Source organism: Pseudoclavibacter sp. RFBI5, from assembly GCF_002931395.1.
In the GTDB taxonomy this organism is placed as follows: Bacteria; Actinomycetota; Actinomycetes; order Actinomycetales; family Microbacteriaceae; genus Pseudoclavibacter.
Map to the genome: position 1 here is coordinate 1 of NZ_PSYA01000007.1, position 57,671 is coordinate 57,671.

Annotated in this window: 49 protein-coding genes and 1 tRNA gene (1 of these 50 running past the window's edge); 38 read left to right on the forward strand and 12 right to left on the reverse strand. The window is 70.7% G+C overall.

Annotated elements, in window-relative coordinates:
- The first annotated feature begins 25 nt into the window (after positions 1-25).
- Positions 26-331: an HNH endonuclease signature motif containing protein gene (locus tag C5E06_RS19780; protein WP_374953224.1), complete on the forward strand. Its 306-nt coding sequence runs from the start codon at positions 26-28 to the stop codon at positions 329-331.
- A gap of 201 nt (positions 332-532) precedes the next feature.
- Here C5E06_RS19780 and C5E06_RS19200 read toward each other — a convergent pair whose 3' ends face one another.
- The 3 genes from C5E06_RS19200 to C5E06_RS04985 all read right to left on the reverse strand — a co-directional run bounded on the left by C5E06_RS19200 (position 533) and on the right by C5E06_RS04985 (position 3,057).
- Entirely contained in the window at positions 533-670 is a 138-nt protein-coding gene (locus tag C5E06_RS19200; protein ID WP_160072589.1) for a hypothetical protein, read from the reverse strand.
- Positions 671-777: 107 nt separating this feature from the next.
- Positions 778-1,587: a Cof-type HAD-IIB family hydrolase gene (locus tag C5E06_RS04980; RefSeq protein ID WP_104298459.1), complete on the reverse strand. Its 810-nt coding sequence runs from the start codon at positions 1,585-1,587 to the stop codon at positions 778-780.
- 3 nt (positions 1,588-1,590) lie between these two features.
- Positions 1,591-3,057: a PLP-dependent aminotransferase family protein gene (locus C5E06_RS04985; RefSeq protein WP_104240593.1), complete on the reverse strand. Its 1,467-nt coding sequence runs from the start codon at positions 3,055-3,057 to the stop codon at positions 1,591-1,593.
- Between the two features lie 98 nt (positions 3,058-3,155).
- Between C5E06_RS04985 and C5E06_RS19205 the strand changes: the two genes are divergently transcribed.
- Positions 3,156-3,302, forward strand: coding sequence for a hypothetical protein (locus C5E06_RS19205; protein ID WP_181057770.1), 147 nt, complete (start codon positions 3,156-3,158; stop codon positions 3,300-3,302).
- A 73-nt stretch (positions 3,303-3,375) separates the two neighbouring features.
- Here C5E06_RS19205 and C5E06_RS04990 read toward each other — a convergent pair whose 3' ends face one another.
- Positions 3,376-3,699 (reverse strand): branched-chain amino acid transporter permease, encoded by a 324-nt coding sequence (locus C5E06_RS04990; protein ID WP_104306192.1) that lies wholly within the window; start codon positions 3,697-3,699, stop codon positions 3,376-3,378.
- Positions 3,692-4,519, reverse strand: coding sequence for an AzlC family ABC transporter permease (locus tag C5E06_RS04995; protein ID WP_104306193.1), 828 nt, complete (start codon positions 4,517-4,519; stop codon positions 3,692-3,694). Before C5E06_RS04995 ends, C5E06_RS04990 begins: the two co-directional genes overlap by 8 nt.
- Before the next feature lie 79 nt (positions 4,520-4,598).
- Between C5E06_RS04995 and C5E06_RS05000 the strand changes: the two genes are divergently transcribed.
- From C5E06_RS05000 to C5E06_RS05015, 4 genes are all read left to right on the forward strand, one after another.
- The gene (locus tag C5E06_RS05000) at positions 4,599-5,033 is read left to right on the forward strand and encodes an Lrp/AsnC family transcriptional regulator (protein WP_104240596.1); all 435 of its coding nucleotides are present in this window, start codon (positions 4,599-4,601) and stop codon (positions 5,031-5,033) included.
- Positions 5,030-6,250 carry an MFS transporter gene (locus C5E06_RS05005; protein WP_104306194.1) on the forward strand — a complete coding sequence of 407 codons (1,221 nt, stop codon included), beginning with the start codon at positions 5,030-5,032 and terminating at the stop codon, positions 6,248-6,250. The genes C5E06_RS05000 and C5E06_RS05005 overlap by 4 nt, the downstream gene beginning before the upstream one ends.
- A 174-nt stretch (positions 6,251-6,424) precedes the next feature.
- Complete coding sequence (locus C5E06_RS05010; protein ID WP_104240598.1) at positions 6,425-7,306, forward strand: SDR family oxidoreductase; 882 nt, start codon at positions 6,425-6,427, stop codon at positions 7,304-7,306.
- 68 nt (positions 7,307-7,374) lie between these two features.
- Positions 7,375-7,656, forward strand: coding sequence for a Rho termination factor N-terminal domain-containing protein (locus tag C5E06_RS05015; protein ID WP_104298465.1), 282 nt, complete (start codon positions 7,375-7,377; stop codon positions 7,654-7,656).
- Positions 7,657-7,708: 52 nt separating this feature from the next.
- Here C5E06_RS05015 and C5E06_RS05020 read toward each other — a convergent pair whose 3' ends face one another.
- Positions 7,709-8,371 (reverse strand): MBL fold metallo-hydrolase, encoded by a 663-nt coding sequence (locus C5E06_RS05020; RefSeq protein ID WP_104306195.1) that lies wholly within the window; start codon positions 8,369-8,371, stop codon positions 7,709-7,711.
- 241 nt (positions 8,372-8,612) lie between these two features.
- On the opposite strand from C5E06_RS05020, the gene C5E06_RS05025 reads away from it, so the two are divergent.
- The 17 genes from C5E06_RS05025 to C5E06_RS05105 all read left to right on the forward strand — a co-directional run bounded on the left by C5E06_RS05025 (position 8,613) and on the right by C5E06_RS05105 (position 33,900).
- Positions 8,613-8,688, forward strand: a tRNA-Glu gene (locus C5E06_RS05025).
- Between the two features lie 337 nt (positions 8,689-9,025).
- Positions 9,026-10,798, forward strand: coding sequence for an ABC-F family ATP-binding cassette domain-containing protein (locus C5E06_RS05030; protein WP_104306196.1), 1,773 nt, complete (start codon positions 9,026-9,028; stop codon positions 10,796-10,798).
- A gap of 132 nt (positions 10,799-10,930) precedes the next feature.
- Positions 10,931-11,821: a PP2C family serine/threonine-protein phosphatase gene (locus C5E06_RS05035; RefSeq protein ID WP_258063054.1), complete on the forward strand. Its 891-nt coding sequence runs from the start codon at positions 10,931-10,933 to the stop codon at positions 11,819-11,821.
- Between the two features lie 2 nt (positions 11,822-11,823).
- Entirely contained in the window at positions 11,824-13,626 is a 1,803-nt protein-coding gene (locus C5E06_RS05040) for an FHA domain-containing protein (protein ID WP_104306197.1), read from the forward strand.
- Between the two features lie 2 nt (positions 13,627-13,628).
- Positions 13,629-15,380 (forward strand): serine/threonine-protein kinase, encoded by a 1,752-nt coding sequence (locus C5E06_RS05045; protein ID WP_258067506.1) that lies wholly within the window; start codon positions 13,629-13,631, stop codon positions 15,378-15,380.
- A gap of 26 nt (positions 15,381-15,406) precedes the next feature.
- Positions 15,407-16,198 (forward strand): hypothetical protein, encoded by a 792-nt coding sequence (locus C5E06_RS05050; RefSeq protein ID WP_258067507.1) that lies wholly within the window; start codon positions 15,407-15,409, stop codon positions 16,196-16,198.
- A gap of 147 nt (positions 16,199-16,345) precedes the next feature.
- Positions 16,346-21,691 carry an Ig-like domain-containing protein gene (locus C5E06_RS05055; RefSeq protein WP_146081311.1) on the forward strand — a complete coding sequence of 1,782 codons (5,346 nt, stop codon included), beginning with the start codon at positions 16,346-16,348 and terminating at the stop codon, positions 21,689-21,691.
- 70 nt (positions 21,692-21,761) lie between these two features.
- Entirely contained in the window at positions 21,762-22,730 is a 969-nt protein-coding gene (locus C5E06_RS05060; protein ID WP_181057772.1) for a MoxR family ATPase, read from the forward strand.
- Entirely contained in the window at positions 22,730-23,959 is a 1,230-nt protein-coding gene (locus tag C5E06_RS05065; protein WP_104240604.1) for a DUF58 domain-containing protein, read from the forward strand. The genes C5E06_RS05060 and C5E06_RS05065 overlap by 1 nt, the downstream gene beginning before the upstream one ends.
- Positions 23,956-26,406, forward strand: coding sequence for a transglutaminaseTgpA domain-containing protein (locus C5E06_RS05070; protein ID WP_146081312.1), 2,451 nt, complete (start codon positions 23,956-23,958; stop codon positions 26,404-26,406). Before C5E06_RS05065 ends, C5E06_RS05070 begins: the two co-directional genes overlap by 4 nt.
- A complete protein-coding gene (locus C5E06_RS05075) occupies positions 26,342-27,130 on the forward strand; it encodes an FHA domain-containing protein (RefSeq protein ID WP_146081313.1) in 789 nt (262 codons plus the stop codon). The genes C5E06_RS05070 and C5E06_RS05075 overlap by 65 nt, the downstream gene beginning before the upstream one ends.
- Before the next feature lie 208 nt (positions 27,131-27,338).
- On the forward strand, positions 27,339-28,835 hold the full coding sequence (gene leuC, locus C5E06_RS05080; protein ID WP_104306201.1) for a 3-isopropylmalate dehydratase large subunit: 1,497 nt from the start codon (positions 27,339-27,341) through the stop codon (positions 28,833-28,835).
- Positions 28,835-29,464: a 3-isopropylmalate dehydratase small subunit gene (leuD, locus tag C5E06_RS05085; protein ID WP_104240608.1), complete on the forward strand. Its 630-nt coding sequence runs from the start codon at positions 28,835-28,837 to the stop codon at positions 29,462-29,464. The genes leuC and leuD overlap by 1 nt, the downstream gene beginning before the upstream one ends.
- Entirely contained in the window at positions 29,461-30,831 is a 1,371-nt protein-coding gene (murA, locus tag C5E06_RS05090) for a UDP-N-acetylglucosamine 1-carboxyvinyltransferase (RefSeq protein WP_104240609.1), read from the forward strand. The genes leuD and murA overlap by 4 nt, the downstream gene beginning before the upstream one ends.
- Before the next feature lie 2 nt (positions 30,832-30,833).
- Positions 30,834-31,622 carry a 1-acyl-sn-glycerol-3-phosphate acyltransferase gene (locus tag C5E06_RS05095; protein ID WP_258063059.1) on the forward strand — a complete coding sequence of 263 codons (789 nt, stop codon included), beginning with the start codon at positions 30,834-30,836 and terminating at the stop codon, positions 31,620-31,622.
- Entirely contained in the window at positions 31,619-32,626 is a 1,008-nt protein-coding gene (locus tag C5E06_RS05100) for an NAD(P)H-dependent glycerol-3-phosphate dehydrogenase (RefSeq protein WP_104240610.1), read from the forward strand. Before C5E06_RS05095 ends, C5E06_RS05100 begins: the two co-directional genes overlap by 4 nt.
- Positions 32,627-32,697: 71 nt before the next feature.
- Complete coding sequence (locus C5E06_RS05105) at positions 32,698-33,900, forward strand: D-alanine--D-alanine ligase family protein (RefSeq protein WP_104240611.1); 1,203 nt, start codon at positions 32,698-32,700, stop codon at positions 33,898-33,900.
- 79 nt (positions 33,901-33,979) lie between these two features.
- On the opposite strand, the gene C5E06_RS05110 is transcribed toward C5E06_RS05105, so the two are convergent.
- Positions 33,980-34,471 (reverse strand): DUF3515 domain-containing protein, encoded by a 492-nt coding sequence (locus C5E06_RS05110; RefSeq protein ID WP_104240612.1) that lies wholly within the window; start codon positions 34,469-34,471, stop codon positions 33,980-33,982.
- A gap of 24 nt (positions 34,472-34,495) precedes the next feature.
- Between C5E06_RS05110 and thiL the strand changes: the two genes are divergently transcribed.
- Complete coding sequence (thiL, locus tag C5E06_RS05115; protein WP_258067509.1) at positions 34,496-35,629, forward strand: thiamine-phosphate kinase; 1,134 nt, start codon at positions 34,496-34,498, stop codon at positions 35,627-35,629.
- On the opposite strand, the gene rsmD is transcribed toward thiL, so the two are convergent.
- Positions 35,578-36,189 carry a 16S rRNA (guanine(966)-N(2))-methyltransferase RsmD gene (rsmD, locus tag C5E06_RS05120; RefSeq protein WP_181057774.1) on the reverse strand — a complete coding sequence of 204 codons (612 nt, stop codon included), beginning with the start codon at positions 36,187-36,189 and terminating at the stop codon, positions 35,578-35,580. The genes thiL and rsmD overlap by 52 nt on opposite strands.
- Positions 36,190-36,295: 106 nt before the next feature.
- Here rsmD and C5E06_RS05125 point away from each other — a divergent pair, with 106 nt between their 5' ends.
- The 10 genes from C5E06_RS05125 (at position 36,296) to mutM (ending at position 47,181) form a co-directional block, all read left to right on the forward strand.
- Complete coding sequence (locus C5E06_RS05125) at positions 36,296-37,339, forward strand: MoxR family ATPase (RefSeq protein ID WP_104306202.1); 1,044 nt, start codon at positions 36,296-36,298, stop codon at positions 37,337-37,339.
- Positions 37,340-37,342: 3 nt separating this feature from the next.
- Positions 37,343-38,665 carry a DUF58 domain-containing protein gene (locus C5E06_RS05130; protein WP_104306203.1) on the forward strand — a complete coding sequence of 441 codons (1,323 nt, stop codon included), beginning with the start codon at positions 37,343-37,345 and terminating at the stop codon, positions 38,663-38,665.
- Positions 38,662-41,112: a DUF3488 and transglutaminase-like domain-containing protein gene (locus C5E06_RS05135; RefSeq protein WP_104306204.1), complete on the forward strand. Its 2,451-nt coding sequence runs from the start codon at positions 38,662-38,664 to the stop codon at positions 41,110-41,112. Before C5E06_RS05130 ends, C5E06_RS05135 begins: the two co-directional genes overlap by 4 nt.
- Positions 41,112-43,262 carry an ATP-dependent DNA helicase RecG gene (locus tag C5E06_RS05140; protein ID WP_104306205.1) on the forward strand — a complete coding sequence of 717 codons (2,151 nt, stop codon included), beginning with the start codon at positions 41,112-41,114 and terminating at the stop codon, positions 43,260-43,262. The genes C5E06_RS05135 and C5E06_RS05140 overlap by 1 nt, the downstream gene beginning before the upstream one ends.
- Before the next feature lie 49 nt (positions 43,263-43,311).
- The gene (locus C5E06_RS05145; protein ID WP_104306206.1) at positions 43,312-44,043 is read left to right on the forward strand and encodes a copper resistance CopC family protein; all 732 of its coding nucleotides are present in this window, start codon (positions 43,312-43,314) and stop codon (positions 44,041-44,043) included.
- A 99-nt stretch (positions 44,044-44,142) separates the two neighbouring features.
- A complete protein-coding gene (coaD, locus tag C5E06_RS05150) occupies positions 44,143-44,643 on the forward strand; it encodes a pantetheine-phosphate adenylyltransferase (RefSeq protein WP_104240619.1) in 501 nt (166 codons plus the stop codon).
- Positions 44,644-44,686: 43 nt separating this feature from the next.
- Complete coding sequence (locus C5E06_RS05155) at positions 44,687-45,307, forward strand: DUF177 domain-containing protein (protein ID WP_258063767.1); 621 nt, start codon at positions 44,687-44,689, stop codon at positions 45,305-45,307.
- Positions 45,308-45,348: 41 nt separating this feature from the next.
- Positions 45,349-45,552 carry a 50S ribosomal protein L32 gene (gene rpmF / locus C5E06_RS05160; RefSeq protein WP_068484295.1) on the forward strand — a complete coding sequence of 68 codons (204 nt, stop codon included), beginning with the start codon at positions 45,349-45,351 and terminating at the stop codon, positions 45,550-45,552.
- Between the two features lie 10 nt (positions 45,553-45,562).
- Positions 45,563-46,309: a ribonuclease III gene (gene rnc, locus C5E06_RS05165; protein ID WP_104240621.1), complete on the forward strand. Its 747-nt coding sequence runs from the start codon at positions 45,563-45,565 to the stop codon at positions 46,307-46,309.
- A gap of 2 nt (positions 46,310-46,311) precedes the next feature.
- The gene (gene mutM, locus C5E06_RS05170) at positions 46,312-47,181 is read left to right on the forward strand and encodes a bifunctional DNA-formamidopyrimidine glycosylase/DNA-(apurinic or apyrimidinic site) lyase (protein WP_104306207.1); all 870 of its coding nucleotides are present in this window, start codon (positions 46,312-46,314) and stop codon (positions 47,179-47,181) included.
- A gap of 53 nt (positions 47,182-47,234) precedes the next feature.
- Here mutM and C5E06_RS05175 read toward each other — a convergent pair whose 3' ends face one another.
- Positions 47,235-47,957 (reverse strand): MBL fold metallo-hydrolase, encoded by a 723-nt coding sequence (locus C5E06_RS05175; RefSeq protein ID WP_104306208.1) that lies wholly within the window; start codon positions 47,955-47,957, stop codon positions 47,235-47,237.
- A gap of 53 nt (positions 47,958-48,010) precedes the next feature.
- Between C5E06_RS05175 and C5E06_RS05180 the strand changes: the two genes are divergently transcribed.
- Complete coding sequence (locus C5E06_RS05180) at positions 48,011-48,553, forward strand: TetR/AcrR family transcriptional regulator (protein WP_104306209.1); 543 nt, start codon at positions 48,011-48,013, stop codon at positions 48,551-48,553.
- Between the two features lie 10 nt (positions 48,554-48,563).
- A complete protein-coding gene (locus tag C5E06_RS19470; RefSeq protein WP_219820183.1) occupies positions 48,564-50,519 on the forward strand; it encodes a hypothetical protein in 1,956 nt (651 codons plus the stop codon).
- Between the two features lie 22 nt (positions 50,520-50,541).
- Here the strand turns inward: C5E06_RS19470 and rnhA are convergent, their stop codons facing one another.
- The 3 genes from rnhA to C5E06_RS05200 all read right to left on the reverse strand — a co-directional run bounded on the left by rnhA (position 50,542) and on the right by C5E06_RS05200 (position 52,956).
- Positions 50,542-50,976 carry a ribonuclease HI gene (gene rnhA, locus C5E06_RS05190; RefSeq protein WP_201297737.1) on the reverse strand — a complete coding sequence of 145 codons (435 nt, stop codon included), beginning with the start codon at positions 50,974-50,976 and terminating at the stop codon, positions 50,542-50,544.
- Positions 50,977-51,044: 68 nt separating this feature from the next.
- Positions 51,045-51,737, reverse strand: a complete 693-nt coding sequence (locus C5E06_RS05195; RefSeq protein ID WP_104306210.1) for a bifunctional 2-polyprenyl-6-hydroxyphenol methylase/3-demethylubiquinol 3-O-methyltransferase UbiG — start codon at positions 51,735-51,737, stop codon at positions 51,045-51,047.
- Between the two features lie 115 nt (positions 51,738-51,852).
- The gene (locus C5E06_RS05200; RefSeq protein WP_104306211.1) at positions 51,853-52,956 is read right to left on the reverse strand and encodes a GNAT family N-acetyltransferase; all 1,104 of its coding nucleotides are present in this window, start codon (positions 52,954-52,956) and stop codon (positions 51,853-51,855) included.
- A gap of 200 nt (positions 52,957-53,156) precedes the next feature.
- On the opposite strand from C5E06_RS05200, the gene C5E06_RS05205 reads away from it, so the two are divergent.
- Both C5E06_RS05205 and C5E06_RS05210 read left to right on the forward strand, forming a co-directional pair.
- A complete protein-coding gene (locus C5E06_RS05205) occupies positions 53,157-57,068 on the forward strand; it encodes an AAA family ATPase (protein ID WP_104306212.1) in 3,912 nt (1,303 codons plus the stop codon).
- 105 nt (positions 57,069-57,173) lie between these two features.
- Positions 57,174-57,671: the start of an RNA helicase gene (locus C5E06_RS05210; RefSeq protein WP_104306213.1), read on the forward strand. 2,124 nt of this gene lie beyond the right edge of the window; only the first 498 of its 2,622 coding nucleotides appear in the window; its start codon is at positions 57,174-57,176; the stop codon falls past the right edge of the window.

A 57,671-nucleotide genomic window follows, 5' to 3' on the forward strand; every position in this document is an offset into this window, starting at 1 on the left:
CTTCACCACAGCCCAACGGCGGGCGATCGCGACCCGCGACCGGCAATGCCGCGCACCCGGATGCAGCGCACCAGTCCGCTGGTGCGAAGTGCACCACGCCCTCCCCTGGAGCGAAGGCGGACCAACCGACGCGAAAGACGGCATCCTGCTGTGCTCCTTCCACCACCACGAAGTGCACCGCGAGAGACTCACCCTGACCCGCAGCAGCAACGGACGCTGGCACGTCGCACCCGCGCTCGGACGCCACGTACCGCCCAGAACCGTCCGCCGCCGCGGATACGCACCCAGCGACACCCAGGCCGCCCGACCGCAGTTCAACCGAAGACCCTGAGACCGGCCAGGGTGGCAAGCGCGGAGAGGAGCGGCGCGGCTCAGAGGGCCCCGCTAGGGCGCGCAAACGCGAAAGTGCCGCCGTGGTCACGAAGACCAGGGCGGCACCGTTTGCTCACCAAGACCCTCCCAAGCCCTCTCAATCGAGAGAGCGCAGCAGTGCGATGAAGTGCTGCGATGAGAGCTGCGACGAGAGCTGCTGCTAGAGCTGCGGCTGACGAGTGTTGTAGCCGAAGCGCGTGGGGCGCTGCGCGTACCCATCCTTGCGGACGGCGCGAACAGTCTCCGCCGCGAAGGCGACAACCGCCACAACCCCGATACCAAGAGCGAGAAGTTCCATGAGTCCACCTCCGTGATCTGCCGGCAAACACCGGATACCGCAATCCAATCGGAGACGCCCGGGCGTGTCGCGGTCCACCCGAAGGTCAGTGGACTGGTCGCGCCGGGTCAACCCGCGCTTCCGGCGAGCCAATCTTCGAGGAACACCGCGACACCGTCATCGGTGTTGCTCGGAATCACCGACTCCACCACCGCGAGCGCCTCCGGGCGGGCGTTCGCAACGGCGATCGGGTGGCCGACGACCTCGAAGGCCGGCAGGTCGTTGAAGTTGTCGCCGAAGTAGTAGAGGTCCTCCCGCGCCACCCCCAGCAGGTCAGCGACCGCGAGCAGGCCCGTGCCCTTCGAGCACGCTGCGTTCGCGATCTCCAGGTACGTGTCCTTCGATCGGTACGTCACGACGCCCGAACGGTCCGCGAGGGCCGCCTCCAGCGCATCGACCAGGGCAGGGTCACCCATGCACATCACCTTGTGCGGCGGCGTCACATCCACACCGCCAGAGGCGACGAACTCCAACGTCGAGGCAGGCTCCGGGAACACCCACGTGTGGGTGCGCTCCCGGTCCGTCCACTCGTCCTCACCCCACGCATACCAGTGCTCGCCGGCGAAGAAGCTCGCGTGCAAGCCGCTCGCCTCGCAGTGATCGGCGATGAAGCGCGCATCAGCGGCCGAGATGGCAACGTCGTGTCGCACCTCGCCGTCGCCGGACAGCACCAGCCCGCCGTTGAAGGCAACGAGCGGCGAGCCGATGCCGCCGTACAGGCGCTCGAGCACCCGCATCGACTCCGGGGGCCGGGACGAGCACAGCACGAAGTGATGGCCGGCCGCTCGCACCGCCTCGATCGCCGCGATCGTCCGTGGAGAGAGCGTGCGCTGAGCGCTGAGCAGCGTGCCGTCGATGTCGCTGAGGAAGAGAACCATGGACTACACCATCTCAGGCAGACGCGTATCCGCCATCGATCGCACGTCGCGCGCCGAGAGTTGCGCCCAGGATTCGGCGAGGATCCGCGTGCCAGCTTCGAGATCGGCGACCGGTGCTGTGAACGGCACCCGAAGGAACCGCTCGAGGCTTCCGTCGATGGAGAACTTCGGACCAGCGACCAGGGCCAGGCCGCGCGCCTCCGACAGGGACGTCATCGCGGAGCTCGCCGGCTGCGCCAGGTGCACCCACATCGACAGCCCACCGTCTGGCCACGGCACGTGCCACTCCGGCAGGTGGAGGCTCAACGCGGCGTGCAGGGCGTCACGGTGCAGGCGCATCTGCTCGCGCCGCCGGGGCAGCAGCTCCGGAAGCGCCCGCACGACACGCTCCGCGAGGAGCTGCTCGATCTGCGGCGTCCCCAGATCGCCGGCCGGACGCGCCTGCACGAAGCGGCGGATCAGAGCTGCATCGGCGCGGATCCACCCGATGCGCAGGCCTGCCCAGGCCGCCTTGCTCAGAGAGCCGACCGTCACGACCCCCGAGCCGGAGAACGGGGACGCGCCGCGCGCGTGACGAGCGAACGGGCCGTCGTCCCACGGCCGGTCGATCGACAGGTCCGCGGTCGTCTCGTCCACGACGAGGATCGTGCCGGCCGCCCGAGCCGCCTCCGTCACGCGCACCCGGTCCTCCGGCCGCATCGACGCGCCCGTCGGGTTGTGGAAATCGGGGATGAGGTACGCGAGCGCGGGGCGCATCCGCTCGATCGTCTCGATGACGTGCTCGATCTCCCAGCCGCCAGTGGTCACCGGCGTCGCGATGAGTCGAGCGCCCGCGCGGCGCATCGCCTCGTAGGCGTGCGGATACGTGGGCGACTCCACCAGGACGAGATCCGAGCGCGTGAGGAGCGTGTGGGCCGTCAGCGAGATCGCGTGCTGGGCGCCCATCGTCACGATGATCTGCTCGGGCGTCGTCGGCAGCCCGCGCGCCGTGTAGCGCTCGGCGATCGCCGAGCGCAGCGACAGGGTGCCGAGGAGGTCGAAACCGGGGGCGCCGAGCGCAAGCGGCATCGAGCTCGCGGCGTCCGCGATGATCTCGGCCAGCCCCTCGACGGGCGGCGGCACCGCGCGAGCGAAATCGACCCCGAAGTTCTCTCCCTCGCCACTCGGGCGGTAATCCTGCCTGCCGAGGCGGGGGAGCGTCACCCGGCTCCCCGAACCCTGCCGGCTCAGCACATGCCCGCTGTCGCGCAGCGACTGGTAGGCGGCCACGATCGTCGTGCGACTGCGCCCGGACTGCACAGCCAGCTCGCGCTCCGAGGGCAGGCGCGTCCCCACCGGGATGCGCCCATCGACGATCAACAGGCGGATGCGCTCCGCGAGGGCCTCGTAGGCGGACGAGTCGTCACGAAGCTCACCAGCCAAGGAGAGCAGCGTGCGTGCGGATATGCGAGAACCAGATGTCGACTCCATGGGTCCAGTATGCGCCAAGTGGACCGCGACGGCCAGGCCAATGTGGCGATTGGATGTGCCTATCTGCAGTACTCGTCGACCGTCACGGAGGTGGCCCCATGGAACTCATCACGCTCATCATCACAGGAATCGTCGTCGCCGCCATCGCCGTTGCCGGAGTGACCGCGACCCTCGTCGTCATGCTGCGCGACGGCTACGGGCACCGCGCGTTCCAGTCCAGTTACGACACTCGCCAGCCGAGGTAGCGAGCGGCGCCCTCGGAGTGCCCGCTGGACCCGGGCTCGGAAAAACGGGAAGCGCCCGGGAAACTGGAAGAGGTTAGAAGAGGTTGACGAGCACGACGAAGGTCGCCGTGCCGAGTCCGACGCTGAGCAGCGTCCTGCGCCCCAAGCCCAGGTGCACGCCCACCGTCACGGCGAGCGCGAGCGCCGCCCAGAGCGCCGTGCGCGGCTCGCTCGCGAAGTCGCTGAAGGTGACGGCGGCGAGGATCGCGAGGATTCCCGCGGGCATCCAGACCGAGAGTCGCTGGACCGTCTTGGAGTCGCGAAGCGGCTTGAGCGCGACGAACGGCAGGGCGCGGAGCCCGAACGTGATGCCGCCGCACACCGCGAGTGCGACAACGAACCACCAGGCGTCAAACATCGCTCACCGGTGCCTCCGTGCGGTCTCGCCTCGCGGCGAAGAGCGCGCGCACCGCGAGCGCGACGGCGAAGAGGATGAGCGCCGCGAAGAGGGGCGCCCCTGGCACGAAGAGCAGCCCGAAAGAGACGCTCAGGCCGGCGATGAGGAGCGACGGCACGTCGTCACGGGAGCGGATCGCGTCGAGGGCGAGCACCGTGAAGAGCGCGCACAGCGAGAACTCGAGGCCCTTGATCTCGCCGGGGAGGACGCTCGCGAGTGCCACCCCGAGCAGGCCCCCGCCGACCCAGTACGTCTGCAGGGCGAGCTGCAGGGTGAGCAGTCGCGTCGCGGACCGCTGCTCGCGGGGGATGGGCGTGACGATCGCGTAGGCCTCGTCGGTCATCGCCCAGATCGAGTAGAGGCGCGCGAGCCGGCCCCGTACGAGGTGCAGGGGGAACGAGAACGCGTAGAACACGTGGCGGAAGTTGACGAAGAACGTGGTGAGGGCCATCGTCGCGATGGGCGTGCCCGCGGCGATGAGCCCGACGAGGAGCAGCTCGATCGAACCCGCGTACACGAACACCGACAGGGACGGGGCGACCCACCAGGGCAGGCCTGCCTGCAGGACCAGCACGCCGAACGCCACGCCGAGCGGCACCACCCCGAGCCCCGCGGCGAGCGAGTCGCGCAGTCCGGCCCGGATGCGCTCCCCGCGAGTCGCCGGGATCTCGGCGGGTAGCCCCAAGAGCGCTCCCGTGCTTGGATCCGCGGCAGGGTCCGTCTGGGGCGCCGCGGATCCCGGCGGGCGGGCGCCGCGCGCTTCTGGATCTGCGGTGGTCATGCGGAGATCTTGGCACGGAAGCCACGCATTCCGAGAGCGGATGCGTGCCCCCTGGTGCCACATTCGGCAATAATCAAGTGTGGACACCATCGATCGCGCAATCGTGCGCGAACTGCAGGGAAACGCCAGACTGACGAACGCCGAACTCGCGCAGCGCGTGGGGCTCACCCCGGCGCCCTGCTTGCGCCGAGTTCGCCGCCTCGAGGAGGACGGGGTCCTTCTCGGCTACCACGCCGAGGTGAACCCCGACAGGGTCGGACGCGCCTTCAAGGTGCTCATCGACGTCGACCTCACGAGCCAGGCGCACGCCACGGTGGAGGCGTTCGAGTCGCAGGCCGTCGAGCTCGACGAGGTCACCGAGGTTCGCCGCATGTTCGGCTCGCCCGACTACGCGATCCGCGTCGAGGTGGCCGACCTCGAGAGCTTCGAGAAGCTGCTCCGCGAGAAGATGTGGCGCCTCCCCGGCGTCCACCGGGTGACCTCGCACTTCACGATGAAGGTGCTCAAGGGATGACCCAGCCGACGGCGGCGTCTGCCGCGCGCGGCAAGCGCTCGTGGCTCGCCGCCGCGCCGGCCGTGCTCATGATGGCGTGGGGTGGCAACCAGTTCACCCCGCTCCTGCTGCTCTACCGGAAGGTCGAGGGCTACTCCGCCCTGCAGGTCGACCTCTTCTTCGGCGCGTACATCATCGGGCTGATTCCCGGGTTCCTCATCGCCGGCTCCCTCTCCGACCGCTTCGGGCGGAAGCCCCTCATGGCGGTCTCCGTGGTCCTGAGCGTGGTCGCCGCGGTCGTGCTCGCTCTCGGCAGCGCGAGCCCCACCGCCATGATGATCGGGCGCCTCCTCTCCGGCCTCTCCGTGGCCGTCGCGATGGTCGTCGGAACCACGTGGATCCGCGAGCTCTCGACCGGCACCGTGCCGCCAGCCGTCACCGCCAGACGCGCATCCCTCACCATCACGGCGGGCTTCCTGCTCGGCGCGGTCGCCGCCGGAGTGCTCGCCCAGTGGGCCCCGTGGCCGACCATCACGCCCTACGTCGTGCAGCTCGTCCTGACGAGCGCCGCAGCCGTCGCGCTGGCTCGCGGCATCGAGACCGCCGGCGATCGATCTGGCCCGCAGGGAAGGGGACGTGAGCGTCGCCCGCTCGTGGATGTGGTCATCGCGCCCGAGCATCGTCGGCGCTTCTTCACCGTCGTGGTGCCCATGGCGCCGTGGGTATTCGCCGCCCCGGCGCTGGCCTTCGCCGTGTCGCCCGCCATCGTCGTCGAGCGGCTCGGGGGCCTCGAGATCGCCTTCGCGGCCCTCCTCACGCTCGTGTCGCTCACCGTCGGCTTCCTCATCCAGCCGAGCGTGCCGCGCATCGCCGCCCGCGTCGGCGGAGCCTCCGGTTCGGTGGGGCTCGGGCTCCTGGCCGTCGGGACCCTCCTCGTCGCCGCCAACGTCGCCGTCCAGTCTCCGCTCGTCGCCTGCGCCGCCGGGGTGCTCCTCGGCGGCTCCTACGGCGTCTGCATGCTCACGGGGCTCGTCGAGGTGCAGGCGATAGCCGGCGGCCGCAACCTCGCGGGACTCACCGGCCTCTACTACGCGCTCACCTACATCGGCTTCGCGCTGCCCGCCATCCTCTCCGCCCTCGCCCCGACCTTCGGCATGCTCCCGCTGCTCGTCGCGGTTGCGGTCCTGGCAAGCGGATGCGCGGCGATCGTCGCGTTCGGGGTGCGGCGCACGCGGTAGCCGCGCGGGAAGGTCGGGGCGCGTGCCGCGCAAGAAGCTGGGAGCGCATGCACCCGCTGGTCAGTGAATGCCCACGTTCGGTCCCTAGCGTTGATTCGGTCCCGGCCGGGGCGCACCTCGTCACGAGAGCCTCCCGCCAGTCACGACGCACGACCGACCCCACGGAGGCGCACGATGACCGCACTCACCGACCCCCGCTCCCTGTTCCGCGAGAGCGGATTCCCCGGCCAGGGGCAGCAGCAGCCCGGACTCACGGGCGAGACCACCCCGGCCCCCGATCACGGCGAGCGGAGCTACACCGGCCACGGCAGGCTCAAGGGCCGCCGCGCGCTCATCACCGGGGGAGACTCCGGGATCGGCCGCGCCGTCGCCATCGCCTACGCCCGAGAGGGCGCTAAGGTCGCGATCTCGTACCTGCCCGAGGAGGAAGCCGATGCGCAGGAGACGGCGCGCCTCATCAACGAGGCGGGCGAGACCGGGCTCCTCCTGCCGGGCGACCTGCGCAACGAGCAGTACTGCGCCGAGATCGTCCACGCGACCGTCGCCGCCTTCGGGGGCATCGACCTGCTGGTCCTCAACGCCGCCTACCAGCGAGACCGCACGAGCATCGGCGACACCCCGACCGACGAGATCAGGCGCGTGATCGCGACGAACCTCGAGGCGCCCATCTACACGCTCCGAGCAGCTGAGTCGCACCTCCCACCCGGCGCATCCGTCATCTTCTCCTCGTCGGTGCAGGGCTACGAGCCGAGCGATGGGCTCTTCGACTACGCCATGACGAAGGCGGCCCTCGTCTCGCTCACCGAGTCCATGGCCAAGGAGTTCGGGCCGAAGGGCGTGCGCGTGAACGCCGTCGCCCCCGGCCCAGTCTGGACGCCGCTCATCCCCGCCACGGGGTGGGATGAGGAGAAGCTCGCGAGCTTCGGGCAGGACACGCCACTCGGGCGCGCCGGCCAGCCCGCCGAGCTCGCTGGCGCCTACGTCTACCTCGCCTCCGACGACGCCAGCTACACGACGGGCGCCATCATCGCCGTCACGGGCGGCAAGAACCTCTGAGCGGGCACCGCGAGCGAGCGGGCACGAGCACAGGGCGAGCGTCAGCTCACGAGCGAGAGGAACAGTCGATGGCCAAGAAGAAGTCCGGCGCCGACAACCAGCCGAGCCTGAAGGACGAAGAGCTCTACGAGAAGCTGCGCGACGAGGGCAACTCGAAGGAGAAAGCCGCCAGGATCTCGAACGCCGCCGCCCGGAAGGGGCGAAGCGAGGTCGGCAAGAAGGGCGGGGAAGCCGGCTCCTACGAGGATTGGACCGTCGATGAGCTGCGGAAGCGGGCCAAGGAGCTCGAGCTGACCGGATACTCCGGCAAGCGCAAGAGCGAGCTCATCGACCTGCTCCGCGATCACTGACGCCGGGCCGACCGGTGCGGGCCGGAGAGCATCAGCTCAGCGGGGCCGGGCGTCAGTCGAGCTCGAGCGTCTCGAAGGGCTGCAGGTCGATGAGGTTCGCGCCGACCCGGTCCGCGGATTCCCGCAGACGCGTGACCGCGAGCGTCTTGCCGACCTTGGCCAGCAGCATCTCGTGCACGGGCAGCACTCGCTTGGGGCGCACCCGCTCGACGTAGTCCATGGACTCGGCGAGGCGCATCCACGGCGCGTTCGCGCAGACCGCGAGCACGTCGATGTCGACCCCCTCCGGCGCGACGTAGGCATCGCCGCCGTAGTAGAGCGCGCCTCGTTCCACGAGCACGCCGATGTTCTCGATGCGGGGGATCGAGCTGTGGATGACGGCGTGCTCGCCGCCGAAGAACTGCAGGTCGAAGCCCCCGACCAGCACCGATTCCCCGGCAGCGACGTCGATGACCTCGCCGATGTCGGGGAGGTCTGCAGCGATGATCTTCTCCGCCGCGGACGGCGTGGTGAAGATGGGCGTCCTCGGATTCCGGGACAGGATGCGCGTCAGCTGCTCCGGCGTCCAGTGGTCGTCGTGCTCGTGCGTGATGACGATGGCGACCGTCCCGGCCGCCTCAGTGATCGGGGTCGTGAACTTGCCCGGGTCGATGAAGAGACGCGAGCCGCTCTTCTCGATCGAGAGTGCGGCGTGCTCGAGCTTGGTGAGGCGCATGTTCCCCCTTGGTGGCGGCGGCCCCGTGCAGGCCCAGACGAAGTGCAACGCTAGCAACTCGTGGCTGACGGACTCCTCGACGGGTGGCCCGTTCCACGGATCATCGACCGGCAGCGCGCCCGGCGGTACGGCTGGCGCATGGCCCGAGTCGTGGCCCGGAATGGCGGGCGACGCGCCGACTCCGAAAACCCGATTTGCTTTGCCGTTCCTCGGTGTGCCAGAATATCCGAGTTGCCAAAACGGTCCCATCGTTTAGCGGCCTAGGACACCGCCCTCTCACGGCGGCAGCGCGGGTTCGAATCCCGCTGGGATCACCAACACAAGCCCGGTTCGAGAATTCTCTCGCACCGGGCTTCGTGCATTCCGGACGGGCTCTGTTCATTCCGGACGGGCTCTGTTCATTCCGGACGGGCTCTGTTCATTCCGGCCGGGCTCTGTGCGCTTCGCCGGGCCTGCGCGCCCCGGCTGTGCTCTCGGGAATTCGGACGGTTCTCGGCGTCCAGTGCTAAAGTCTTCGCGTTCTTGTTCCCGAAGATCGGCAGGCCGGTGAAGACTCTCGACGCCCCCGCACCGCACGCTGTGCGCTGACGCCCGTCGAACCCACCTCCTGAGGCTCCCGGTGTCAGTGCGCGCACTGAACCTTCAGGGAGCACCGTGTCTCAGACGACACCGAAGAACAACCACCCACTCTCATTCGACCGCCTCAGCCTGAGCTGGCCGGACGGGTCCCCGGCCATCGATGCGCTCACCGGGGCCTTCCCGCCCGGGCGAACCGGCCTCGTGGGCCGAAACGGCAGCGGCAAGTCGACGCTGCTGCGCCTGCTCGCGGGGGAGCTGGCGCCGACGGGAGGCGCGGTCCGAGCTGATGCGGACGTGGCCTACCTGCCGCAGCAGCTGACCCTCGACACGGAGCTTCCCGTCGCCGCGCTCCTCGGCGTCGATCGCAAGATCGCCGCCCTCCGCGCCATCGAGGGCGGCTCCGTCGACCCCGCCGACTACGACGTGCTCGGCGACGACTGGGACATCGAGACGCTCGCCGCGGCCGAGCTGCGCGCCATAGGGCTCGACGAGGGGATGCTCACGCGCACCCTCGGCGGCCTCTCCGGCGGCGAGGCGATGCTCGTCGCCATCGCCGGGCTCCGCCTCGGCAGGGCGCCCATCGTGCTGCTGGACGAGCCGAGCAACAATCTCGACCGGGATGCGCGACACCGCCTCGCGGCGCTCGTCGAATCGTGGCGAGGCACGCTGGTCATCGCGAGCCACGACGAGGAGCTGCTCGAGCACGTCGACCAGATCGCCGAGGTGAGGGGCGGTGAGCTGGCGGTGACCGGCGGCGGGTACAGCGCCTACCTGCTGCAGCTCGAGCGCGAGCAGGCGGCGGCCGCGCAGGCGCTCCGATCCGCGGAGAGCGCCCTGAGGTCGGAGCAGCGCGATCGGCGCGAAGCCGAGGCGAAGATCGCGAGCAGCCTGCGCGCGGGGAAGAAGGCGCAGGCCAACAAGCGCGCGCCCAAGATCCTCCTCAACGGGCAGAAGGCGCGAGCGCAGGTCTCCGCCGGCAGGCTCCGGAGCCAGCATGACGCCCGCCTCGCGGGGGCCGAGGCGGCGGTGGAGCTCGCCGAGGGGCGAGTTCGGGACGACGCGAGCATCCGCATCCACCTCCCGGACCCGGATGTCGCGACCTCCCGCCGCCTCGTGACGCTCGAGCTGGCGGCGCCGCGCGCCGACCCCGCGCGCGCTGAACCGATGCAACCCGGCCCGGCGCACGCTGAGCCTGCCCGGCCCGAGCCTGCGCGGCCCGAACCCGCGCGGCCCGAGGCCGCCGGGCGGCTGGTCATCATGGGCCCGGAGCGCATCGCGCTGACGGGTCCGAACGGCTCCGGCAAGACCACGCTCCTCGACGCGATCGCCGCGTCGGCGCAGTCGCTCGGCGTGGAGGGTGCCGGTGCCGGTGCCGCTGCCGGCGGCGAGCGCATCGAGACCCGAGGGGGAGCCTGGGTCACGGCGTCCACGAGCCGAGTCGGATACCTGCGCCAGCCCCTCGACGGGCTGGACGACGACGCGAGCGTCCTCGAGAACGTGCAGCGCTCCGCCCCCGAGACCGCCGCCCAGGAGCTCCGCGCCCAGCTCGCGCGGTTCCTGCTGCGAGGCGCCGTCCTCGAGCGGCCCGTCTCCTCGCTCTCGGGCGGCGAGCGCTTCCGGGTCTCCCTCGTGCGTCTGCTGCTCGCCACCCCGCCCGCGCAGCTCCTGCTGTTCGACGAGCCCACGAACAACCTCGACCGGGAGTCGACGGCGCAGCTCGTCGACGCGCTGCGCGACTACCGTGGCGCGCTGCTCGTCGTGAGCCACGATGAGCGCTTCCTGGGACGGCTCGGCGTGACGCGCCGCATCCGCCTCGACCGGCTCGGCACGATCCTGGACGGGGTGTGAGAGTCCGACGGTGTCGCGGGCCGGTCTCGCAGCAGCGCCGCCGCAATGCCACAATGGACGCACGCGCGATCTACGCGTACAAGGTGTGCCTTCGGGGCAGGCCACCCGGGCAGAGTTCCAGAGGTGCTATTTGTGAATACTGAACTGGCTTCGTCGTACGCACGCGCGGAGGAAGCCGTCGCGCTGCGCGTGAGCGCCGCCAGCGACGTCGGAAGCGTGCGCCAGGTGAACGAGGACTCCGTGCTGGCGCGCATGCCCGTCTTCTTCGTCGCAGATGGAATGGGCGGTCACGCCTACGGCGACCGCGCGAGCCAGACCGTCGTCGCGACCTTCGACGAGGAGTTCCAGGTCGAGGAGCCGGCAACCCCGGACCGCGTGCTGCGCACCATCGACCGCGCCAACCGTGCCGTGCAGGACCTCGTGACCGAAGCCGACGGGCCAGGCGCCGTGGCGGGAACCACGCTGTCCGGCATCGCCCTCGTCGACCTCGCCGACCTCGGCGCCGAGCTGCTGCACTGGATGATCTTCAACGTCGGCGACTCCCGCGTGTACGGCTGGAACGGTCGCGCGCTCGTGCAGGTGACCGTCGACCACTCCGCCGTGCAGGAGATGGTGGCCATGGGCCTCATCTCGGCAGCGGATGCGCTCATCCACCCCGACCGGAACGTCATCACGCGGGCGGTCGGCTCCGAGAGCGACGTCGAGGCCGACATCTGGCTCATGCCCGTGCACGGCCATCAGGTCTTCCTCGTCTGCTCCGACGGACTCACGAAGGAGCTCAGCGACGAGCAGATCTCGCAGGTCATGCTCGAGTACCACTCCGATCCGGAACCGGAGCTGACCCTCGCGGAGACGCTCGTGCAGACGGCCGTCGAGGTCGGCGGACGAGACAACGTGAGCGTCGTCGTCATCGACTCCGAGTACGCGAACGCCGATCAGGCATCGGCGACCCCGCCCGTCACGACGGGGCCGATCGCAGCCCCGGCCGCAGACGACACCTTCGAAGACACGACGCCGAGGTAACCATGACCGAGGCACCCCACGAGGTCGAGGCAGAAGCTCCGGTGGTCTTCCGCCAGCGTCGGCATGCCCTTCTTCTGGTGCGCCCGTCCGCCCCGTCCCAATCTGCCCCATCGCAATCTGCCCCGTCGCATCCTGCGGAGTCGACCCCCGCGGAGTCGAGCCCCGAGTCTCGTGACGCCCGCGAGGGGACCGGGACCATCGGGGCCGCACGCCTCGCGTTCGCCGACGGTGCCGTCTCGCTCGACAAGGTCTTCGCCGCCATCATCGGCACAGGACCGCTCAGCGAGGTCGCCCCATTCGTCTACCTGGCGCGCGAGGGCAACGGGCTGCGTGTCTTCGCGCGGGGCCCCCTCCGCGTCGAGGAGCTGCCGAGCGCACCGCACGTCGGCATCCGACCGGCCGTCATCAGCGCGGGGGAGGCATCGACGTGGGTCGAGGTGCTCCTGCCGTCGGCGCGAGGCGTCGAGGTCACGGTGGAGAACGATCGGCGGGGACTCGACCAGGTCCCGATCCAGCTGCTCTTCGCCGCCTGCGACGAGGAGATCTCCGAGACGCGCGCCCCCGTGGGCGTGGGACCGGAGACGGTCGTCGCCCCGGACCCGGATCTCGACACGCCGAACCTGCACGCGCGGGCCCTCGAGTCGCGCGGCACCCACGGTCCGGACAGCTCCAATGGCCCGGACGGCCCGGACACGGACGCGGCTTCAGGCCTCGATGGCGAAGACAGTGGGCACATCGGCGACAGCGGGCACAGCAGCGACGCCATCTCCGAGGCGACCATCCTCGACCTGCCGCCCGAGGCCACGACGACACCCGGCTCCGGCTCCGGCTCCGACTCCGGCTCCGACGACGACGTCGATGCGCCGCGACTCGACCGCGACGAGCTGCCGATCCTCGACCAGTCACCGATCCGTGATGTCCAGACCTTCCCCGTGCCGATCCTCGACCCGGAGGTCACTGCGGATCAGGTCGGGGAGCACGACGGTCGCACGATCCTGAGCGCCGAGGCGAGCCGCATCCGCCAGGAGGCCTCAGCGCGCAGCGCCGCACGCCAGGAGTTTCGGGACGGCAGCGCCCAGCAGCCTGCGGCTCACGCGACCCCTCCGGCCTCCGAGGTGCTCGAGGCCCCGGCGGCGCTCGACGAGGTCGGGGAGCACGACGGCCTCACGATCGTCGGCGGCTCCCTCCGAGACCTCCGCGTCGACGACGCCCACCGCCACGAGTCCGCCCCGCGTGGCGGAGACCTCGCCGACACTGTGCTCGTCCAGGCGCTCTCCTCCGAGACGCGCCCGGAGGCGGACCTCGCCTCCCTCACGGCCCACGCCGCCGACCAGCGGCGGCAGCAGCGCGCCGTCGACGTCTCACGGGACTCGTCAGCTGAGCAGAACCCGCCTGAGCAGAACCCGCCTGCGCAGAACCCGCCTGAGCAGCGCGCCGGCGGGGGAGAGGCGTCGTACATCGTCGAGCTGTCCACGGGTGCCACCGTCGATCTGGCGGGTCCGCTCGTGCTCGGAAGGGCGCCCAGCATGGGCGCGGAGCAGACGGGCGGCGTCCTGCCTCGCCACGTCAAGCTGACCGGCGCCACCGACATCTCACGCAACCACGTGCTCCTCACCGTCGAGGGCGGCGTCATCGTCGTCACCGACCTCCACTCCCGCAACGGCACCGACGTCGTCATGCCCGGACGCGGCCCGCAGCGCCTGCGAGCGGGGGAGCCGACCGCGGTCATGCCGGACACGGTCATCGACCTCGGAAGCGGGGTGTTCCTCACCGTGCGGAACCTCGCCATGACGGCGAGGCGCTAGCCATGGCAGGGCAGCGACGATCCCCAGCCGAGCCGCCCGAGATCCCTGGCTACCTCTACCGAAAGCACTTAGGTTCCGGCGGGTTCTCCGACGTCTTCCTGTATGAGCAGCAGTTCCCGAGGCGCCTCGTCGCCGTGAAGGTGCTCCTCGGCGGCGACGACCTCGGCGAGACCAGCAGGCAGGCGTTCATCGGCGAGGCCAACCTGATGGCGCAGATGTCGTCGCACCCGTACATCGTCACGATCTTCCAGGCGGATGTGGCCGGCGACGGGCGTCCCTACTTCGTCATGGAGTACGCGTCCGGGCTCAGCCTCTCGGATCGCTACAAGCGCGAGCAGATCCCCGTCGAGGAGGCGCTGCGCACGGGCGTGCGCATCTCCAGCGCCGTCGCGACGGCGCACACCGTCGGCATCCTGCACCGTGACGTGAAGCCGGCGAACATCCTCACGAACGACTTCGGCTGGCCCGCCCTCACCGATTTCGGCATCTCGTCCGCCGTCGACGACGAGCTCGCAGAGGCGGACGACCTCGTCGAGGCGCCCCCCACTGGTGGTGGCGGCCTGTCCGTGCCATGGTCGCCGCCGGAGATGTTCGAGGACGAGCCCAAGCCCGACGTGCGCAGCGAGGTGTTCTCGCTGGGCGCGACCGTCTATTCGCTCGTCGCCGGCCACACTCCCTTCGAGCGCCCCGGTGAGCGCAACACGACGCTCGACCTCATCTCCCGCATCGAGCGCGGCGCCATCTCGCCGATCCTCCGCGGCGACGTGCCCCGGTCGCTCGTGAGCGTGCTCCACAAGGCCATGGCCCGCAACCCAGCCCACCGGTACCAGAGCGCGGTCGAGTTCGCCTACGCGCTGCAGCGCGTCGAGCTGGAGCTCAACTACGCCCCGACGGCGATCGACGTGCCCAACATGACGATTTCGGCGACGGCCGCGACCGGCGGCGGCGATGCGGACGCCACGAGCCTGCGGCCCGTCTCCCTCATCAACGCCCAGGTGCACGAGGGGGCCCGCGCCAGCAAGGCCGAGCTGACCTCGGCGCGCGCCGTGGTCAGGGTCGCGGCTCAGCAGTCCCGGGGCGGGTTCGCCGCGAGGTACGAGACGGCCAGCGGACCCCGAACCGGCAGGCGGCCCCGCGGGACGGAGCACACCGGGGCAGCACCGAGCGACGACTCGGGTCCGACGACGGCTCGCCCCATCACGACCCCCGCTCGCGCGGACGCCGTGGCCGCCGCGCCCGCTCGAACGTTCGGAGAGGCATCCGGGAGCACGATCGACGCGCCCGCGTCGAGGGCAGACGAGCTGGCGCGCGAGCGCGCGGCGAACGCCGCCGCCTCGTCGAGGAAGCTCTCCAGGAACGGGCTCGTCGGCGTCATCGCCGGAGGGCTCGTGCTCGCGATCGGCATCGTCGCGGCGATCTCCTGGATGCTCGCCCCCGCAGACGAGGAGATCGGACGTGCGACGACGACCCCCGTCTCCATTCAGTCCGGCGGCTTCCCCCCGGTGCTCGTCGCCCCCGTCGCCGTCCGGAGCCCCGACGGATCCGTCACCTTCTCCTGGTCGAACCCCGACCCGCAGCCGGGCGACGTCTACTACTGGAGGGTCGGCGAGGGCGGCAAGGAAGGGGCGACGACAAGTGAGACCTCGGTCGTCATCCCCAACGTGCAGGACGGCGCCGTGACGTGCATCGAGGTCGAGATCCGCCGTGGAGGGAAGGTCAGCTCCGAGCCGCTCGAAGTCTGCTATCCGCAATGACCTCGCCGATCCGCCATGATGGTGTCATGAGTGAGAGCAAGTACACCTCGGCCGCGGAAGCGAACGAGGCTCCGGAAGAGTCCATCGAGATTCCGGATTCCGATGAGCGAATCGCGAGCCAGGTGCCCCCGCTCGGGCCGCTCCGCGTCGAGTTCGTCGGCGAGTGGTACGAGCTGAACCCGGCTGAGCCCTTCACGATCGGCCGAGACGCCGACCTCGTGATCGACGAGAACCCGTACCTGCACCGCCAGTTCCTGGTGCTGCAGGCGGAGTTCGGCATGTGGTGGCTCTCGAACGTCGGCTCCGTGCTCTCCGCGACGGTCACGGACGACTCCGGCCAGGTGCAGTCGTGGCTCTCGCCTGGCGCCAAGCTCCCGGTCGTGTTCCAGCACATGCAGGTCATGTTCACGGCGGGATCGACGACCTACGATTTCGCGATCCACTCCGCGTCCGACTTCTACAACACTTCCCACGTGAACATGTCGCCGTCCGGCAACACGACGCAGGCGGTCATCCACCTCACCGAGTCGCAGCGCGAGCTGATCCTCGCCCTCGCGGAAGACGTCCTGCGCAACGCCGTCCCGGGTCGCGGGGTCATCCCGAGCTCGGCGGATGCCGCGGCTCGCCTCGGCTGGACGCTCCCGACGTTCAACCGCAAGCTCGACAACGTGTGCGACAAGCTCGACAAGTTCGGCGTCTCGGGGCTGCGCGGCGGCCGCAGCAAGCTCGCCTCGAACCGGCGAGCACGTCTCGTCGAGTACGCCATCTCGACTCGCCTGGTGACGCCGGACGACCTGGACACGCTCGACCGCCGCTGACGGCACTCGGCGGACAGGCGCACGGCGCCGCACTCGCCGGGCCACGGGCAGCACTCCCTGTCGCGCTGGCATCGGGTCCTCGTGCACAATGAAGTCTCGTGCGCTCCGAGGTGAGGCACTGACGAGCTCTGCTGGGGGTGGGTACGCATGCGCCGAACAGCGCCGACCCCGCGAAGCCGCCGACAGCTGGCGATGGCGCTGGTCATGGCGCTCCTCATCGGCACGCCCCTGCTCTTCGCCCTCCTGCACGAGGGATTTCCCGCGGCCGAGGTCGAACTGGAGAGCAGCGACGTCTGGGTGTCGAACAGCTCGGACCTCCGAGCGGGCCGCCTCAACGCGCAGATCCAGGAGCTCGACGCGAGCGTGAGCCTCGTGACGGCGGATGTCGGCATCCTGCAGGACGGCGACACCGTCTTCCTGCACGACCAGACCAGCGGCTCGCTCGGCCGCGTCGACCCCGCGCTCACCGACCTGCGCGAGAGCATCCTGACGCCCGCGGGCAGTCGGAGCTCCTACGGCGGCGGCGTCCTGGCGCTCCTCGACCCGGCGACGGGACGGCTCTGGCTCGTCGACGCCACGCAGCCGCTCGCGTTCGACGCCGCGACAGCGGAGCCCGTGGCGGAGCTCGGCGCCGACGCCCAGGTCCTCGTGACCTCGCTCGGCACGGTGCTCGCCGTCGCACCGGAGCAGCAGCAGATCCTGCGCATGGAGGGCATCGGCGGCGAGCAGCTCTGGGAGCCGCTCGCGGGAGCCCCCGCCGACTACGAGTTCACTGCCGTCGGCGAGCAGCCGGTGGTGTTCGACACCGCCGCACGTGCGCTCCTCGTCGACGGGCAGGCCCGTGAGGTGCCGGAGAGCGCGCTGCGCGTGCAGCTCCAGGGCGCGGCATCCCCCGATGTGGTGTTCGCGACCGGCGACGGGATCCTGCGCGTGCCGCTCGGCGGTGGCGAGGCCGTTGCGCTCCCGGCGGGCATCGACGGCTCGCTGGCGACCGACCAGGGCACGGCGCGCCCCGCCGTGGTCGCGGGCTGCGCGCACGCCGCCTGGGCGCAGGCGGCCGTCACGATGGTCGCGTGCGGTGACGAGCAGCCGAGCGTGCAGTCCATGTCGGCGCCGCCCCTCGGCGAGCTCCTCTACCGCGTCAACCGCAACGTCGTCGCGCTCAACGACGTCGCCACGGGTCAGGTGTGGCTGCCGCAGGAGAACATGCGCCTGGTCGAGAACTGGAACGAGCTCGTCCCGCCGGAGGACACCGACGGCACGGAGGGCGAGAACGAGGCCACCGAGGAATCGTTCGAGGCGACCCTTGCCGAGCGAGGCGAGGAGAACACCCCGCCGGAGCTCGTCGACGACTCCTACGGGGTCCGTGCCGGATCGACCGCCTACCTCACGGTCCTCGACAACGACTCGGACGTCGACGGCGACATCCTCACGATCACCGGCCTCTCCGCCGACCCGCCGCCATCGTTCGGCGAGCTGCGGGTCATCGACGACGGCCGGGCCCTGCAGTTCCGCGCCACGGAGGGCGCGTCCGGCGAGCAGACGCTCACGTACACGGCCTCGGACGGCAGGCCTGGCGGCGTGGCGGAGGCACGGGTCACGATCCGCATCCAGCCGGCCGACGCGGAGAACCAGGCCCCGACGACGAACCGCGCGAGCGCCGTGGCGGTCGAGGCTGGCCAGAAGATCTCCTACAACGTGATGCCCGACTGGACGGACCCGGAGGGCGACCCCGTCTTCCTCCAGGGGGCCACCGCTCCCGTGGGCGACACCGTCAGCTTCACACCGGACGGACGCCTCACCTTCACCGCCGTCAGCGCAGAGCTGGGGGAGCGGGTCGTGCCGTACCTCGTCTCGGACGGCACCGCGCAGGTGGCCGGCGAGCTGCGCATCCGCGTCGAGGCGCCCGGCACGCTCGGGCCGATCGGCACGCCGGACTTCGCGCGCGGAGTGGTCGGCGACTCCATCACGGCACAGCCGCTCGTGAACGACCTCTCGCCCAACGGTCAGGCGCTCGAGCTCGTCGAGATCGCCGAGCTCGGCACCAGCACGGGAGGCGCGAGCTTCAACCCCGACCTCGGCACCGTCACCTTCACCTCGGCGAGCGCCATGACCGCATACGTGCAGTACACGGTCTCAGCGGGGGCGGCCACGTCGGTCGGCATCATCCGCTTCGACGTCGAGGAGCCCGTCGAGGGCGTGGCGCAGGTGACCGCGGTGCGCGACCTCGCCTACCTCCGCCCTGGCCAGTCGAACGTCGTGGACGTGCTCGGCAACGACGTGTCCACCGGAACGGGCGTGTTGTCCGTGCAGAGCGTGGAGACCACCGACAAGGCCCGCACGGCAGGCCTCGCCGTCGAGCTCATCGACAACACGATCGTGCGCCTCTCCTCGCAGTCCGCGATCCAGCAGACCATCGAGCTCCCGTACACGATCACCGACGGCGCATCGACGTCGGTCGGCTACATCGTCGTCGTCCCGGTCGAGCCCGCCGTGACGCACGAGCCGCCCGTCGCCGTCGACGACACGAGGCGCGTGCGCGCCGGTGACTACACGAGCGTCTCCGTGCTCGAGAACGACTCCCACCCCGACGAGGCGCAGATGTCCCTCTCGCCCGCCCTCAGCACCGTGCAGGTCGGAGACGGCTACGCGTTCGTCTCCGGCGACGACGTCCGCCTCCAGGCCCCGTCCGAGCCCGGCACCTACTCGCTCGGCTACACCGTCGTCGACGAGCACGGCGAGCAGGCGGGGGCGACCGTGTCCTTCCAGGTGACGGCGCCCGACGAGTCGAGCAACCGGCCCCCGGCCCCCGGCGTCGACACCGCCAGGGTCTTCGAGGGCGCGAGCGTGCGCATCGAGGTGCCGCTCGACGGCATCGACCCGGACGGCGACTCGGTCGAGCTCACGCAGCTCGTCGACGTTCCGACGCTCGGCTCCGTGAGCGAGCTCACGCAGACTTCCTTCGTCTACGAGGCGTTCCCTGGAGCCACGGGCACCGACGTGCTGCGGTACGAGGTCGTCGACGGGTACGGCCAGCGCGCCGAGGGCACGATCAGGGTCGGCGTCGTCGCCCGTCCGGCCGCGACAGCGCCCCCGATCGCGGTCGACGACAACGTGCGCGCCAAGCCGGGCCTGCGCATCGCGGTCCCCGTGCTGAAGAACGACTCCGATCCGAACGGCTACACGCTCGAGGTCGTGCCAGAGCTCGTCGGCGTCGACCCGAGCCTCGAGGCCGAGGTCGACGGCGACTCGGTCATCATCACGGTGCCGAGCGATGGCGAGTTCATCTCCGTGCCGTACACGATCATCAACGGCCAGGGTGGGCAGGATGCCGCGTTCATCCACGTCACGATCAATGCGGATGCGCCCACGCTTCCCCCGACTGCGGTCGACCACGTGGTGCGCCTCGACGACTTCGCCGGCGCCGAGACGCTCAGCATCAACGTGCGAGACGGCGCCACCAACCCTGGCGGGAGAGTCAGCGAGCTCGCGGTCGATCTGGCGGGGGCCGGCGCGGGAGCCGCGACGGTCGAGGAGGACGGACGGGTCACGGTCTCCCTCAGCGACGCCAGGCAGATCGTCGTCTACCGGCTCACCGCCGAGGACACGGGGCTCACCGCGGCGGGCTTCATCATGGTGCCAGCCCTCATCACGGAGGAGTCCAAGCGCCAGTCCCCGTTCCTCATCCCTGACCTGCCCGCCCAGAATGCGAAGGTCGGGGAGTCGATCTCGTGGGACGTCAACGACCTCGTGCGCGCCCCGTCCGGCAACCGCGTCTCGCTCATCAACCCCGAGCAGGTGTGGGCTGAGCAGGCCGACGGCAGCCCGCTCGTGGAGAGCGACACCAGGCTGAAGTTCACCCCGAAGCCCGGCTTCCGCGGGCCGGCATCCATCACCTTCCAGGTGAGCGATGCGGAGAGCGCCGACGATCAGAACGCCGGCATCGCGACCATCCGCGTCCCGATCACGGTGGGCGACCCCGACTTCTACGACGTCGCACCGACCTTCGTCGCGCCCCAGCTCACCGTCGAGCAGGGCACCGAGCAGAGCTTCGACCTCCGCACCGCCACCGGCCACCCGAACAAGGAAGTCGTCCCCCAGGTGGAGTTCTCGAAGCTCACCGGCGGCACGGGGGAGCTGCAGTCGAGTCTCGACGGCAGCACCGTCAAGGTCGCCGCTGGGGTGGACACGAAGGTCGGCACCGTCGTCAAGTACACGGTCACCTACACCTTCCGCGACTTCGTGCAGACCGGAACCGTCACGGTGACCGTCGTCTCCACCTCCAAGCCGCTGCCGCGCGCCGTGCCGGATGAGCAGCTGGCCCGCCGCAACGGGCCCGTCCTGGTCGACGTCACCGCCAACGACTTCAACCCGTTTCCCGAGTCCCCGCTCACGCTCATGTCCGCGAGCGAGGTCGCGGGCTCCGCCACCGGATCGGCTGTCTCCCTCGTCGACGGGCAGGTGCGAGTGGTGCCGGCGACGAACTTCATCGGCACCATCACCATCAGCTACCGCATCGGAGACCAGACGGGCGACCCGCTGCGCGAGACGACCGGGCTCGCGACCGTCGAGGTCCAGGACGTCCCAGGCGCCCCGGGCGACGTGTCGCTCGAGAAGGGCGGCGCCCTGGGGACGCTCGCCGTGAACTGGTCTGGCGCCGTCTCCAACGGGCCGGAGATCACCGAATACGAGGTGACGCTCGCGGGCGGCGGTGCGGTCTTCACCAAGACGACGGCCGGCGACGTCTACAGCGTCACGTTCACGGAAGACGACGGCCTCGTCCCTGGCAATGACTACACGGCGACGGTCCGGGCCCTGAACTCCCTCGGCTACGGGCTCCCCGCGAGCTCGACCAGCGCCAAGCCCATCACCCTCCCGCAGGCCCCGCAGAATCTGAAGGTCGCCGACGGCCAGACTCCGCCGGGGGAGCTCACCGGCACCCTCACGGCGGAGTGGTCGGCACCGACCGCGAGCGGTGGCGGTCTCAGCGGCTACGACGTGACCGTGCAGGTCGGCACGCAGTCGCCGACCACCACGAGCGTGCCCGCGACGCAGCTCTCGTTCGCCATCACGGGCATCCAGGTGCCGAAGTCCTCCTCCACGCCCGTGAAGGTCTCGGTCGCCGCGAAGAACGAGGCCGGCGTCTCCACCTCGACAGACCAGGTCACCGGCTACCTGAACTACACGGCGCGCATGAGCGTCGAGGTCATCGGCGGCAAGAAGGTGCCTGGCAAGCCCGACGAGGTCCGCAGCTTCGTCATCAAGGGCCAGGACTTCTCCGACGTGCCCTACACCGTCGAGTGCTACAGCAAGGCGAAGTCCGGCGAGGACAAGCTCGTCGGCACGCAGACGAACGTGAGCGGGGCCGCGATCAACGGCGAGTCGGGCACTGTGCTCGAGAAGTGCCGGGGCAGCCTCGGCGGGTACACGGTGGTCGTGTACCTGAACGGTGCGGAAGTCGCCAGAAGCCAGACGCCCCTCGACTCGTGGTAGCAACGATGTCGGTGGTCGAGCAGACAATCGAGAGAACCGGCGCGCACGAGCGTCGCGAAGAGGAGCCAGCATGACCGTGACCGAAGAGCAGGCCGCCTGGTTCAAGGACGCCTTCGAGCGCCTGACGACCAACATCGAGCAGGCGGTCGTCGGCAAGCGGCACGTCGTCGAGCTCACGCTCACGACCCTCTTCAGCCAGGGCCACCTCCTCCTCGAGGACGTGCCTGGCACCGGCAAGACGGTGCTCGCCAAGGCGCTCGCGAAGACCATCGACGGCAGCAACAGCCGCGTGCAGTTCACCCCCGACCTGCTGCCCTCCGACGTCACTGGCGTGACGATCTTCGATCAGGGCACGCGCGCCTTCGAGTTCCACCCCGGCCCGATCTTCGCCTCGATCGTGCTCGCCGACGAGATCAACCGCGCCTCGCCGAAGACCCAGTCCGCCCTCCTCGAGGTGATGGAGGAGGGGCGAGTCACGGTCGACGGCACCCCGCATCCCGTTCCCGTGCCGTTCCTCGTCATCGCCACGCAGAACCCCGTCGAGCAGGCGGGCACCTACAAGCTCCCTGAGGCCCAGCTCGACCGCTTCCTCATGAAGACGTCCCTCGGCTACCCCGACCACGCGAGCACCGTGCGGCTGCTCATGGATGCGGGCAACCGGCAGCGCGCCGACAGCGTGCCCGCCATCCTCCACGCCGAGAACGTCGTCGTCATGCAGGAGCTCGCCGCCGAGGTGCACGTCGACGAGTCGATCATGGCGTACGTCTCGGAGATCGTCACCGCCACGCGCGCCGACCGCGACGTGCTCGTCGGCGTCTCCGTCCGCGGCGCGCTCGCGCTCGCGCGCGCCGTCAAGGCCTGGGCGCTCGCACACGGTCGCCGCTACGTCGTGCCCGACGATGTGCGCGACCTCGCGCACCCCGTGCTCGCGCACCGGCTCATCCTCGACCCCGAGGCGGAGTTCTCCGGCACGACCCCGGATCAGGTCATCGACCGCTGCCTCATCGAGGTCGAGCCTCCCCAGCACCGAGCCGCCTGATGACCGAGGGGCACGTCTCCACCGAAGCTGAGGCCGAGTCTGCCGAGCGCGACCGCCTCACGATCGGCGACGCCATCAGGTGCGTCACGCCGCTCGGGTGGATCGTGCTCGTCGCCGGCGTCGTGCTCCTCGTCGCCGGAACCGCCTTCGGCTGGCTCGAGCTGATCGGCATCGGGGGCGTCCTCGTCGGGGTCTTCGCCGCCGCGGTGCCCTTCACGATCGGACGCGAGAGCTTCGGCGTGCAGGTCGAGCTCGAGCCCAGGCGAGTGCGCGTCGGCGACCGGGCCCTCGGCCGGCTCCAGGTCACGAACCTCGGCGAGCGCCGCGTGCTGCCCACCCGCCTCGCGCTGCCGGTCGGGCACGCGACGGCCGAGTTCAGCATCCCGCAGCTCGCGCCCGACGAGACGCACGAGGACCTCTTCGCCGTGCCGACCAGCCGCAGGGCCGTCATCGAGGCCGGACCTGCCAGGTCGCTGCGCGGCGACCCGCTCGGGCTCCTCGAGCGGTCGACCAGGTGGACCGGGGTGCTCGAGCTGTTCGTGCATCCCCGGACGGTTCGCCTCACCGCCCAGGTCGCCGGGCTGCTCCGCGACCTCGAGGGCGTGACGGGGGAGCGCATCACCGACGACGACCTCGCGTTCCATGCGCTGCGGCCTTACGAGTCCGGAGACGACCGGAGGAACATCCACTGGCGGACCAGCGCACGCACGGGTCTCCTCATGGTCCGGCAGTTCCAGGAGACGCGTCGCTCGCAGGCCAACGTGCTGCAGACCCTCGAGGCCGCCGCCTACGCCTCGGAAGACGAGTTCGAGCTCGGCGTCGAGGTGCTCGCGTCCCTGACGCAGGAGCTCATCCGCTCGGGCGTCGCCGTGAGCGCCCTCACGCAGAGCGGTCGTCTGCCCACCCGAGCGGTCTCGTCGATGCTCGACGGGAGCAGCAGGCTCGAGGCGTGGACGGCGAGCTCACCCTCCCTCCGCGATTTCATCGCGCTCAGCGTCAGGCGCCTCCCGCAGGCGAGCATCGTGTTCCTCGTCTGCGGAAGCGCCACGACGGACGCCCAGCTCGGGCAACTGCAGTCCGTGTACGCGGCGGACGTGACCCTCGTCGTCTTCCGCTGCGCCATCGGGCACCCCGCGAGTCGCACGCGGCTGCGCGAGACCGTCGTCTGCACGGTGCCGGAGCTCGACGACCTGCCGCGCCTGGTCCGCGAGACGCGGGTGCGCACGTGACGGCGGCCGCGGCAGACGGGACCCTGGACGGGGAGACCGGTCCACGGCCGGCCGAACGGGGCAGGACGCGGCCGGGCCGGGCAGGACGCGCCAAGGAGGCACGTGGACACCTCCGCCCTGGCCTGGACTCGCGGACCCTCATCGACGCCGTGGTCATCGCGGTCCTGACGCTGCTCGCCTCGCTCGGCTTCGCTCCGGCCTTCGGCGGCGCCTGGTTCCTGCTCGCGGTCGCGGGCGGCCTGATCGTCGGCATCGGATCAGCGGTCCTCGCGCGCTGGCTCGACCTGACACGGCTCAACGCCCTCCTCGTCGCCACCGCTGCCTACTTCCTGCTCGGCACCGCCTTCGCGTTGCCGGAGGCGGCCTTCGCAGGAGTGCTGCCGAGCTTCTCGACCCTCGCCGACCTCGCCCGCGCCCCGGTCTTCGCCTGGCGCGACGCCGTGACGCTCTCCACCCCGCTCCTCGCCCCCGCGTACCTCGCGGTGCTCCCGTACTTCGCGGCGGCCCTCACCTCCCTCGTCGCCATGATGCTGCTGCTGTGGGTCGCCCCGAAGCGGCCCGGGGCGATCTGGCCTCCGAGCCTCGCGCTCCTCGGCCCCCTGGCGGTCCTCGCGAGCGCCATCTTCGTCGGCACCGAGGACAGCGTCGCCGGCGTGCTGCGCGGCGGTGCCTTCGCCGTCGTCGCGCTCGTCTGGCTCAGCTGGCGCCGCGGCCTCGGCAATATCGCATCGACCGAGGCGAGGCGGGCCCTCGCGCGCTCCCGTGCGCTCGGCACGGCCGTGATCGTCCTCGTCGCCGCCGTCATCACGACCGCGGGCGGCTACGTCGCCTCCGCGACCGTCGCCGAGCAGCGCGTGGTGGCGCGCGAACAGGTGACGCCGCCGTTCGATCCGCTCTCGCACACGAGCCCGCTCGCCGGATTCCGCGAGTACTCGAAGCTCAGACCTGACTCGACGCTGTTCGACGTGACCGGCCTCGAAGGGGGAGACCGGCTGCGCCTCGCGACGCTCGAGAGCTACTCGGGCAAGTCCTGGCAGATCGCAGACCCCGCCGCGACGCTCGCCTCGACCGGCAGCTACAACCTCTCCGGTCGAGTCGTCCCGAGCGACCCGCTGGTGACCTCATCCTCCGAGCGATCGATCGACGTCACGATCCGCGACTACTCCGACATCTGGCTGCCGAGCGTCGGCGTCCCCACCGACGTGAACCTCGCAGGCGGCAGCCTGCCGGACCGCAGCGGCGACTTCCGCTACAACGCCAGAACCGGGGGAGGGCTCATCACCTCGGGGCTCCGCGAGGGCGACAGCTACCAGGTCTCCGCGCTCGTCCAGGACCTCCCCGTCGAGGGGCAGCTCGACAATGCGGCAGTCCTCGACCTCGACTATCCCGCGATGCCGTCGGCGCCCGCTGCCCTCGTCGAGCGGATGCAGAGCTACATCGCGGGAGAGACCTCCCCGTACCTGCAGCTCAAGGCGATCGAGAACGCGCTCATCGCCGAGGGCTTCTTCAGCCACGGCACGGCGAGCGACTCCGTGCCATCGCGCGCCGGACACGGGCTCGACCGCATGCAGGAGCTCTTCGACCTCCGCTACCTCGTGGGCGACCAGGAGCAGTACGCGTCCGCGATGGCGATCATGGCGCGCCAGCTCGGGTTCCCCGCCCGGGTGGTCATGGGCTACGCGCCGGAGCAGATCTCGGCAGACGGCACCATCGAGGTGCGCGGGTCCGATGTCACCGCCTGGGTCGAGGTGCCGTTCGAGGGCTTCGGCTGGGTCGCGTTCGACCCGACGCCGGAGCAGACCGACGTGCCCGTCAACACGACCACCGACCCGCAGTCCAAGCCGAAGGCGCAGGTCCGTCAGCCCCCGCAGACGCAGGAGAAGCCAGACGAGCTCCTCACGAGCGCCGACGAGCGACGACAGGAGGAGGAACCCGACGACGAGGAGACGTGGCCGGCTTGGGCGCTCACGCTCGGGATCTCCCTCGCGGTCCCGCTCGCGCTGTTCCTCGTCCCGCTGCTCGCCGTCGCCCTCCTCAAGCGCAGGAGGCGGAGCCGGCGGCTGCGCGAGGGTAGCCCCGACCAGCGGGCGGCGGGGGCGTGGAGCGACAGCATCGACCGCTTCGCCGAGCTCGGCTACCCGATTCCGCGCCGAGCGACCCGGGTCCAGACCGCTGGTGCCGTGCATCCCTCGCTCGTCCCGCTCGCCGACCGAAGCGACCGGGCCGTGTTCGGGGGCGACCCCGTGAGCGACGCGGACCTGGCCTCGCTGTGGGCTGACGCGGACGCCGCCGTCGCCGAGGCGAGGGGCTCCGTCGGCTTCTGGCGCCGTCTGCGTGGACGATTCACGTTCCGCCGCGCCCCGCGCCCCGTATCATGGCCCCGTGGAACATTCTGGGTTCATCGGGGTGCCGCCCGGGCTGATCGGGCAGGGCGCGATCGTGCCTGAGGCAGCGAACACGTCGGGGCGGCCCGAATGGTCGCCGCCGTCGGCAGCGAACGGCGGGGCGCAGGAAGCCCCAGCCGACGACTGGCTGCGCGCTGAGCTCGACGACGAGTACCCGCTTCCTCCGATGCCGGCGCCACGGCCGAGGCTCTCCCCGCAGCAGCCCTCGGTTCCCGACCACGCGCGAGCGGCGCATCTGCCAGCAGCGCCGTCGACGAGCGACCAGCTCGCGGTGCCGTCCGCGGCCCCCAGCGCGGCCCCGTTCGGCGGCACCCCGCAGCCGGGTCTCTCGCCCGAGTCGCCGGCCGGGCTCACCGGCGCGGCGCATGCTTCCGAGGCGAGGCTCGAGCAGCCGGGCCACGACGCCCCTGGCGCCAGCGCCGAGCAGCCTCTGCCCGAGTGGGTGGTCGTCCTCGCCGACGGCGTCAGTGTCCCCATCTACGGGCCCGTCGTCATCGGTCGAAACCCCTCGCAGGATCGATTCCCCGACGCCTCCGTCTCCGCGGTCCCCGACATCACGCAGACCATGTCGAAGACGCACGCGCGCTTCTGGGCCGACGGCGAGCGCCTCTACGTCGACGACCTGAACTCCACGAACGGCGTCGCCCTCTTCCCCGGCGGGAATGCGCACGGCGCGCTCGCGGTTGAGCCTGGAGTCCCAGCGGAACTCCGCTCAGGCGACGTCGTGCAGCTGGGCGAATACCGGCTCTCGATACGCCGGAGCTAGCTGTCGCCTCGCCTTCGCCCAGTCAGGAGCCGCGTGCCCGAACGGATGCAGCTCACGGCCCAGAACCCGCTGAAAGGCGCAGTGTTAGCATGGTTCGCATGTCTGCCGGTCTGCTTCTCCTTTGCTGCCGCGACGGGGCCTAACTTCGCAGGTGCATCCCGTCGCGGTGTCGATGGCGCCTGAGCAGATGCGAGGAGACGCAAGCAACATGAAGACGGAAGACAGCACGAACGAGGCACAGTCGCCGCCGAGGACCCTGGCCCAGAAGGTCTGGGAAGACCACCTCGTGGCCAAGGGTGAAGACGGCTCGCCCGACCTCATCTACATCGACCTGCACATCATGCACGAGGTCACCAGCCCGCAGGCCTTCGACGGTCTCCGAGTCGCGGGCCGCCCGGTGCGGCGCCCCGACCTCACCATCGCGACGGAAGACCACAACACGCCGACGGTCGACATCCTCAACCGCATCGCGGACACGACGAGCCGCACGCAGATCGAGACGCTGCGCCGCAACGCCAAGGAGTTCGGCATCCGGCTCCACCCCCTGGGCGACGCCGAGCAGGGCATCGTGCACGTCGTCGGGCCGCAGCTCGGGCTGACGCAGCCGGGCATCACGGTCGTCTGCGGCGACTCCCACACGTCGACGCACGGCGCCTTCGGAGCCATCGCGTTCGGCATCGGCACGAGCGAGGTCGAGCATGTGCTGGCCACGCAGACGCTCGCCATCAAGCCGTTCAAGACGATGGCCATCAACGTCGACGGCACGCTCAAGGAGGGCGTCACGGCGAAGGACATCATCCTCGCCGTCATCGCCAAGATCGGCACGGGCGGCGGAGCCGGCTACGTGCTCGAGTACCGCGGCTCGGCCATCGAGGCGCTCTCCATGGAGGGCCGCATGACCGTCTGCAACATGTCCATCGAGGCGGGCGCTCGCGCCGGCATGGTGGCCCCGGACGACAAGACCTTCGCCTACCTGGAAGGCCGCGACCACGCCCCGGTCGGCGACGACTGGGACGCTGCCGTCGACTACTGGCGCACCCTCAGGACCGACGACGACGCGAGCTTCGACGCCGAGGTCTTCATCGACGCCGACACCCTCGAGCCGTTCGTCACGTGGGGAACCAACCCGGGCCAGGGCATCTCCCTCAGCGGGGTCGTCCCGGAACCGTCCGACTTCGCGGACCCCAACGACCGCCAGGCCGCCGAGCGCGCGCTCGAGTACATGGCGCTCGATGCCGGACGACCCATGAAGAGCATCCCCGTGGACGTCGTCTTCATGGGCTCCTGCACCAACAGCCGCATCGAGGACCTCCGTGCCTTCACCTCCGTCATCCGCGGCCGCCAGAAGGCCGAGGGCGTCCGCGTCATGGTCGTGCCAGGCTCGGCACGCGTGCGCCTCGAGGCGGAAGCCGAGGGCCTCGACAAGATCATCACCGAGTTCGGCGCAGAATGGCGCTTCGCCGGCTGCTCGATGTGCCTCGGCATGAACCCGGACCAGCTCGAGCCCGGGCAGCGCTGCGCGTCCACCTCCAACCGCAACTTCGAAGGCAGGCAGGGCAAGGGCGGACGCACGCACCTCGTGTCGCCCCTCGTCGCCGCTGCGACCGCGGTTCGGGGTACGCTCTCCAGTCCGTCTGATCTCGACGAGCCCGCCGCGCCCGCCGCGAGCACCGACACCCGAACGCCGCAGGAGGTGGCCGTCTGATGGAGAAGATCACCCGCATCGAGGGAGCCGCCGTGCCGCTGCGCCGCTCCAACGTCGACACCGACCAGATCCTGCCCGCCGTCTACCTCAAGCGCGTCACGAAGACGGGCTACGAGGACGCGCTGTTCAACGGCTGGCGGCAGGACCCTGACTTCGTGCTCAACCGGCCCGAGTACCAGGACGACCCGCGCATCCTGCTCGTCGGACCGGACTTCGGAACCGGCTCCTCCCGGGAGCACGCCGTGTGGGCGCTCAAGGACTACGGCTTCCGCGCCGTCATCGGATCCCGCTTCGGCGACATCTTCCTCGGCAACGCCGGCAAGCAAGGACTGCTTGTCGCCACGCTGGCCGAGCACCTCGTAGAACAGCTCTGGGACGCCGCCGAGGCAGCCCCGGGTGCGACTGCGGTCGTTGATCTCACCACGAACACCGTTACTGTCGGAGACATGACGGCGACGTTCGAGATCGACGACTACACGAGATGGCGTCTGCTCGAGGGGCTCGACGACATCTCGTTGACGTTGCGTGACGAACACGCGATCTCCACCTTTGAGTCACGCCGAGAGGCGTGGCGTCCGCGGACTCTTCCGATCCGCAGGTCCACCACCGCAGGGAGTGCAACTCAGTGAACACGATCACCAACGACTCGGCTCGCGCCGGCGCATCAGTCGGTCTGACCGGCGACACCATCGTCTTCAACGGCGGACGCCCGCTCTCGGGTCGCATCGAGGTGCGTGGCGCGAAGAACCTCGTCACCAAGGCCATGGTCGCAGCGCTGCTCGGCGAGGAGGTCAGCGTCCTCCGCGACGTGCCGGACATCTCCGACGTGCGCGTCGTCGCCGGTCTCCTCACGCTGCACGGCGTGAAGATCGACCGCAACGAGGTCTCCGGCGACCTTCGCCTCGACCCGACGAACGTCGAGACGGCCCACATGGCCGAGATCAACGCGCACGCCGGCTCCAGCCGCATCCCGATCCTCTTCTGCGGCCCGCTGCTGCACCGCCTCGGCGAGGCCTTCATCCCCGACCTCGGCGGCTGCCGCATCGGCGACCGGCCCATCGACTTCCACCTCGAGGTGCTCCGCAACTTCGGTGCCGTCATCGAGAAGCTCCCGAGCGGCATCCGCATGAGCGCCCCCGAGGGCCTCCACGGTGCCAAGGTCACGCTCCCGTACCCCTCGGTGGGCGCCACCGAGCAGGTCCTGCTCACCGCCGTCCGCGCGGACGGCCGCACGGAGCTGCGCAACGCGGCCATCGAGCCCGAGATCATGGACCTCATCAACATCCTGCAGAAGATGGGCGCCATCATCTCGGTGGATGCCGACCGCGTCATCCGCATCGAGGGTGTCGAGCGTCTCGGCGGCTACAGCCACAAGGCGCTCTTCGACCGCAACGAGGCAGCCAGCTGGGCCTCCGCGGCACTCGTCACGCACGGCGACATCTTCGTCGGCGGTGCCAAGCAGCCCGAGATGCTCACGTTCCTCAACGTGTTCCGCAAGGCAGGCGGAGCGTTCGAGATCCACGACGACGGCATCCGCTTCTACCACCCGGGCGGCGAGCTGCGCCCCGTCGTCATCGAGACCGACGTGCACCCCGGCTTCATGACCGACTGGCAGCAGCCGCTCGTCGTGGCCCTGACGCAGGCGCACGGCGTCTCGATCGTGCACGAGACGGTGTACGAGCAGCGCTTCGGCTTCGTCGACGCGCTCGTCGAGATGGGCAGCGACATCCAGCTGCACCGCGAGTGCCTCGGCAGCCAGGAGTGCCGCTTCGGCCAGCGCAACTTCCAGCACTCGGCCGTGATCTCCGGCCCGACGAAGCTCAAGGCCGCCGACATCGAGGTCCCCGACCTCCGCGGCGGCTTCAGCCACCTCATCGCGGCGCTCGCGGCAGAGGGCACCTCGCGGGTCTCGAACGTCGGCATCATCGCGCGCGGCTACGAGAACTTCATCGCGAAGCTCGAGACCCTCGGAGCCGACTTCACGGTTGAGGCGTAGGAGTGTCCGCTGGGAAGCGCGGATCGCCTGAGAAGACCAAGCCCTCGATCTTCTGGTTCCTCGCGGCGATCGCCTTTCCGCTGAGCTGGCCGATCATGCGCTGGGAGATCAAGGGCACGCTGCCGGAGCGGGGCGCGTTCATCGTCGCCCCGAACCACACCAGCGAGGTCGATCCGCTCCTCATGGGGATGGCCGTGTGGAAGCTCGGCCGCGCGCCGCGCTTCATGGCCGCCGACCGGCTCTTCCGCGTCAAGGGACTCGGCTGGATCCTCCGCAAGAGCGGGCAGATCCCCGTCTCGCGCGACGCGCGCGGCGCCAACCAGGCCGCGATCGCGTCCGCCCAGCAGCTCGCGAGGCTCGGGCAGGGTGTCATCATCTACCCGGAGGGCACCCTCACCCGCGAGCCGAACCTGTGGCCGATGCGCGGCAAGAACGGCGCGGCGAGGGTCGCGCTGAGCGCCGACATCCCCGTCTACCCGACCGCGATCTGGGGTGCGCAGAACATCCTGCCGCGGTACGCGAAGAAGCCGACGCTCGGATGGCGGACGAAGATCACGGTGCACGTCGGCGAACCGGTGAGCCTCACGGAGTTCACCGGACGTATGCACAGCGCGAGCGCCATGAAGGGCGCCACGGAGCTCGTCATGCACGACGTGACCCGTCTCCTCGAGGGCATCAGAGGTGAAGAGGCTCCGGCTGAGCTGTACGACCCCGCGAAGCACGGCCAGAGCGAGCACGGCAAGTTCCCCCAGGACCGGGGCGGCTCGTCCCGAGAGGCGGGGGGAGCGTGAGCTCGGCGCAGCGTGCCGTCGTCCTCGGCAGCGGCAGCTGGGGCACGACCTTCGCGAAGGTGCTCGCGGATGCGGGCCACGACGTGACCCTCTGGGCGCGCCGAACCGAGGTCGCGAACGAGATCAACGAGTCGCACCGGAACACGGGCTACCTCCCCGGCATCGACCTGCCGAGGAACCTGCACGCGACGCCCGACCTGGTCGAGGCGGTCCGCGGGCAGCAGTTCGTCTTCGTGTCGGTGCCGGCGCAGACCGCCCGTGAGCTCTCCGCCCAGCTGGCCCCCCACATCGAGGGCGACGCGGTCGTCGTGAGCCTCATGAAGGGCGTCGAGCGGGCGAGTGGGCTTCGCATGAGCGAGGTGCTCGAGGGCGTCCTGCAGATCCCGGCCGAACGGGTGGCTGTCGCGAGCGGGCCCAACATCGCGCTCGAGATCGCGAAAGAGCAGCCCACGGCGATCGTCGTGGCATCGGCGAGCGAGGCCACCGCCGTCAGCGTCGCGAAGCTCGCGCGCAACGACTACCTCCGGTCGTTCGTCAACGTGGACGTCGTCGGCACCGAGTTCGGTGGGGTCCTCAAGAACCTCATCGCCATCGCCGTCGGCATCGTCGACGGCGTCGGCTACGGCGAGAACACGAAGGCGTCCGTGATGACGCGCGGGCTCGCCGAGATCTCCGACTTCGCCGTCGCGATGGGTGCGCAGGCGTCCACCATGATCGGCTTGGCGGGCCTGGGAGACCTCATCGCGACCTGCGAGTCGCCCCTGTCCCGCAACTTCACGGCCGGGCGCCTCCTCGGGCAGGGCTACGTCTACGACGACGTCGTCGCCCAGATGCAGCAGACCGCCGAGGGGCTTCGCTCCGTCGGCGCGATCCTCGAGCTGGCCGAGCGCCACGGCGTGGAGATGCCCATCGCGACGCAGATCGACGACGTGCTCCACGGCCGGATGAGCCCCGCCGACCTCGCCCCCCACCTCGCGACCGACGAGGGCCCGAGCGGCGAGTAGCGCCCGGTGCGGCTTGGGCGACCCCGTACCCTTGTGCGGTGAGCGAAGAGTCGCTCGTGGAAGGAAACCTCATGTCGACAGCTCAGCTGAACGCCTCCGCCAGCTCAACCCCCGCTGGGGATGCGCGGCCGCTCATCGCCGTCGTCTTCGGCGGCCGTTCGAGCGAGCACGCCATCTCGTGCGCGACGGCGAGCGGTGTCCTCGGAGCTATCGACCGTGAGAAGTACCGGGTGCTGCCCATCGGCATCACGCGCGACGGCGCCTGGGTGCTCGAGGACGACGACGCCGACAAGTTCGCGCTCGACCCCGAGAACCTGCCGGAGGTCGTCGACAACGGCACGCGCATCCACCTGCCCGATTCGGCCAAGCACCGCGAGGTGACGGTCTCGCGTGTCGAGGGCGACGCTCACGGTGCCGAAGCGGGAGCGGAGCGAACCGAGCGCACGTCGCTCGGCGAGGTCGACCTGGTGTTCCCGATCCTCCACGGCCCCTTCGGCGAGGACGGCACCGTGCAGGGCATGCTCGAGCTCGTCGGCCTGCCGTTCGTCGGCTCGTCGGTGCTCGCCGCGAGCGTCGGCATGGACAAGCACTACACGAAGATCGTGCTCAGGGACGCGGGCCTGCAGGTCGCCGACGGCGTCACGATCTCGCAGCACCAGTGGGACACGCGGGGTGCGTCGCTGGCCGCAGAGACCGTCGACCGGCTCGGGCTGCCGGTGTTCGTCAAGCCCGCCCGCGCTGGCTCGAGCGTCGGCGTCAGCAAGGTCGCCGCGCTCGACGAGTTCGCAGCCGCCATGACGACGGCCCTCGCGGAGGACGACCACGTGCTCGTCGAGGCAGCGGTCGTGGGCCGCGAGGTCGAGATCGCCGTGCTCGAGTCGCGGCCGGGGGAGCGGGCTCGCGCCTCGGTCGCCGGCGAGATCGTCATGACGAAGGCGGAGTTCTACGACTTCGAGGCGAAGTACCTCGATGATTCCGGGGTGGAGCTGCGGTGCCCCGCCGAGCTGAGCGACGAGCTGCTCGCGGAGATGGCGGAGCTCGGCGTGCGTGCCTTCGAGGCGCTCGGCGCCTCCGGCCTGGCCCGCGTCGACTTCTTCCTGACGGACGACGGGTTCGTCGTCAACGAGATCAACACGATGCCGGGATTCACGCCCATCTCGATGTTCCCGAAGTGCTGGCAGGCGAGCGGCATGAGCTACCCGCAGCTCATCACCGAGCTCATCGAGGTCGCGAGCGCGCACGCCGCAGCCCGCGAGGCGCGCCTCACGCGCTAGGAGGCCCGCCGTGCGGGAGCTGGTCGTGCTCCGGGGCACTGGGGCCGCAGTCAGCTCGGCGGCGCTCTCCGGGGTGGTGCTAGCCGAGGACGTCGTCGGCGCCGACGCAGGCACCGGTCTTCGGCAGCCTCGAGACGGCATCGTCGAGGTCGACGAGCACGGTGGTGCCCGATGCGACGTCCGAATCGACGACGACCTCGACGGCGGGTGTGCGGCCGTAGCTCGTGAACCGGTAGGTGGGCGCCTGGCTGTCGTCGACGATCCAGTCGATACCGCTCAGGCTGACGCACTGCTCGGAGGTCGGCCCCGGTGTCGGAACGCCGCAGCGGAGCAGCACGCCGGCCGGGGTGCCCCAGGCTCCCGTCGCCTGCGCGTTGGTGAGGCGCAGCTCGAGCCCGTCGACCGTCGAGGGCAGGCGGACCGAGACCTCGGCGCACTCCGGGGCGGCCGCGTCGGGAGCCGGTTCCATGGGAACGCTCGCGCTGTTGCAGGCGGTGAGCAGGACGACGGATGCGGCGGTCGCGATCACGGCGGAGCCGATGCGCGAGGCGGAGCGGAAGGTTCGAGACATTTGCTCCCAGGCTATCGTGAGCGGGTGCCTGCTCTTCCCGACGACGCCATCCGCCGAACCCCCGCTGACGTGCTCACGGTCGGCGCGTGCGGCGAGGCCGATCTGCTCCAGCGCATCCTCGCGCGGGTCCCGGCAGCCGATGACGCGGTGCTCGGGGCCGGCGATGACGCCGCGGTGCTGACGGCGGGCGATGGGCGGGTCGTCATCACGACGGATCTCATGATCGAGGGCCCCGACTTCCGCTCGGCCTGGTCGACGGCGCGCGATGTGGCGCGCAAGGCGTGCGCATCCAACCTCGCGGATGTCGCCGCGATGGGCGCTGCCCCGACGGCGATCACGGTGGCGCTCGCGCTGCCGTCCTCGACGCCGGTCTCCTGGGTCGAGGAGCTCGCGGACGGCTTCGCGGCGGCCCTCGCCGACATGGCCCCTGGCTGCGGCGTGGTCGGCGGCGACCTGTCGACGAGCGAGCAGCTGACTATCGCGATCACCGCCTTCGGCGACCTGCGCGGGGGCGACCCGGTGCGGCGATCGGGTGCCAAGGCGGGCGACGTGCTGGCGCTCAGCGGCCCCGCGGGGCGCAGCGGCGCGGGCCTCTCCCTGCTCTACTCCCTCGCGAGGGACGCGCGCGGGGAGGCGCTCGCCGAGGGAATCGAGGCCCTGCGGTCGAGGGGCGACGCCGTGCGCTCAGTCGTCGACTGGCACCTCGCGCCGACGATCAACGCCTCCCTCGGCCTCGCCGCGCGAGCTGCCGGGGCGACGGCCATGATGGATGTGTCCGACGGCCTGCTCCTCGACGCCTCGCGCCTGGCGAGGGCCAGCGGCGTTCGCGTCGAGGTCGAGACGTCGTCCCTCGCCGTCGACATCGCCGCGGTCGAGGCGGCGCTGCGAGCCGCCCTGCCCGGGGTCGGGACCGCCGAGCTGCACGCACGAGCCGTGGACCTCGTGGTGGTCGGCGGGGAGGATCACGGCCTGCTCGCCACCTTCCCGGCTGGGACGCCGCTGCCGGAGGGGTTCCGGGCGATCGGCCGCGTGCACCCGCATGAGGACGGGCCGGTTCCCCCCGTGCTCGTCGACGGCGCTAGCCGGGCCGCCCGCGGGTGGGACCCCTACGCCTGGGACTTCTCGGCTCCCGGCTCGTCGACGGGGCTCACCTCGTAGCTGAAGACGATGGTCTCGCCGTAGGACTTCCGGCGCAGCAGCTCGAAGGACTCTGGCACCGTGGGGGCTGGCGAGCGCGACCCACGCTCGACGACGACAACCGCCTCCGGTGCCAGGTGCGGCACCAGGGCCTCGAGCGCCCCGGTGAGCTCCGCTTCGCCGAGCTCGTACGGCGGGTCGACGAACACGAGCTCGAATGGCTGACCTGGGGCTGTCCGCAGGAAGCTGTCGACGGAGTTCTGCGCGACGCGGGAGGCAACGGCCCGGCGACCCTGCTCTCGGGTCACGCGCGCCAGCAGCTCGGCGTTGGCGCGCAGCACGTTGGCGGCCGACTTGGACTGCTCGACGAGCACGGCGCTGGAGGCGCCCCGGCTGAGCGCCTCGAACGCGAGCGCACCGGAGCCCGCGTAGAGGTCGAGCACGGCGATGCCGCCGAGGTCGAGCAGCGATTCGAGCGAGGAGAACATGGCCTCGCGGACTCGGTCGCTCGTCGGACGCGTGCCGCTCTTCGGGACGGCGAGCGAGTGGCCCTTGGCGGCTCCGGCGATGATGCGTGTCACGCTGCGATCGTAGCCGCGACTGCGTCGACCCATCCACCGCGTGGAGAAGCTGGCCGAACTTGTCGGGGGTGCGTGGAATGATGGGCACTTGAATTCGGAGGTGGCCATGGAATACGGCAACGGCGCGGAAACCGCGGCGGCGAGGGCTCTGCCGGCAGAGCCGGCTGGGCGCGAGCGCGCATCGAGCACGGCGGTCGCACTGCAGGACGGCGCGCGGCAGATCCGCGAGAGCGTCGCATCGGTCATCTCAGGCAAAGACGAGCAGGTGCACCTCGCGGTCGTCGTGCTCCTCGCCGGCGGTCACCTCCTTGTGGAGGACGTCCCCGGGGTCGGCAAGACGGTCCTCGCCAAGACGCTGGCGGCGGCCATGGACTCGAGCGTGAGCCGCATCCAGTTCACGCCGGACCTCCTGCCCTCGGATGTCACGGGCGTCGCGATCTACGACCAGGTCGAGCGGCGCTTCGAGTTCCAGCAGGGCCCGGTGTTCGCGAACGTCGTCATCGGCGATGAGATCAACCGCGCCTCCCCGAAGACGCAGTCCGCACTGCTGGAGTGCATGGAGGAGGGGCAGGTCACGGTCGACGGCGTCACGCACCGACTGCCAGTGCCCTTCACCGTCTTCGCGACGCAGAACCCCTCCGAGATGGAGGGCACCTACGCGCTGCCGGAGGCGCAGCGCGACCGCTTCATGGCGCGCATGTCGATGGGGTACCCCGAGCGCGACGACGAGCTCGCGATGGTCGACCGGCGCGACTCGAGCGACCCCTTGTCGAGCGTCCGCGCCTCGCTCAGCGCGAACGACGTCTCCAGCATGATCGAGCAGACCTCGCGCATCTACGTCGCGCCCGCCATCAAGCAGTACATCGTCGACCTCGCCCGTGCCACTCGCGAGCACGCCGACGTCCGTGTCGGCGTGAGCCCCCGCGCGACCCTGCACCTCGTGCGTGCCTCGAGGGCGGCCGCCGCGGTCGCCGGTCGCGACTTCGTGGTGCCGGACGACGTCTCGAAGCTCGTCGGCCCGGTCTTCGCGCACCGGCTTGTGCTCAGTGCCCGCGGCTCGCGGGGAACGGCGGCGTCGGCGTCGGCCGCCCGCATCATCGACCAGATCTGCCAGCAGATCGCCGTCCCAACGAGCGCGGCGACCGCGTAGCGCGTGGCGACGAGGCGCATCGAGAGGCGGCTGCGACCCACCAGCCGAGCCATCGGCCTGGTGGTGGTCGGCGTGCTGCTGGCCGCAGCCGCCGTGGTGTTCGGCCGGGGCGAGCTGCTCGCGCTCGGCGGGTTCCTCATCGCCCTGCCGCTCGTCGCCTTCGTGCTGCGCCTCATCTGGCGACCTCGGCTCGACGCGGTGCGCACGATCTACCCGACCACCCTTGCCGTCGGCGACCGGATGCGGGTCGTCACCGAGGTGCGCAACCGTTCGCTCATCGCGCTCGAGCCGAGCTCCTACCTCGATCTCCTGCCCGGTGCGGAGCCGTCCAGCATCGGCGGGGTGCTGCCCGCTATCGGCTCGCGACTCCACCGCAACGAGGACAAGCGCCGACGTCGCGTCGCCTACGGCGTCGACTCGATGCGCCGTGGCGTCCACGAAGTCGGCCCGCTCTTCTTCGACAATGCCGACGGGCTCGGTCTCACGAGGCGAGTCCTCAAGATCGGCGAGGCCACCGAGGTCGAGGTCTGGCCTCGAGTGGCAGAGCTGCCCGCCATGTCCGTGCCGAGCGGCAAGAGCGGGGGCGAAGTCGAGGCCGGGGTCGCGCAATCCGGGGACTCCGACGACGTCCTCACCCGCGACTACCGTCGCGGCGACCCGCTCAGGCGCATCCACTGGCGTGCGACGGCGCACGCGGGCGAGCTGCGCGTGCGACAGGAAGAGCACCACGCGGAAGACACCTCGGTGGTCATCCTCGACACGAGCGCGACGGCCGCCGCCGAGGAACCGAAGGCGCCGCTGACCCTCGTCGACCTCATGAACGAGCAGTCGGCACCGGCGACGGCCGTCGACGCGGAGTTCGAGCTCGCCGTCTCGCTCGCCGCCTCCGTGCTCGCTCGCTTCCACCGCTTCGGCTACGAGACCGAGCTGTTCGAGACGCACGCGGGCCTCGACGGCGACACGGAGAGCACACGCACCCCCTCCGAGGAAGCGCTCGAGTCGGTCATGCGCAGGCTCATGCTGACGCAACCCGACTCGGCGGCGGGGGAGCGGCGAGAGGCCTGCGCCGAGGTCGTCGACGACATCTCGCGTGTGGCGCGCACGCCGGTCGTGTACGTGCATCGGAACCTGGCCGGCGACGGGCTGACCGCGATCCGCTCGCTGTCGGCGGTGGCCGCCCCGGCCCTCGCACTCATCGTCTCCGCGAAGCCGGTGCCGCGCGCCACCCTGACATCGTTCACCGATGCGGGCTGGAACGTCGCCGTCTACTCGCCCGCCAGAGCCAAGCCCTTCACGCCGCTGCTCGAACTGGAGGCCACCGCATGAGCTCGCACGCGACCACGACCGCGCAGATGCGTCGTCGGCAGGGCTGGAAGGGCACTCCGGGAGCCAACGGCTCCTGGGTCGTCACCGTCTCCCTCGCGGTGCTGATCTTCAGCGCGACGAACCTCCTGTGGCCGATCTTCGACACGAACACGTGGTCGGCGAAGGCGATCGTGCTCGTCACGATCATGCTCGGGGTCCCCGCCCTCGTGCGCACCTTCACGGGCTCGCAGCTGTGGGCGCTCGTCGCCTCGATGGTGGGCGGCGCTGTTGTCCTCGTCGGATTCACCGGGCGGGGATCGCCGCGCGCCACGGTCGAAGGGTGGGGAGTGCTCGCCGAGCAGCTCGTCGAGCAGCTCCGCTCGGACGCCGCCCCGCTTCGCGAGACCGAGGCGATGACCATGCTCGTGCTCATCGGCGTCGCCGTCATCGTCGTGCTCTGCGACTTCTTCGTGTTCGGCATCAGGGGCCGCTCGCTCGCGACGCTGCCCCTGCTCGCCTTCCCCCTCATCCCGATGGCGCTCGGCATCGACGCCTTCAACGGCTGGTCGTACGTCTTCGCGGCGCTAGCCCTCGCGGTGTTCCTCTACGCCGTCTCGAGCTGGCACCAGCGCGTGCACGACGAGGAGCTCTCCTACCAGGGGTTCCTCGTCGACAGTCGAGGCGTGGCCGGCCTCGGCGGGGCCCTCGCGGTCACCGCCGTGTCCCTCGTCGCCGTACTCGTGGCCTCCACGGTCGTTCCAGCGCCGACCGGCATCGACGCCATCCGGCAGACCTCGACCTCCGGCCTCTCCACCAACCGCGCGAACCCCATCATCGACCTGGGCGAGGACCTGCGGCGCAACAACCCGGTCGAGGTGCTGCGCTACGCCACGACCACCGACCAGGGCTCGCTCCCGTACCTCACGCTCCAGACCCTCAGCGACCTCAGCGGCGAGGACGACTGGATGCCCGGCGACTTCGACGGCAACCTGAGCGTCGACGGCGGCGACCTGCCGCTGCCCGACGGCGTCTCGGCCGGGGCTGAGTCGAGCGAGTTCACGACGCGCATCGTGCTCAACGACGGCGTCAGCTCCTTCCTCCCGCGCCCGGGGTTCGCGGCCAACATCATCGACCTGCAGGGAGACTTCCTCCTCGACGAGCAGACGGGCGACGTCCGCAGCGCCGGTGACGAGGCGCTCGCGCAGAACTACGAGATCCAGACCGTGGTGCCGACCCCCAGCTTCGAGGCGATCTCGCAGCTCGACGCCGAGGTGCCGGCGGGTCTCGAGGCCCTCACCGAGGTGCCGGAGGGGCCGAGCACCGACCGCATCCGCGACGTGGTCGGCGAGATCGTCGACGAGGACGCGCCCGCCGGGACACAGGCCCTGCAGCTCCAGTCGTTCTTCGCCGACGGGTTCGCCTACTCGGAGACCGCGCCCGTCCAGCAGGGGTACGACGGCACGAGCCTCGACGTCATTGCCCAATTCCTGGAAGCGCGGGCCGGCTACTGCGTGCACTACGCATCGTCGATGGCCGTCATGGCGCGCATGATCGGCATCCCGTCCCGGATCGGGGTCGGCTTCACGCCCGGCTCCGCCGGCGAGCTGAACGCGGAGGGCCAGCCCGTCTACACCGTGACGAGCAACCAGCTCCACGCGTGGGCCGAGCTCTACCTGCCCGGCCACGGCTGGGTCATGTTCGAGACGACGCCGGCCGGCGCGCTCGGCAACCTCGTCGCCCCCGGACCCGGCGAGACGACGGCGCCGACGATGACGCCAGAGGTCGCCCCATCGGCCTCGCCGGCGCCGGTCGAGACCGAGAGCACCGCCGCGCCGACCGTGCCGCCTGAGAGCGAGACGCCGACGCCGACGCCCACGCAGGGCGCCGAAGGAGCAGGCGAGCAGTCTGGCGAGAGCGAAGCCGTCGACCTCACGGCCCTCTTCATCACCCTCGCCGTCATCGGCGGCGTGCTCGCCCTGGTCGCGCTCCTGCTCATCCCCGCCTTCCTGCGGGGCGCCAGGCGCCGCGCGCGTCGCGTCGCGGTCCTGGCAGGCTCGCCGCCTCAACATCCGAGTCCAGGCAACGCCGCCTGGCAGGAGGTGTCCGAGAGCGCCGTCGACTACGGGGTGCCGCTCGGCACCGGCCTCACGCCGGCAGCCGTCGTCGTGGCCATCGCCGCCGGCTTCGAAGCCCCCGAGCGCGCGACGGGCGACGGCGCCGGCACCGGGGTCCCCGCTGCCACCGCCCAGCGCGTCGCTGACGCGCGGAGCGCGCTCGAGCGCCTCCGGATCGAGCACGAGCACGCCGCGTTCTCGGACCCGGGCGCGTCGCACGCGCTGAGCCAGCACGAGCGGGAAGGCATCTGGAACGACGTCCTCCTGGTCCGCTCCGCGCTTCGCGCGTCCGCCTCGTCCGCAGCGCGACGCCGGGCGGTGCTCGCGCCAGCATCCCTGTCAGGAAGGCGCTGATGGACGACATCGGTCTCGATACCCCGCTCGAGGACGTCCTCGGCAAGCGCGACGCGCAGCAGCTCGCGAAGCAGCTCGACGTGACGACCGTCGCGGGCATGCTCGAGCACTACCCACGACGCTACGCGCGTCGAGGCGAGATGACGGCCATCGAGTCGCTGCCGCTCGGCGAGCACGTCACGCTCGTCGCGCGGGTGCTGCGCGTCAACGAGCGGCAGATGCGCGCACGACGAGGCTCGATCGTCGAAGTGGAGATCACCGACGAGAAGGGCATCGTCTCGCTGACGTTCTTCAACCAGAGCTGGCGTGCCAAGCAGCTGCAGCCGGGCGTGACCGGCATCTTCTCTGGCAAGGCCTCTGCGTACCGGGGAGCCATCCAGCTCGCCCACCCCGAGTACGAGCTCTTCGAGAACGCGCCACTCGAGGCCCTCTCGGAACGACGCGACCAGTGGCTCAAGGAGCCCATCCCGATCTATCCGGCCACCGCCAGCCTGCCGACCTGGAAGGTCGCGGCGGCCGTCCAGGCGGTCCTCGACGCCGTGCCGTTCCTCCGCGACCCCGTGCCGGTGGAGACGCGCGCCATGTTCGGGATGTACAGCTACGACGAGGCGATGCGCGCCATCCACCAGCCCGAGACGTTCAAGCTGCTCGAGCGGGCGCGGGAATCGCTGCGCTTCACCGAGGCGTACGTGCTCCAGGCGGCGCTCCTCCAGCGCCGGGCCATCTCCGAGCTCGTCGCGGCGAGAGCGAGGACCGACGCGGTCGGGCCGATGCTCGAGGCCTTCGACCGACTCGTGCCGTTCGAGCTCACGCCCGACCAGAAGACGGTCGGGCGGCAGATCGCGAAAGACCTCGCCCGCGGCGTGCCCATGCACCGTCTCGTCCAGGGCGAGGTCGGCTCGGGCAAGACCCTCGTGGCCCTGCGCGCGATGCTGCAGGTCGCCGACGCGGGCGGGCAGTCGGCCATGCTCGCGCCGACCGAGGTCCTCGCCTCCCAGCACCACCGCTCGATCATCGAGTCCCTCGGTCCGGAGCTCTCCGCGCAGCTCATGCCGACCCTCATCACGGGCAGCATGACGAAGACGGAGCGCAAGCGCGCCGCGCTGCGCGTCGTCGCAGGCGAGGCCAAGATCGTGGTGGGCACCCACGCGCTTCTGAGCGACGACGTGATGTTCGACGACCTCGGCCTCGTCATCGTCGACGAGCAGCACCGCTTCGGGGTGGAGCAGCGCGAGTCGCTGCGCGCGAAGGGCGCTCAGCCTCCGCACCTGCTGGTCCTGACGGCCACTCCCATTCCGCGCACGGTCGCCATGACGGTCTTCGGCGACCTCGACATCTCGAGCATCGTGACCATGCCGAAGGGGCGGCAGAAGATCGAGACGTTCGTCGTCGCCACCCGCGAGCATCCGCACTGGCTGGAACGTGCCTGGCAGCGCGTCGCCGAGGAAGTCGACCGGGGACGGCAGGCGTTTGTCGTGTGCCCCGCCATCGAGCCTGCCGAACCCGCAGAGCCGGTCGATGGCGAGGAGCCGGCTCAGCCCGTGACCGCCGTCATGGAGCTCGCGCCGACGCTCGCCGTGCATCCGCTCTTCGCGGGCAAGCGCGTCGCCGCCGTGCACGGGGCGATGCCGAGCGATGAGAAGGATGCCGCCATGCGGGCCTTCGCCGAGGGCAAGATCGATGTGCTGGTCGCGACGACCGTCATCGAGGTCGGCGTGAACGTGCCGAACGCCTCGGTCATGATCGTCATGGATGCCGACCGGTTCGGGGTCTCCCAGCTCCACCAGCTGCGGGGCCGCGTCGGACGAGGAGAGCACGCCGGACTGTGCCTGCTCGTCTCGAACACCGAGGAGGAGTCCACCGCTCGCGAGCGGATCAACGCGGTCGCCGAGACGCTCGACGGGTTCGAGCTCGCCGAACGCGACCTCGAGCTGCGACGCGAGGGTGACGTGCTCGGCACGGCGCAGTCGGGAGGACGCACGTCCCTCAAGCTCCTGCGCGTCATCGAGGACACCGAGCTGATCCGCTCCGCCAGGGACGAGGCGGCGCTGCTCATCGACGACGACTGGAGCCTCAAGCGGTGGCCCGACCTCAAGGCGGCCATCGGCCGGCACAGCTTCGAGGAGCGGGAGTTCCTCGGCAAGTCCTGACGGCTCGAGCGCCTCGGCCGGCGAGCGTGCCCTGGCCTACGATGGGCGGGTGACCTCTTCCTCCTCCGCACACGCGCTCCGCGTCGCCTCCCGCCTCATGCTGGCCGCCATGCTGGCGTTCCTGGCCCTCGCGCTCGGTCTCGGCTCGCAGTTCGCTTCCGCGCACGACCAGCTGATCGAGTCGAGCCCGGCCGCCGACGAGTCGGTCGACGTGGCTCCGGAGAGCGCGACCCTGACGTTCTCCGCTGAGGTGCAGTCGGAAGGCACGCTCGGCCCGCAGGTCGAGCTGTTCGCGGTGACCGCCGTGGAGCAGACAGCGGTCGAGCTGGAGTCGGCGGCCACGGCCGACGGTTCGGTCGTGACGCAGGCGCTCCCGCAGCTCGCTGCGGGGGACTACGCCCTGAACTGGCAGGTCGTCTCCTCTGACGGCCACCCGATCTCCGGCACGATCCCGTTCACTGTGTCGGTCGGCGTGGCGCCGGCTGAGGACGCCGCACCGTCCGCGTCCGCCTCTGCTGGGTTCGGTGCCGCCGAGAACACCGAGGGTGCCGCGATCACGAACAGCGACGCGGGAACGTCGGACGAGGCGTCCCAGTCGACGGCCGCGGCCTCCGGGATCCCGCCGTGGGCCTGGGTGCTCATGGGGCTCGCCGGTGTGGCCGTGGTCTTCGTCTCGTTCATCCTCTTCCGGCGCAAGGCCGCGGACCTCGAGGCGAGCAGCACGCCGAAGCCCGAGGAGCCGCTGGCCGATGGGGACGACGACACGCCCACCCGCGTCTAGCTCGCATCTGACCCTGTCACGCCTGCTCCACGCGTCCCGATCACGCGATGGGCGCTCCATGGGCGCGACGTGCAGGGACCGCCCCGTAGTCTTGTGGGCATGAGCAGAATCGCTGTCGTTCCCGGCTCGTTCGATCCGGTTACCCTTGGCCACCTCGACGTCATCCAGCGTGCCGCAACGGTCTTCGAGGAAGTGCACGTCGTGGTTGTGCACAATCCCGACAAGCACGCGCTCCTGCCCATCTCGCGCCGCGTCGAGCTCATCGAGCAGGCGGTCTCGGCGACCGGCATCCGCGGCAACGTTCGCGTCGCGTCGTGGAGCGTGGGCCTGCTCGTCGACTACTGCACCGACGTCGGCGCGAAGGTCATCGTGAAGGGCATCCGGTCACAGGCCGATGTGACCTACGAGACGCCGATGGCGATCGTGAATCGCAACCTCGCCCGAGTCGAGACGATGTTCATGCTGCCAGACCCGAGCCACGCGCACGTCTCGAGCTCGCTGGTCCGTCAGGTCGCCTCGCTCGGTGGAGACGTGTCGCCGTACGTGCCTCGTGTCGTCTACGAGTACCTGCAGGGCGACACCGACACCTCCATCGAGTAGGTGGCTCGGGATGCACTCCGCGACGAGGGCGTACAATCTCCCGGTGACTTCCTCTCCGTACTTCGTGAACATTGCGACCATCGTGGGCAAGCCCGGCACGATGCGCGAGCTCGAACTCGACTTCGATGCGCCTGAGCGCATCGGCGAGGGGCTCGGCTACATCGAGAAGGGCACGCCGGTCGAACTCGACGTTCGTCTCGAGGTGCTGCATGACGGCATCCTCGCGACGGTCGGCCTCGAATCGAGGATGGCCGGGGAGTGCAGCAGGTGCCTGACACCGCTGGACGAGCCGCTCCGGGTCGATTTCGCAGAGCTTTTCGCGTATGCTCGCGACGAAGCCCTCGAGTACGAGGTTCACGACGACATTGTCGACCTTGAACCGCCCGTTCGCGATGCGGTAGTGCTCGCACTGCCATTCCAGCCGGTTTGTCGGCCGGACTGCCTCGGCCTAGATCCTGAAACCGGCGAGAAGCTGGTGGAGCCGCTCGAAGAGCAGGCACCAGCGGTTGACCCGCGTTGGGCGGCGTTGGCAGGGTTTGGCGCTTCAACAGAAGCACCCGAGGAACCAGCAACGGGTTCCGAGGAAGCCGCGGGTCCTCGTGAGACAGAATCTCCTGAGGATGCGCGCAACCATGATTACAAGGGGGAGCCGGGCCAGTACTGAGCCCGCCTCCCTGCACGATGAAAGATGAAAGGTAGACGCCGATGGCTCTCCCCAAGCGCAAGATGAGCCGCTCGAACACGCGTTCGCGCCGTTCGCAGTGGAAGGCCTCCGTGCCGACCCTCGTCAAGACCGTCGAGAACGGCAAGGTCACCTACAGCCTCCCGCACCGCGCGAAGGTTGTCGAGGACGCAGCCGGCACTCCGCTGTTCTTCGAGTACAAGGGCCGCAAGGTCGCAGACGTCTGATCCTCGCGTCATGCACGACGTGAAGATCATCGACCCCGACGCCGCACCGTCAGCTGAGCTGGCACGCGGCCTCGGGGTCGACTTCGTTCCCTCGCTCCTCGAGCTCGCGTTGACCCACCGGTCGTACGCGGTCGAGAACGGTGGCATCCCCGACAATCAGCGCCTCGAGTTCCTCGGCGACTCGATCCTCGGGCAGGCCGTCACCGTCATGCTGTACCGGACGTACCCCGATTACTCGGAGGGGCAGCTGTCGCGTCTGCGCGCATCCCTCGTCTCGACGGTGGCGTTGGCGGAGATCGCGCGGGGCCTCGGCCTCGGCGCCTACCTGCACCTCGGTCGCGGCGAGCACCTGACGGGCGGCAACAAGAAGGATTCCGTCCTGGCGGACACGGTGGAGGCGGTCATCGGCGCCGCGTACCTCTCCGCCGGGGTCGAGGTCGCGACGGAGCTCGTCCTGCGCCTCGTCGAGCCGAAGCTGGCTGTGGTGTGGCGTCTCGGGGCCGAGCAGGACCCGAAGACCGCACTGCAGGAGCTTGCGGACACGCGGGGCGCCGAGCCGCCGCGCTACGAGGTGGAGGGGTCTGGCCTCGAGCACGACCGCAGCTTCACGGCGACGGTCACGGTGCTGAAGAAGAAGCGCATCCTCGCGCAGGCGCAGGGCGTCGGCACGAGCAAGAAGCAGGCGGAGGTCGCTGGCGCGCTTGCCGCATGGCATCAGCTGAACGACGGCGGCGACGGCGCCCCTGCGGGCTCCTAGCCGTGCCGGAGCTGCCTGAAGTCGAGGTCGTGCGCCTCGGCCTTGAACCCGCGGTCACGGGTGCCGTCGTGTCGGCCGTCGAGGTGCTCGACGAGCGCTCGCTGCGTCGACACGTTGGCGACTCGGCCGAGTTCGTCGGTGCGCTCGAAGGGGCGAGGATCTCGAGCGTGTCGCGGCGCGGGAAGTTCCTGTGGCTGCCGCTCGCGGGCCGCGAAGAGGCGCTGACGGCGCACCTCGGCATGAGCGGTCAGATGCTGCTCCGCACGTCGGACGCGCCCGACGACCGGCACCTGCGAGCGCGCATCCGCGTCGATGGTCCCGCCGGCGATCTTGTCGTCGCCTTCGCTGACCAGCGCGTCTTCGGCTCGCTGGCCGTCGATCGCCTCGTGCCGACGGCGGACGTCGAGGGCGAGCGTGTGCCGTCGCAGGTGGCGCACATCGCACGCGACCCGCTCGATCCGAACTTCGATGACGACGCGTGGGTGGCGGCGCTGCTGCGCCGCAGGACGGGCGTGAAGTCGGCGCTCCTCGACCAGACGCTCATCTCGGGCATCGGCAACATCTACGCCGACGAAGCGTTGTGGCGGGCGCGGCTGCACTACGGGCGCGTGACCTCCGGGCTGTCGCCGTCGAAGGCGAGGGAGCTGCTGCTGCACGTGCGGGAGGTGTTCGCGAAGGCGCTCGCCGAGGGTGGCACTTCCTTCGATGCGCAGTACGTGAACGTCAACGGGCAGGCCGGCTACTTCGCGCATTCGCTCAACGTGTACGGGCGCCAGGGGAAGCCGTGCCCGAGATGCGGGCGGCCGATCGTTCGCGAGAAGTTCCAGAACCGGGGCTCGCACTTCTGCGAGAAGTGCCAGCGAGAGCGGTAGGCCACAGGGCCAGCGTCGCCCTGCGCTGTGCTCCGTGGCGACGAGCGGTGAGCTCAGTGAGTGCTGCTGGAGGCCGCCGCGACCGCCGCGACCGCCGCATCCACTCCTGAGCTCCAGGGCGCTCCGTGTCCTGGCAGCACCCACTTCGCCTTCGTGTCGACGATGGCGCGGAGCGACGTCATGGCCTGTGCTGGCTCGTCGGTGAACGGGGCCGCTTGTGGGCCCTCCTGCCCGGTGAGCACGTGGCGGGTCGTGAGCGCATCCCCGACGAAGACGGCATCGACAGCGGGGACGAAGACCGCGATGCTGCCCGGCGAGTGGCCGGGCATGCCGATGATCTGCGGCGAGCCCGGGAGGTCGAGCGTCGCTCCGTGCTGCACCTCGATGACCTCGGTGAGCCACGTGGTTCGCGCTCCGCCCTTGCGGAGCGTGTAGGCGGCGAAGGTGAGCAGGGGGCCGAGCTTCATCGACTGCTTGGCGTTCGAGGGCTTCGGCCCGCCCTTCGCGCGGGCCGCGTCTTCCGCATGCACATAGACCGGGACGCCGTGGTCGCGTCGCAGCCGCTCGGCGAAGCCGACGTGATCGGAGTCGCCGTGGGTGAGGATCACTCCCTTGATGTCGTCGACCGAGCGTCCGATGGATGCGAGCTCGGCGACGAGCTCGCGCCAGTGGCCGGCGAGGCCGGCGTCGATGACGGTCACGCCCTCCGGGGTGGTGACGAGGTAGGCCGCGACGATGTCGTTGCCGATGCGGTGGAGGGAAGCGTCGAGTCTCATGAAGGCTATGGTACGTAGCCATCATGGCTACTGTCAATAGCTATAGTGGGGGCATGCCTACTCCGGACAGGACCTCCCTCGACGCGATCGTGCTCGCCGCCCGCGACCTCCTCGAAAGCGAGGGGCTTCCCAGGCTGAGCATGCAGGCGGTTGCCGTCCGGGTGGGAGTCCGTGCGCCCTCGCTCTACAAGCGGGTCGCGAATCGTGAGGAGCTCATCCAGCTCGTTGCCGAGGCGACCCTCGTGGAGCTCGGAGAGCGGCTGGACGCCGCCGGCGATCTCGAGCAACTCGCGGATGCGTTCCGGGCGTTCGGACACGAGCGCCCGGCCGCGTTCCAGCTCGTGATGACGCCGGGGGCCGGAACACCTGCCGCACGGCCGGAATTCGGTGCGGACGCGAGCGCGAGCATCCTGCGCCTCGCGGGCGAGCTCGCCGGTCAGGGGCGAGCGCTCGAGGCGGCCCGCACCCTGACCGCGTGGGCTGCCGGCTTCGTCAGCATGGAGCTGAACCGAGGCTTCAACCTCGGCGGAGACATCGACGAGGCCTGGCGCTACGGACTCGCGGGCATCGTTCGCGCCATCGGCGCCCGCGGCTAGGGTCGTTGTCATGGGCTACTCGCTGAACTTCATGCGCATCGAGGGTGGCGAGCACGTCGATGCGGACCGGCACGAACTCGCGGCGTTCCTCGCCGCCCGGGGGCTGCACGTCGTCCCCGACGAGAGCACGGGGGCACTCTTCGATGCCGGAGGGCAGCCGCTCGCCTTCGACGGGAACTGGTCCGATCTCTACCTCGACCCGCCCGAGCAGGGGGCCCCGCTCGCCGGTGGCATCTTCCACGCCACGCTCTCAGAGGCTGAGCTTGGCTTCATCTTCGAGCTCTGCGTCGCGGCAGGCTTCCTCATCGTCAACCCGCAGGGAAGTCCGACGTACATCGTCCCCGCGGAGAACCACCCGCCACAGGCGCTCGATGACCCCGAGGACACGGCCTGGGTCGGCGACGCCGCCGAGCTCAGGCAGGCCCTCTCCGGCAGCTTCTCCGACTTCGTCCGGTTCCGCGACCTCGTCCTGTCGCGCCCGGTGTCGGAGACGCTCGCCGCGCGGGAGCGCAGCCGGCAGCGTGCCGAGCAGCCCAGCCCGCGGGAGCTCGCAACCCTGTCGCTGCTCGCGCAGCAGTACCGCGAGCATCCGGCGGACTCCGCGGCCTTCCACGGCTACTGGGCACGAGCCATGGTGCGCGGCACCTGGGTGGTGGCGCTCGACCCCAGCACGTCCCGGCTCGCGATCTCCGAGGACGACGGAGTGTCGACCCTGTTCGCGTTCACGACGTCCAGGCGAGCCTCGCTCGGCACGCCCGGACCGGCGCCGCGCTTCGTCACGGCGACGCTTCAGCAGGTAGCCGACGAGATCGATCACGGGGGAGTGCGTCGGGTGGTGCTCGACCGTGGGCTCGACGACGCGAGTCTCGACGCCGCCTGGCTGCGAGGCCTGGTCGAGACCTACGCCGAGCAGCCTCACCTCTCGACGAGACCGGTGGTGCTGTCGCGCGCCGCAGAGGGAACGGTCGCCGACAAGCTCAGGACCACGCAGCAGGAGATACTGCAGCTGGTCGCGGCGGGCCTCGACCTCGAGGAGACCGAGACGGCCAGCCGCTTCACGGTGCTCGGCAACCACGCCCGCGTCGGTCACCCGATCGCCGTCATCCTGGGCCTCGGCGCCGACCCCGAGCGCACCGACAGCAAGGGCTACCGGCCGCTCCACCACGCGGCAAACGGCCTCCACGTCGAGAACGTCCGCCTCCTCCTGCGGTCCGGCGCGGAGGTGAGCGCGCAGCGTGTGCTGCCCGGTGCCCGCACCGGTTCGGCGGGCACCGGCACGAGCCAGGCGCCGACGCCGCTGCTGGCGCTCGAGCTGGCCGCAAGCCGAGGCGTCGTCGGCGACGGCCTCGACGATCTCCTCACCCTCACGCAGCTCGTCGAGCTCCTCGTCGCGGCAGGCTCTCCCGTCACCGATGCGGTGCGCGCCGACATCACGCTCGCGGCGCGTTCGAGCGAGGCGAGGCGCATCCTGCTCTCGGAGGAAGACGCCGCGACTCAGGACGCCGCGCTTGCACGCCTCTCCGAGCTCACGGGCGCGCAGCCAGCCGAGCGGATCACCGCGCCGAGCGCCTCCCTGGCCCGCGCGATCGGGGACACGGACGCGGAGCGCTTCGCGAACCTGCGTGGCCAGCTCGTTCCCGAGGTCGGCCGAGCAGCGACCGTGCAGGGTGAGGTCGTCCGCATCGTCGACGTCATCCTCGCCGAGATCCGCGGCAACGACGGCCTGGACTTCACCGAGGCGCACGTCGATCTCGCACGCGCCTGGCACGGCTACCTCGAGACCGGACTCGACAACGGCATCAGCGGCCCTGGGTGGGACTGCGTCCTCGAGATCCAGGAGCATCTCGCCACGCGTCGCGGGTTCGAGGACGCCTCGTGGGATGAGCTGATGCGGTCAGTGGCCGTCACCTGGGTGGCGCAGAACCCGCAGCTCATCGCGCTCGGCGACGTCGCCTATCGCCTCTGACCGAGCGTCGCTCGCTGTACTGCTAGCCGCGACCCAGCGCCTGGTCGACGCCCTTGTTCGCGAGCATGTCGGCGCGCTCGTTGCCGACATCACCCGAGTGGCCCTTCACCCACCGCCACTCGATGGTGTGTCCGCTGTCCTCGACGAGCGCGTCGAGCTCCTTCCAGAGCTCCGCGTTCTTGACGGGCTGCTTCGAGGCGGTCTTCCACCCCTTCGCCTTCCACCCCGTGATCCACTCCGTGATGCCCTTGCGAACGTACTGGCTGTCCAGGTAGAGGGCGACGCTGCAGGGCTTCTTGAGCGCGCTGAGTCCCTCGATGACGGCCTTGAGCTCCATGCGGTTGTTGGTGGTGTTCAGCTCGCCGCCGAACAGCTCCCGCTCGTGGTCGCCCGACCGCAGCCAGACTCCCCAGCCGCCGGGGCCGGGGTTGCCCTTGCAGGCGCCATCCGTGTACATCACAACATCATTCACGTGCGTCCCTCATCTCCGTCGCCGACCACGCAAGAGTAGTCGGGTGCCGAGGCTCAGCCCATTCGGCGCAGGAGCACCACGCTGTCCTCGAGCGTGCCGGGAGCGCCTTCTGGGGAGGCGACGTCGCGGGTCCGCGACTCGGCGATCACCGTCTCCCACTCCCCGGCGGGCAGCGCCAGCTCGGCGATCTCCCGGTCCGGCTGCACGAAGAGGTGCGCGGGATGCTCCGAGTCCTGCACCCACGACGGCACTCCGGCGTGCGCGACGGTCAGGAGGTGTCCGCCGGGTGCGAGCATGAGGGCGGCCCTGCGCAGGATCTCCGCCCGAGGCAGGTGGACGGGCGACTGGAAGAAGCTCGCCGTGATGAGATCGAGCTCATCGTCCGGGGACCAGGTCTCGAGGTCGCCCGTCGCGAAGTCGAGCAGCGCGGCGTCGACGCCAGCGTCGATGGCTGCGGCGCGTGCGCGCTCGATGGCGACGGTCGAGATGTCGATGCCGGTGACCCGCCAGCCCTGCTGGGCGAGCCAGATCGCGTCGCCACCCTCGCCGCATCCGAGGTCGAGGGCACGGCCCGGTGTGAGCGTGCCGGCGACACTCGCGAGGTTCGCGTTCACGCGACCGGACCAGACGGCGGGCTTCGCCTTGTAGAGCTCGTCCCAGAACTCGAGCGGCGGCTGGGCGGTCGCTCCGGCGCCAGGCTCGTCGGGGCTCGAGCTTGTGGTGGCGTGGTGGTTGTGCGAGGTCATGCGCTCAGCATGCGCACCAGATCGAACATCTGCAACCTGGTTTGCGAGAACCGCAAGCGCCGGGTGTTCGGCTCCTGGGGTTTGGTCTCTCACGCAGCCACGCAGCCACGCAGCCTCACAGCCGCTTCTGCCAGCCGCCTTCCGGCGCGAGGGGAACGAAGCCGAGCGCCTCGTTGACCCGCAGCATGTGGGCGTTCTCTTCAGCGTTCCACGTGAACACTCCGGTGCACTCCGGGTAGCGCTCGGCGAGCTGCACGAGGTTCGCGGCCTTCACGAGCATCCCGAGTCGCCTGCCGCGGTGCGTCGACGTGACCAGCGTGTTGTCCTGCTGCGCCGGCCGCGTCGTGTCGTCGAGGTCGAGCTGCAGCATGGACTGGGCCACGAGGGTGCCGCTCGGGATATGCAGCACGGCGGCGTTGAGGAACGTGGAGCCGGCGGCGAGCACTCGACGCTCCATCTGCGAGACGCGCTCGGCGTCCCAGTGCTCCTCATCGGCCTCGAGGTCGCCAGCCGGTGCGTCGATCGACATATCGCCGTTGAGCCGCGCCAGGTCGTCGAGGTACTCGGGGTCGCTCTCGCCCTCCCAGGTCAGCAGGCGGTAGGCCGCACCAGCCCGGGCCACCGCGGCTTCGACGTGCGCACGCAGACGTCCCGCCGGCAGGGGCAGGCGCAGCTCGCTGATGCGCTCGACCTGCCCCAGCTCCCACCCGTGCTTCCAGAGGAAGCGCGCCGCCGGGTCCGCCGCCGAGACGCTGCCATGTCCCGTCGGCGCAGGCACCCGTTCCCCGCCGGCCGCTGGATGCTCCACCCAGGCCTGCAGGGAGGTGCGCCCGTCGGCCCGAGCGAGGTCCTCGAGGTGGGCCGCGACGAAGGTGCCGATACCGCGTCGCCGGTGGGGTGCATCCACAACGACGTGAGGATAGGCCAGCGAGGGGGAGTCGCGGGGCGAGACCATGAGCTTCGCAGCGGCGACGGGACGCTCGGCCTCGAGGTCGCTCGCGCCGCGCTGGAACGCGAGGAAGAGGCGCGTGGTGACCGGTCCTGGCATGGTCCAGTCGGCGAGGACCCGCTGGCTCGTCTCGAGCAACCGCCCCTCACCGTAGGTGCCCGCAGAGCCGCGGTTGACGATGTCGGCGAAGCGCTCGAGCAGGCCCCAGGCCTCAGCGTCTCGGTCCGACGCTGGATCTGGAGGCGTGAGCTCCCGAATGAAGTAGTCCACTCCGGTACCGTAGCTGTCAGGTCAAGGCGTCGACAGCCCCGCCAGCGCGACGATCCAAGGCGCACTCGCGCCGGAGTGAGCGACCAGCCCATCCCGCCCGACCAGCCCATCCCGACCGACCCAGTCAACCCCGACCACCAACTCAGCCCGACCGACCCACGAGCGATGTCCGACCACCAGCGAGAGGCCAGCGAGCGCGCATGCATCTGAAGAGCCTCACGATGAAGGGCTTCAAGTCATTCGCGCAGCCGACGACGCTCGCGCTCGAGCCCGGGGTCACGTGCGTCGTCGGGCCGAACGGCTCAGGCAAGTCGAACGTCGTGGATGCGCTCGCCTGGGTGATGGGCGAGCAGGGCGCGAAGAGCCTCCGCGGCGGCAAGATGGAGGACGTCATCTTCGCCGGAACCGCGACCCGCGGGCCGCTGGGCCGCGCCGAGGTGACGCTCACGATCGACAACGCCGACGGGATGCTCCCCATCGAGTACAGCGAGGTGACGATCCGTCGCACCCTGTTCCGCAACGGCGGTTCCGAGTACGCCATCAACGGCGACGGCGTTCGGCTGCTCGACGTGCAGGAGCTGCTGAGCGACACCGGTCTCGGCAAGGAGATGCACGTCATCGTCGGGCAGGGACGCCTCGACGCCGTGCTCCGCGCGACGCCGGAGGAGCGCCGAGGCTTCATCGAGGAGGCAGCCGGGATCCTCAAGCACCGCCGCCGCAAGGAGAAGACGGTGCGCAAGCTCGAGGCCATGGAGGCCAACCTCACGCGCCTGCGTGACCTCACGAACGAGGTCCGCCGGCAGCTGAAGCCCCTCTCCCGGCAGGCCGACATCGCGAGGCGAGCGCAGGGCATCCAGGCCATCGCCCGCGACGCGAAGGCTCGCCTGCTCGCCGACGACGTCGTGCAGCTGCGCGCGGCCCTGCGGCTCGCGACCGGCATCGAGCAGGAGCGCTCCGAGGAGCGGGTCGTGCTGCAGGAGAAGCTCACGGCCGCGCTCAACCGGGCCGAGCTGCTCGCCGCCGAGAATCGCGGAGACGCTGCCGACGGTGCGCGCCGCGTCGTGTTCGACCTCGAGAGCGTGCGCGAACGCATCCAGAACCTCAACGCGCTCGCCTCGCAGCGCAAGGGGCTCCTCGTCTCGCGCCTCGAGTCGCCCGCGTTCGTGCCGACCGTGACCCTCGAGGCGGTGGACGCAGCGCGCCGGGAGACGGAGGCGCTCGCGGGGCGTGCCGCCGAGGCCGAAGCGCTCTGGGAGGCGACGAAGCTCGCCACGCAGGATGCGCGTGCCGCCCTCGACCGCATCGACGTCGAGATCCAGGCCCAGGCGACCCGGATCTCCGCCTACGACCTCAGCCGCAGCGAGCTGCGCGGCGCCGCCGACACTGCCGCCTCGAAGCTGGCGTCCGTGCGGGGCGAGGTGCTCAGGCAGCGCAACGCGCGCGACGCTGCAAGCGACCGCCTCGCGCAGGCGACGAAAGCGAAGGAGGAGCTCGACGCGACCGCAGTCCAGAGCGCCTCCGACTCGAGCGAGCTCGACGCCGCCTACAAGCGAGCCGAGGCGGCACAGCGTGAAGCAGAGCAGGCTCTCGACGCCGGACGCACCCGCGCCCACGAGCTCGAGCGAGAGCGCGACGCCCTCCAGGCGCGCGTGCAGGCGCTCACCCTCGCGACAGCCGCGAAAGACGGCACCGCCGCGCTCCTCGCCGCACGCCTCGAGGGGGTCGAAGGCCCCGTCGCCGAGCACCTCCGCATCGACGAGGGCTACGAGGCCGCCATCGCCGCCGCCCTCGGATCGACGGCCGATGCGGTCCTCGCGAGCAACGCGGATGCCGCGTTCCGAGTGCTCGCGCACGCCACGGGGGAGAAGCTCGGGCTCGTCGAGATCGTCGCCGAGCTCGGCGAGAGCAGGCCCGTCCAGGCGGGTTCCACGAACCCGAAGCTGCCGGAGGGCCTCCGCCCCGCGGCAGAGCTGGTGCAGGGGCCACTCGCCATCACCGCCCTGCTCGCCCACGTGCACGTCAGCGAGACGCTCGACGAGGCACGCGCGGCGATGGCCGCGCTGGGGTCCTCGGATGCCGCGGCCCCAGCAGGCGCAGGGCTCACCGTCGTCACCAGAGCAGGCGAGGTCGTCACGAGCACCTCGCTCCGCGGCGGGTTCGCGGAGGAGGGCACCAGCCGCCTCGAGCTGCTCGCCGCCCGCGACCGAGCATCCGCTCGCCTCACCGTCGTCACGGACGAACTCGACCAGGCCGCGCTTGCGCTCGCCGAGCACCGGGCCGCGTCGCAGGCGGCGAAGGCCGAGGCGAAGCGCACGCTCGACGCCCTCCGCGCCTTCGACGGCGCCCTCGCCGCCGAGCGAGAGCAGCTCAACCGGGCCAGCGCGCGAGTGGATGCGGGCAGCGCCGAGCTCGCGCGCGCCGCGAAGGCCTTCGACCTCGCCTCGAGCGGCGTCGAAGCAGCGGAGCAGGCGGCGCTCGCCGCGAAGGCGGCGCTCGCCGAGCACGAAGCCCTCCCGCGCCCCGAGCTCGACTCCTCGGCGCGCGTCGACGCCAACGCCGCCGTCGAGCGTGCCCGCGAAGCCGAGGTCGAGGCCCGGCTGCAGCTCGAGACCCTGCGCGAGCGGTCCCGAAGCGAGCGGCTTCGCGCCGAATCCCTCGTCCGTCAGCTCGACGCCGACCGCCAGGCTGCCGACAAGGCCGCCAGGGAGACGGTCGTGCGCCGCGCCGAACTCGCCCAGACCGAGCGCGTGCTCGCCGCCATCCCGAGCCTCACCGCCGCCGTCCAGGCGTCGCTCGCCGAAGCCCAGCAGCAGCTCGCCGAAGCCGAGCGCGAGCGCGCCGCCCAGCACGAGGAGCTCGGCCAGCTCCGCCAGACGGAGCAGCAGTTGCGCGCGCGCCTCAGCGAGATCACCGAGGACGTGCACTCGATCGAGCTGCAGATCTACGAGAAGAAGAGCTCCCTGCGCTCCACCCTCGAGCGGGCAGCGAGCGAGCTGCGCCTCGCCGAGGCGGTCCTCGTCGCCGAGTACGGTCCCGACCAGCTCGTGCCGGCGGACGACGACGCGCTGCGCGCCAAGGCCGAGCGCATCGCCTCCGCGCTCGCCGAGCAGCGAGCCAGGCACGAGGTTGCGGGCGAGGGCGAGGCGGCCGCAGAAGCCGAGGACGCGGCGGCGGCGAGCGGCGTAGTCGAGGCCGTGGGGGAGGGCGAGGCCGCTGACGCGGCCGGCCAGCCGAGCGCATCCAGCGCCGCCAGCGCCACAGACACCGACAGCGCCGAGCACTCCGACGCCACCACCGAGCAGGTCGAGAGCAGCACCGCTGCCCAGGCCGCGGCAGCGATCTCGGCCGGGGCCGTCCCCGCGCTCGCGGAGCAGCTCGACGACGACCTCGCCGCGACTCTCGATGGGGACGCCGAGGAGGAGTTCGTGGGCGTGCCGTTCGTTCGCGCGGAGCAGCAGGCGCGCCTCGCCGCGGCAGAGCGCAAGATGTCCACACTCGGCCGCATCAACCCGCTGGCGCTCGAGGAGTTCGCGGCGCTCGAGCAGCGGCACGCGTTCCTCGCCGACCAGCTCGACGACCTCGCCGCGACGAAGGCCGACCTGCTGCGCATCGTGGGCGACATCGACGAGCGCATGCGCACCGTCTTCGAGGCCGCCTTCGAGGACACCCGAGCCGCGTTCCACACGGTCTTCCCGATCCTCTTCCCCGGCGGCTCCGGCGACATCACGCTCACCGCCCCCGACGACATGCTCACGACCGGCATCGAGGTCTCGGTGCGGCCGGCCGGCAAGAAGATCGAGCGCCTCTCCCTGCTCTCCGGCGGCGAGCGCTCGCTCGCGGCGGTCGCGATCCTCGTGTCCATCTTCAAGGCCAGGCCCAGCCCGTTCTACATCATGGATGAGGTCGAGGCCGCCCTCGACGACGCCAACCTCGGTCGACTCCTCGCGGTCTTCGAGGAGCTCCGCGCGTCCAGCCAGCTCATCGTCATCACCCACCAGAAGCGCACGATGGAGATCGCCGACGCCCTCTACGGCGTCTCGATGCGGCAGGACGGCGTGTCTGCCGTCGTGGGCCAGCGCATCCACCGCACCGAGGACCAGCCCGCCGCCTGAGCGCCGCCCCGCGGCCGCGGCCTGCCTGCCTGCCTGTCTGCCTGCTGCCGCCCGCGCCTGCGCCCCCGCAGCCCGCGGCGCGCCCGGCGTGGGACGATGGAGGCAATGACTTCCGTCGACGGCACCTCCGCCCCAGCCCCCGCCATCCCCGAGCCCAAGCTGGGCCTCGTGACGCTCCTGCCCGACCCGTACGACGCGGACTCCATGTTCGAGGCGTTCGAGCTGTGGACGACGAGCCGCGGCATCACGATGTACCCGGCGCAGGAGGAAGCCGTCATGGAGCTGGTCTCCGAGGCGCACGTGATCCTCTCGACGCCGACGGGCACGGGCAAGTCGCTGGTCGCGATCGCGGCCCATGCCGCCTGCCTCGCGCAGGGTGGCCGCAGCTACTACACGGCGCCGATCAAGGCGCTCGTGAGCGAGAAGTTCTTCGCCCTCGTCGAGATCTTCGGCGCCGCGAACGTGGGCATGGTCACGGGCGACAGCTCCGTGAACCCTGACGCGCCCATCATCTGCTGCACCGCCGAGATCCTCGCGAACCTCGCCCTGCGCCAGGGCTCCGACGCCGACGTCGACCAGGTCGTCATGGACGAGTTCCACTAC

Coding starts and splice junctions, on each gene's coding strand:
- C5E06_RS04985 (WP_104240593.1), bottom strand. CDS start 3,057: ATGGAGTCGACATCTGGTTCTCGCATATCCGCACGCACGCTGCTCTCC.
- C5E06_RS19470 (WP_219820183.1), top strand. CDS start 48,564: ATGGGCTACTCGCTGAACTTCATGCGCATCGAGGGTGGCGAGCACGTC.
- C5E06_RS05045 (WP_258067506.1), top strand. CDS start 13,629: ATGGCAGGGCAGCGACGATCCCCAGCCGAGCCGCCCGAGATCCCTGGC.
- C5E06_RS05010 (WP_104240598.1), top strand. CDS start 6,425: ATGACCGCACTCACCGACCCCCGCTCCCTGTTCCGCGAGAGCGGATTC.
- C5E06_RS05040 (WP_104306197.1), top strand. CDS start 11,824: ATGACCGAGGCACCCCACGAGGTCGAGGCAGAAGCTCCGGTGGTCTTC.
- C5E06_RS05135 (WP_104306204.1), top strand. CDS start 38,662: ATGAGCTCGCACGCGACCACGACCGCGCAGATGCGTCGTCGGCAGGGC.
- C5E06_RS05105 (WP_104240611.1), top strand. CDS start 32,698: ATGTCGACAGCTCAGCTGAACGCCTCCGCCAGCTCAACCCCCGCTGGG.
- C5E06_RS05005 (WP_104306194.1), top strand. CDS start 5,030: ATGACCCAGCCGACGGCGGCGTCTGCCGCGCGCGGCAAGCGCTCGTGG.
- rnc (WP_104240621.1), top strand. CDS start 45,563: ATGCACGACGTGAAGATCATCGACCCCGACGCCGCACCGTCAGCTGAG.
- C5E06_RS05065 (WP_104240604.1), top strand. CDS start 22,730: ATGACCGAGGGGCACGTCTCCACCGAAGCTGAGGCCGAGTCTGCCGAG.
- rpmF (WP_068484295.1), top strand. CDS start 45,349: ATGGCTCTCCCCAAGCGCAAGATGAGCCGCTCGAACACGCGTTCGCGC.
- C5E06_RS05195 (WP_104306210.1), bottom strand. CDS start 51,737: ATGACCTCGCACAACCACCACGCCACCACAAGCTCGAGCCCCGACGAG.
- C5E06_RS05175 (WP_104306208.1), bottom strand. CDS start 47,957: ATGAGACTCGACGCTTCCCTCCACCGCATCGGCAACGACATCGTCGCG.
- C5E06_RS05055 (WP_146081311.1), top strand. CDS start 16,346: ATGCGCCGAACAGCGCCGACCCCGCGAAGCCGCCGACAGCTGGCGATG.
- C5E06_RS05180 (WP_104306209.1), top strand. CDS start 48,011: ATGCCTACTCCGGACAGGACCTCCCTCGACGCGATCGTGCTCGCCGCC.
- C5E06_RS04990 (WP_104306192.1), bottom strand. CDS start 3,699: ATGTTTGACGCCTGGTGGTTCGTTGTCGCACTCGCGGTGTGCGGCGGC.
- C5E06_RS05050 (WP_258067507.1), top strand. CDS start 15,407: ATGAGTGAGAGCAAGTACACCTCGGCCGCGGAAGCGAACGAGGCTCCG.
- C5E06_RS05020 (WP_104306195.1), bottom strand. CDS start 8,371: ATGCGCCTCACCAAGCTCGAGCACGCCGCACTCTCGATCGAGAAGAGC.
- C5E06_RS04995 (WP_104306193.1), bottom strand. CDS start 4,519: ATGACCACCGCAGATCCAGAAGCGCGCGGCGCCCGCCCGCCGGGATCC.
- C5E06_RS05015 (WP_104298465.1), top strand. CDS start 7,375: ATGGCCAAGAAGAAGTCCGGCGCCGACAACCAGCCGAGCCTGAAGGAC.
- leuC (WP_104306201.1), top strand. CDS start 27,339: ATGAAGACGGAAGACAGCACGAACGAGGCACAGTCGCCGCCGAGGACC.
- C5E06_RS19200 (WP_160072589.1), bottom strand. CDS start 670: ATGGAACTTCTCGCTCTTGGTATCGGGGTTGTGGCGGTTGTCGCCTTC.
- C5E06_RS05125 (WP_104306202.1), top strand. CDS start 36,296: ATGGAATACGGCAACGGCGCGGAAACCGCGGCGGCGAGGGCTCTGCCG.
- C5E06_RS05060 (WP_181057772.1), top strand. CDS start 21,762: ATGACCGTGACCGAAGAGCAGGCCGCCTGGTTCAAGGACGCCTTCGAG.
- C5E06_RS05205 (WP_104306212.1), top strand. CDS start 53,157: ATGCATCTGAAGAGCCTCACGATGAAGGGCTTCAAGTCATTCGCGCAG.
- C5E06_RS19205 (WP_181057770.1), top strand. CDS start 3,156: ATGGAACTCATCACGCTCATCATCACAGGAATCGTCGTCGCCGCCATC.
- rnhA (WP_201297737.1), bottom strand. CDS start 50,976: ATGTACACGGATGGCGCCTGCAAGGGCAACCCCGGCCCCGGCGGCTGG.
- C5E06_RS04980 (WP_104298459.1), bottom strand. CDS start 1,587: ATGGTTCTCTTCCTCAGCGACATCGACGGCACGCTGCTCAGCGCTCAG.
- leuD (WP_104240608.1), top strand. CDS start 28,835: ATGGAGAAGATCACCCGCATCGAGGGAGCCGCCGTGCCGCTGCGCCGC.
- C5E06_RS05140 (WP_104306205.1), top strand. CDS start 41,112: ATGGACGACATCGGTCTCGATACCCCGCTCGAGGACGTCCTCGGCAAG.
- coaD (WP_104240619.1), top strand. CDS start 44,143: ATGAGCAGAATCGCTGTCGTTCCCGGCTCGTTCGATCCGGTTACCCTT.
- C5E06_RS05110 (WP_104240612.1), bottom strand. CDS start 34,471: ATGTCTCGAACCTTCCGCTCCGCCTCGCGCATCGGCTCCGCCGTGATC.